The organism is Streptomyces sp. NPDC055140, from assembly GCF_053607285.1.
Map to the genome: position 1 here is coordinate 172,150 of NZ_JBSGTG010000006.1, position 41,564 is coordinate 213,713.

The 41,564-nt window shown below is 69.2% G+C and carries 36 protein-coding genes and 2 pseudogenes (1 of these 38 running past the window's edge); 8 read left to right on the plus strand and 30 right to left on the minus strand.

All coding sequences use genetic code 11. The annotated features are described in order from the left end of the window. Window positions 1-603: the 3' end of a phosphodiester glycosidase family protein gene (locus tag ACWFR4_RS14590; RefSeq protein WP_453652695.1), read on the plus strand. Its footprint begins 1,029 nt before the window's first position; only the last 603 of its 1,632 coding nucleotides appear in the window; the start codon falls outside the window, past its left edge; the stop codon is at window positions 601-603. A 172-nt stretch (window positions 604-775) separates the two neighbouring features. On the opposite strand, the gene ACWFR4_RS14595 is transcribed toward ACWFR4_RS14590, so the two are convergent. The 17 genes from ACWFR4_RS14595 to ACWFR4_RS14675 form a co-directional block, all read right to left on the minus strand. After that, window positions 776-1,834, minus strand: coding sequence for a type III polyketide synthase (locus ACWFR4_RS14595; RefSeq protein WP_453456186.1), 1,059 nt, complete (start codon window positions 1,832-1,834; stop codon window positions 776-778). Between the two features lie 511 nt (window positions 1,835-2,345). After that, the gene (locus ACWFR4_RS14600; protein ID WP_453652697.1) at window positions 2,346-3,551 is read right to left on the minus strand and encodes a cytochrome P450; all 1,206 of its coding nucleotides are present in this window, start codon (window positions 3,549-3,551) and stop codon (window positions 2,346-2,348) included. Window positions 3,552-3,802: 251 nt separating this feature from the next. Beyond that, on the minus strand, window positions 3,803-4,654 hold the full coding sequence (locus tag ACWFR4_RS14605; RefSeq protein ID WP_453652699.1) for a DUF1259 domain-containing protein: 852 nt from the start codon (window positions 4,652-4,654) through the stop codon (window positions 3,803-3,805). A gap of 736 nt (window positions 4,655-5,390) precedes the next feature. Continuing rightward, window positions 5,391-6,632 (minus strand): DUF2254 family protein, encoded by a 1,242-nt coding sequence (locus ACWFR4_RS14610; RefSeq protein WP_453456194.1) that lies wholly within the window; start codon window positions 6,630-6,632, stop codon window positions 5,391-5,393. Beyond that, window positions 6,625-8,874: a SpoIIE family protein phosphatase gene (locus tag ACWFR4_RS14615; RefSeq protein ID WP_453652701.1), complete on the minus strand. Its 2,250-nt coding sequence runs from the start codon at window positions 8,872-8,874 to the stop codon at window positions 6,625-6,627. The genes ACWFR4_RS14610 and ACWFR4_RS14615 overlap by 8 nt, the downstream gene beginning before the upstream one ends. Before the next feature lie 97 nt (window positions 8,875-8,971). Further along, on the minus strand, window positions 8,972-9,124 hold the full coding sequence (locus ACWFR4_RS14620; RefSeq protein ID WP_453652703.1) for a hypothetical protein: 153 nt from the start codon (window positions 9,122-9,124) through the stop codon (window positions 8,972-8,974). A 546-nt stretch (window positions 9,125-9,670) separates the two neighbouring features. Next, entirely contained in the window at window positions 9,671-10,630 is a 960-nt protein-coding gene (locus tag ACWFR4_RS14625) for a LysR family transcriptional regulator (protein WP_453456203.1), read from the minus strand. 351 nt (window positions 10,631-10,981) lie between these two features. After that, window positions 10,982-12,127 (minus strand): M20 family metallopeptidase, encoded by a 1,146-nt coding sequence (locus tag ACWFR4_RS14630; protein ID WP_453652704.1) that lies wholly within the window; start codon window positions 12,125-12,127, stop codon window positions 10,982-10,984. Then, on the minus strand, window positions 12,127-12,801 hold the full coding sequence (locus ACWFR4_RS14635) for a DUF1028 domain-containing protein (RefSeq protein ID WP_453456208.1): 675 nt from the start codon (window positions 12,799-12,801) through the stop codon (window positions 12,127-12,129). Before ACWFR4_RS14635 ends, ACWFR4_RS14630 begins: the two co-directional genes overlap by 1 nt. After that, window positions 12,798-13,268, minus strand: coding sequence for a RidA family protein (locus ACWFR4_RS14640; RefSeq protein WP_453456211.1), 471 nt, complete (start codon window positions 13,266-13,268; stop codon window positions 12,798-12,800). Before ACWFR4_RS14640 ends, ACWFR4_RS14635 begins: the two co-directional genes overlap by 4 nt. A gap of 10 nt (window positions 13,269-13,278) precedes the next feature. Continuing rightward, complete coding sequence (locus ACWFR4_RS14645; protein ID WP_453652706.1) at window positions 13,279-14,565, minus strand: flavin-containing monooxygenase; 1,287 nt, start codon at window positions 14,563-14,565, stop codon at window positions 13,279-13,281. Window positions 14,566-14,718: 153 nt separating this feature from the next. Continuing rightward, window positions 14,719-16,122 (minus strand): aspartate ammonia-lyase, encoded by a 1,404-nt coding sequence (locus ACWFR4_RS14650; RefSeq protein WP_453652852.1) that lies wholly within the window; start codon window positions 16,120-16,122, stop codon window positions 14,719-14,721. A 143-nt stretch (window positions 16,123-16,265) separates the two neighbouring features. Continuing rightward, window positions 16,266-17,744: an APC family permease gene (locus tag ACWFR4_RS14655; RefSeq protein ID WP_453652708.1), complete on the minus strand. Its 1,479-nt coding sequence runs from the start codon at window positions 17,742-17,744 to the stop codon at window positions 16,266-16,268. A 180-nt stretch (window positions 17,745-17,924) separates the two neighbouring features. Further along, the gene (locus ACWFR4_RS14660; protein WP_453456216.1) at window positions 17,925-19,292 is read right to left on the minus strand and encodes an aminotransferase family protein; all 1,368 of its coding nucleotides are present in this window, start codon (window positions 19,290-19,292) and stop codon (window positions 17,925-17,927) included. Between the two features lie 14 nt (window positions 19,293-19,306). Next, the gene (locus ACWFR4_RS14665) at window positions 19,307-20,644 is read right to left on the minus strand and encodes an ArgE/DapE family deacylase (RefSeq protein ID WP_453456219.1); all 1,338 of its coding nucleotides are present in this window, start codon (window positions 20,642-20,644) and stop codon (window positions 19,307-19,309) included. Next, window positions 20,641-22,122: an aldehyde dehydrogenase gene (locus ACWFR4_RS14670; protein ID WP_453652710.1), complete on the minus strand. Its 1,482-nt coding sequence runs from the start codon at window positions 22,120-22,122 to the stop codon at window positions 20,641-20,643. Before ACWFR4_RS14670 ends, ACWFR4_RS14665 begins: the two co-directional genes overlap by 4 nt. After that, window positions 22,119-23,492, minus strand: a complete 1,374-nt coding sequence (locus tag ACWFR4_RS14675; protein WP_453456224.1) for a purine-cytosine permease family protein — start codon at window positions 23,490-23,492, stop codon at window positions 22,119-22,121. Before ACWFR4_RS14675 ends, ACWFR4_RS14670 begins: the two co-directional genes overlap by 4 nt. A gap of 195 nt (window positions 23,493-23,687) precedes the next feature. Here ACWFR4_RS14675 and ACWFR4_RS14680 point away from each other — a divergent pair, with 195 nt between their 5' ends. Then, window positions 23,688-24,290 (plus strand): TetR/AcrR family transcriptional regulator, encoded by a 603-nt coding sequence (locus ACWFR4_RS14680; RefSeq protein ID WP_453456227.1) that lies wholly within the window; start codon window positions 23,688-23,690, stop codon window positions 24,288-24,290. Between the two features lie 574 nt (window positions 24,291-24,864). Here ACWFR4_RS14680 and ACWFR4_RS14685 read toward each other — a convergent pair. Both ACWFR4_RS14685 and ACWFR4_RS14690 read right to left on the minus strand, forming a co-directional pair. Further along, the gene (locus ACWFR4_RS14685; protein WP_453456279.1) at window positions 24,865-25,098 is read right to left on the minus strand and encodes an alkyl sulfatase C-terminal domain-containing protein; all 234 of its coding nucleotides are present in this window, start codon (window positions 25,096-25,098) and stop codon (window positions 24,865-24,867) included. A gap of 57 nt (window positions 25,099-25,155) precedes the next feature. After that, window positions 25,156-26,190, minus strand: coding sequence for a helix-turn-helix domain-containing protein (locus ACWFR4_RS14690; RefSeq protein ID WP_453456230.1), 1,035 nt, complete (start codon window positions 26,188-26,190; stop codon window positions 25,156-25,158). A gap of 228 nt (window positions 26,191-26,418) precedes the next feature. Here ACWFR4_RS14690 and ACWFR4_RS14695 point away from each other — a divergent pair, with 228 nt between their 5' ends. Both ACWFR4_RS14695 and ACWFR4_RS14700 read left to right on the plus strand, forming a co-directional pair. Further along, window positions 26,419-30,291, plus strand: a complete 3,873-nt coding sequence (locus ACWFR4_RS14695; RefSeq protein WP_453652712.1) for a S8 family peptidase — start codon at window positions 26,419-26,421, stop codon at window positions 30,289-30,291. Window positions 30,292-30,506: 215 nt separating this feature from the next. After that, window positions 30,507-30,821, plus strand: coding sequence for a hypothetical protein (locus ACWFR4_RS14700; RefSeq protein WP_453456233.1), 315 nt, complete (start codon window positions 30,507-30,509; stop codon window positions 30,819-30,821). Between the two features lie 167 nt (window positions 30,822-30,988). Here the strand turns inward: ACWFR4_RS14700 and ACWFR4_RS14705 are convergent, their stop codons facing one another. From ACWFR4_RS14705 to ACWFR4_RS14725, 5 genes are all read right to left on the minus strand, one after another. Continuing rightward, window positions 30,989-31,210: a hypothetical protein gene (locus tag ACWFR4_RS14705; protein ID WP_453456236.1), complete on the minus strand. Its 222-nt coding sequence runs from the start codon at window positions 31,208-31,210 to the stop codon at window positions 30,989-30,991. 440 nt (window positions 31,211-31,650) lie between these two features. Continuing rightward, window positions 31,651-31,857, minus strand: coding sequence for an Imm32 family immunity protein (locus ACWFR4_RS14710; protein ID WP_453456239.1), 207 nt, complete (start codon window positions 31,855-31,857; stop codon window positions 31,651-31,653). Between the two features lie 137 nt (window positions 31,858-31,994). Then, window positions 31,995-32,810, minus strand: a complete 816-nt coding sequence (locus tag ACWFR4_RS14715) for an SAM-dependent methyltransferase (protein WP_453456242.1) — start codon at window positions 32,808-32,810, stop codon at window positions 31,995-31,997. Between the two features lie 85 nt (window positions 32,811-32,895). Further along, window positions 32,896-33,114, minus strand: coding sequence for a DUF397 domain-containing protein (locus tag ACWFR4_RS14720; protein WP_453456285.1), 219 nt, complete (start codon window positions 33,112-33,114; stop codon window positions 32,896-32,898). 29 nt (window positions 33,115-33,143) lie between these two features. Further along, on the minus strand, window positions 33,144-34,010 hold the full coding sequence (locus ACWFR4_RS14725; RefSeq protein WP_453456245.1) for a helix-turn-helix domain-containing protein: 867 nt from the start codon (window positions 34,008-34,010) through the stop codon (window positions 33,144-33,146). Between the two features lie 369 nt (window positions 34,011-34,379). On the opposite strand from ACWFR4_RS14725, the gene ACWFR4_RS14730 reads away from it, so the two are divergent. The 3 genes and pseudogenes from ACWFR4_RS14730 to ACWFR4_RS14740 all read left to right on the plus strand — a co-directional run. Further along, entirely contained in the window at window positions 34,380-34,784 is a 405-nt protein-coding gene (locus tag ACWFR4_RS14730) for an ATP-binding protein (RefSeq protein WP_453456248.1), read from the plus strand. Between the two features lie 205 nt (window positions 34,785-34,989). After that, on the plus strand, window positions 34,990-35,370 hold the full coding sequence (locus ACWFR4_RS14735; RefSeq protein WP_453456251.1) for a hypothetical protein: 381 nt from the start codon (window positions 34,990-34,992) through the stop codon (window positions 35,368-35,370). A 27-nt stretch (window positions 35,371-35,397) separates the two neighbouring features. After that, window positions 35,398-35,558 (plus strand): annotated as a pseudogene (locus ACWFR4_RS14740) (IS5/IS1182 family transposase); the annotation flags it as partial. Window positions 35,559-35,600: 42 nt separating this feature from the next. Here ACWFR4_RS14740 and ACWFR4_RS14745 read toward each other — a convergent pair. Next, the gene (locus ACWFR4_RS14745) at window positions 35,601-37,436 is read right to left on the minus strand and encodes a glycoside hydrolase family 15 protein (RefSeq protein WP_453456254.1); all 1,836 of its coding nucleotides are present in this window, start codon (window positions 37,434-37,436) and stop codon (window positions 35,601-35,603) included. A gap of 323 nt (window positions 37,437-37,759) precedes the next feature. Beyond that, window positions 37,760-38,245, minus strand: coding sequence for a DoxX family protein (locus ACWFR4_RS14750; protein WP_453456257.1), 486 nt, complete (start codon window positions 38,243-38,245; stop codon window positions 37,760-37,762). On the opposite strand from ACWFR4_RS14750, the gene ACWFR4_RS14755 reads away from it, so the two are divergent. Further along, window positions 38,211-38,513, plus strand: a complete 303-nt coding sequence (locus ACWFR4_RS14755) for a hypothetical protein (protein WP_453456259.1) — start codon at window positions 38,211-38,213, stop codon at window positions 38,511-38,513. The genes ACWFR4_RS14750 and ACWFR4_RS14755 overlap by 35 nt on opposite strands. Here ACWFR4_RS14755 and ACWFR4_RS14760 read toward each other — a convergent pair. The 4 genes and pseudogenes from ACWFR4_RS14760 to ACWFR4_RS14775 all read right to left on the minus strand — a co-directional run bounded on the left by ACWFR4_RS14760 (window position 38,507) and on the right by ACWFR4_RS14775 (window position 41,414). Further along, window positions 38,507-39,259 carry a helix-turn-helix transcriptional regulator gene (locus ACWFR4_RS14760; protein ID WP_453456262.1) on the minus strand — a complete coding sequence of 251 codons (753 nt, stop codon included), beginning with the start codon at window positions 39,257-39,259 and terminating at the stop codon, window positions 38,507-38,509. The genes ACWFR4_RS14755 and ACWFR4_RS14760 overlap by 7 nt on opposite strands. 324 nt (window positions 39,260-39,583) lie before the next feature. Further along, a pseudogene (locus ACWFR4_RS14765) lies at window positions 39,584-39,922 on the minus strand (hypothetical protein); the annotation flags it as partial. Further along, window positions 39,810-40,253 (minus strand): YkvA family protein, encoded by a 444-nt coding sequence (locus tag ACWFR4_RS14770; RefSeq protein ID WP_453456265.1) that lies wholly within the window; start codon window positions 40,251-40,253, stop codon window positions 39,810-39,812. The gene ACWFR4_RS14770 and the pseudogene ACWFR4_RS14765, both read right to left, overlap by 113 nt. A gap of 69 nt (window positions 40,254-40,322) precedes the next feature. Further along, window positions 40,323-41,414, minus strand: a complete 1,092-nt coding sequence (locus tag ACWFR4_RS14775; RefSeq protein WP_453456267.1) for a PP2C family protein-serine/threonine phosphatase — start codon at window positions 41,412-41,414, stop codon at window positions 40,323-40,325. Window positions 41,415-41,564 lie beyond the last annotated feature (150 nt).

Sequence of the window (41,564 nt, forward strand, 5' to 3'; positions counted from 1 at the left end):
ACCGGACCCGGCGTCCAGGTCGTGCTCGACGCGTCCGGCCGGATCGTCTCGGTCGGCGCACGTGGCGGACGCGTGCCCGCGGACGGACACGTGCTGCAGGGCACCGGCCGGGCAGCCGACTGGCTGACCGAGCACGCCGAGCCGGGCAGCCGGATCAAGGTGAACGAGGCCATCCGCGACAGCCACGGCAGGCGCGTCGAACTCCATGGTGGCGACTCCCTCGTCAGCGCGGCCCCGACGCTGGTTCAGCACGGCCGCATCGACATCGACGCCGCCACCGAAGGGGTCATCGACCCGGAGTACCCGTCATTCGGGTATGCGTGGGCCAACGTCCGCCAGCCCCGCACCATGGCAGGCATCGACAAGCGGGGCAGGCTGCTTCTGGTGACGGTAGACGGGCGGCAGAAGGGCGGCAGCGAGGGCTTCACGCTCCAGGAGGCCGCCGCGTTCATGCAGTCGCTCGGTGCCGTGCAGGCACTGAACCTCGACGGCGGCGGCTCCACTGCGATGGCCGTCAACGGCTCGGTGGTCAACCAGCCGTCGGACTCCACCGGCGAACGCGCGGTCGGGGACACCATCCAGGTCCTTCCGGCCGACGACTGACCGCCGCTCACACCCTCCGCGCCGCGGAACCGGTGGTCGGGCCCTGCCTCGCCCAAGGCCTGACATGCGCGGAGCCGGGCTCGCTCCGCCCCCGGCCACCCGGCTCCGCATTCGACCGCCCACAGCCCTGGCGTGGGGTGTGGGCGGTCGTGGCCTCTGAAGCTTGAGGGCGTCAGGATTCGGATTCCGAGGTCCAGGTGCCCAGGGCGATCTCGGCGGTGATGCCTGGTCCGAAGCCGGCCATCAGGCCGCGGTGGCCGTCAAGGACTGATGCCTCGTCGAACATGCGGGCCAGGGCGTCGAGTACCACCGCGCTGGCTATGTTGCCGTACTCCGTGAGCGTGGCCCGGCTGAAACGGAACGCCTCGGGCGGCACGTCGAGGAAGAGGCTCAGGTCGTCCAGGATGCGCGGACCGCCCGCATGGATGATGTAGAAGTCCATCTTGCTGGCGTTCCACTGGTGCTGTTCCGCGAGGGCCTGCAGGGCCGGGGCGAGTGGCTCCATGGTCCCGGGCACGCGCTTGTCCAGCTGGAAGTGGAAGCCGGTGGACCGGACCGCGTAGGAGATCCAGTCCTCGGTGCTCGGGATGATGTACGAGCCGTTGCGTTCCAGGCGGACTCCGGTGCCGCCGTTGCCCCGGACCACGGCCGCGGCGATCCCGTCGCCGAACAGGCCGTTGGACAGCAGGGATCCCACACCGAGATCGGTGGGCTGGTAGCACAGCGAGCAGAACTCGCAGGCGACGATGAGTGCGTTGGCGTCGGGGTACGCCGTGCAGAAGTCGTGTGCCCGGTTGATGGCCGCGCCGCCTGCTGCGCAGCCGAGTTGGGCGATCGGCATCTGCCGGGTGTCGGGCCCGAAGCCCATGGTGTCGATGAGCCATGCGGTAGGCGGAGGCATCATGAAGCCGGTGCAGGAGACGTAGATGATCATGTCGATCTGCTGAGGTTCCAGCTCCGCCTGGTCGAGTGCCCTGCGCACCACGGCCGGCACGCGGGCCTTGGTGTGCGCCTCGTAAGTGGCGCTGCGGGCGTCGACGCCCGGGTGCTGCAGCACCTTCTCGATCGGCTGGATCAGATGCCGCTTCTGCACCCCGGTATGTTCGATCAGGCTGAGAACCAGATCGAGCTGCGGATGGTCGCTGTGCAACCGTTGCGCCAGCTCGAGGGTCTCTTCGTTGGTGATGACGTACTCGGGCACTTCGATCGCCGGCTTACAGAGAACCGCCATGGAACGCCTCCCACCACACGTGGTCCACACAGCCGGGCCATGACCAGATGCGGGCTCTTCGCCGTCCGGCAGCCAACCGGATCCGTCCGCGCGGAAGCGGTGCGAATCAGATCTTTGGTGGGCTCCGGCGCGGTTTCGATACCTGGCACGGGCGCGGTCGGTGCAGACCGTCGAAGACTGAGTTCTCGCCGTTCGGGCGGACGGTGATCCGCCACGGCTTGGTCAGCACTCCCGTCCACGCTACGACGGGAGAGTGGAAGCCGCATGTCGGGCGCGGCGCACGAGCAGGACGGCCCGAGTCATAGGGGGTTGCGGTCCTCCTGGCGACGCATGGTTGATGACAGTCTTGTTCCCGGCCACGGTCGATGCGGAGCTTCGCAACCCGAGCCTCCGGGCCCTGCCCGACGCAGGCCCCCGCCGCGAGACACAGCGCAGAAGGTGGCAGGTACCCGAGGCTCAGCGAGTGGGCCTTGTACGCATGGCCTCGGGTACGAACGGCGTGGCGCCGCGGTCACCAGGTGACGGGCAGCGCGAGCGGATAACGCCAGATCGACGTCGTGTTCCAGCGCACTTCTTCGGCCGGCTTTGCCAGTTTCAGGTCGGGGAAGCGCTTCAGAAGGGTTCCGAGTGCGACTTGGAGTTCCGTGGCGGCGAGCGGGGCACCGAGACAGTGATGTCCGCCCCAGCCGAAGGTCATGTGAGACGGCCCGGAGCGTTCCAGATCCAGCTCGTCGGGCCGGTCGAACTTCCGTCCGTCGCGGTTGGCTGTCAGATAGGAGACGTGCACGATGTCTCCTGCCTTGATGGTCACCCCGCTCAGTTCCACGTCTTCCATGGCGACGCGGGGAATGCCGACACCCTTGCGGAAGGGGATGAAGCGCAGCAGTTCCTCGATCGCCTGCGGGAGCATCTCGGGACGCTCGCGCAGCATGGCGAGCTCTTCGGGCCGGGTGAGCAGGGTGTAGGCGATGTTCCCGATCTGGTAGGTGGTGGTGTCCTGTCCGGTGATGAGCAGGACCATGGCCATGACGGTCAGTTCCTGGTCGTTGAGGATCTCGTCTCCGTCGCGAGCCGTGGCGAGCACGCTGATCAGGTCGTCGCCGGGGTTCTCGCGCCGGCGCCCGGTCAACGTGTGGAAGTAGGCACGGAGATCGGCCTTGGCCCGTACGGCGTTGTCACGGTTGCCCATGCCGGTGTCCATCATGGTCCGTGCGTGGGCGCGCAGTTGGGCCCGATCGGCCTCGGGGATGTCGAGTACCTCGCAGATGGTGGCCAGCGGCAGAGGGTCGGCCAGGTGCTCGGTGAGGTCTGCGGGACTACCGTGCTCCTCCATCCGGTCCATCAGTTCGTTCACGACATGTTGGGTGCGGACCCGCATGCGTTCCATGTGACGAGGCGCGAAGCCTTTGGAGATGAGGCTGCGCAGGCGGCTGCTGGCCGGTGGGTCCATCACGTTGATCGCCTCGTCCTGAACAATGGGTTCAGGGGTCATACGCGGGAAGTTCTTGCCGATGATGGCGTGACGGCTGAAACGCCGGTCGGTGGTCACCGTGCGCACATCGTCGTAGCCGGTGACGAGCCAAGCTTCCCCGTCACCGTAGGGCAGTCGGATGCGGGAGACGGGCTCTTCGGCCATCAAGTGCTTGAGCACCGGGTCGAACTCGAGGGCCTCGGCATAGTCGAACGGGCAGTTCCGCGGGGTGGCGACTGGTTCCATACGGAGCTCCAGATATGGGTTTCTGAGGGGTGATACAGCACCTACTGGGATGAAGCAGGGCATAGGTATGTCGTGGGTACCCCGCCGACCGCCGGGGCACGCACCGCTGTGGGCAATTGGCCCACAGGAAGGGGTCGCGGCCCGCCCCCGGCGATGGCCTGCGGGGCCGGTGGGGGCGGGGCGGCTGACAGCGAGGAACCGTCACCGGCAGCACGGGGATGCCGTGGGGGCAGCAATCCGCCGTCTGCTCGTCATACGCCGCTGGTCGGAACCACGTTGGTGGCATCCACTGCGGGGCGCAGCGCTTTGGCGAGCTCGACGGCGTCGCCCACGGCCCAGAAGTGGGTGAAGAACAGGCGGGGGCTCTCCGTCAAGTGGTGGTTGTGCAGCTCGACGAGCTGGATCCCGCCGCGCCGCAAGGCTCCCAGTACGTTCTGGACCTCCTCGGCGAGCATGACGCAGTCTCCGCTGAGCGCTGCCTTGCCGTTTCCCAGCGGCTGGAAAATGAACGCGCTGGTCGCGCCCAGACCGGGGGGCAGTACCAGATGACCGTCGCAGATCGTCTCGCGGCGGGCGAAGACGGCCTTGTAGACCACGCCGTCGCTGGAACCTTTGGCGCCCAGCGCAGCATCGATTCGGGCCCCGTCCAGGGCGACGGGGCGCGGCGGGCCGGACGGTGTTGCAGGCGGGATGCCGGTGCAGTCGAATCCCGCACGCAGTCCGTGCGCCAGGGCCAGTTCGCCTTGTTCGCCTTGGCCGTGTCCGTGGACGTGGACCCACCACATGTCGGGGCTGTGGGCGGGCAGATGCTTGTGGAGCGCGGTCACCGCGATTCCACTCGCCTGCCAGACGTCGATCACCCGCTGCAGTTCCTTCTCGGTGACCGCCACATCGCCCATGCACATCCTGCTGCCGTCGGCGTAGCGGACGAAGGCCACGTGCGCACCAAGTGCGAGCTCCGGTGTGATGACGATGTCGCCCTCGACGACGACGCGAAGATCGTCGCGGGGATAGGGAGTGTGGTAGGTCGTCCCTCGCAGCAGATTGCCGCTGCGGCCCAGCACTTTCGTTACGGCCGCCCAGTCCGACTCGGTGGTGGTCACCGGCCTGACCCGCCTGGGGGGCATGGCCCCTGCCCCCCCGTCGGGCATCGTGCGAGCGGCGGCCGGCCCCGCCCCGGCCAGCACCGGTGCCAGGGCGGCAGCGGCCAGCACGCGTCGCCGGGATGTGGCCGCCTGATTGTCTCCAGTCATCATCTGATCTCCTCCATGGCGCGATGAAACCATGAGAAATGTGTGTTATCGGCATCGACCTGGCCTAGATGAGTCAAATGTATATTTTCCCTCTATCGTCGAACGGCGCCTTGAGTGATGCCTTGCGCGGTGCATCGAACTGACCGCTCGTCGCGAGGGCCGTCCGGCTCGACAGAGGTCCCCGGCCGGATCGTTGACCGGGGTTCGACGGCCCGCCATTCGGGTGAATCCTGCTGGGAGCGAGGCGGGTGTCGGGCCTTCCCCGACGTGGTACGGAAGTGACGACGGCTTGTGGACATCTGGCGCCGGCTCCCCGGCCAGCAGTGACTTGACTGCCGCCCTGAGGTCTTCGCCCGTGACCGGTATGCCGTTGCCGGGACGGCTGGCATCCACCGGCCTCGGCAGTAGAGCCTGCGCTCCTCGTCGAACAGGTAGAAGTCCGGAGTGCACACCGCCCCAAATGCGTGAGCGACATCCTGCTCGCTGTCCACCAGGTACGGGAATGTGTATCCGCGGGCGTGCGCTTCTTCCCGCATCCGGTCGGCTGCGTCCTCCGGGACGCGGATACGCGGGAGGCTCGGCAGCCTCACCCGGCCTCCTCCAGGAAGGACGGCCGGCTCTCCAGCTGACGCTCCGTCCACACCAGTCGTTTCTCCAGCGGACGTCGACAGTGTTCGCGTGCCACGGGGAGCACGCCGATCAGGAGCGTCCGGCAACGCGTCATGACCATCGGGACGTCCCGCCCCGCGACGAGCATGTCGTCCAGGCCGATCTGGAGGAGCTCTTCGCACCCGGGCACGGGCATCACCAGGCGCACGGTGCCCCCTTCGTCGGCGATGGCACGGTCGGCCTGGACGACCTCACCCGCGACGAGGCGCCGCAGAAGATCCTCGATCGCGTCCAGAGCCTGGACGGCTGTGGCGGGATCGTTGATGGCCGATGACAGCGCGCGCAGGCCGATGTCGGACAGCAACCGGAAGGCGAGCGCCGGGTCCTGGTGGAAGGTGCGCTCCGCCCCGACGACGACCGCCTTGAGGATGTCCGCCTCGGGCATCGGCCCGCCGTGTACGTCGGCCACCACGTCGCCCCGGTACAGGGTGGTACCCACCCGGACGCGCAGGGCGAGGACGGCGTCCGCGCGCGTCGCGGCTGTCACCAGCCGTGCCAGGTCGAGCTGTTCGACGAGCACCGCTCTCCCTCGCCAGACGACGGACGCGGCGGCCTCGGGCAAGGGGGCCCTCTCGGGGACGGTCCCCTGCCCGCCTGCGGCGGCCGGTGGATAGTAGACGCCGAGCACTTCGAGGCCGCGGTCGCGCAGTTCGTTCAGGACGTGGGAGAGCTGGATGGAGCGCAGCGCCCTGAGTTGGAGATGGCGGACGAAGACCAGGGCGAGCGCCGCCAGGAGCAAGGCCGTGACGGGTACAGCCATCGACACGGTGGCGCGGGAACCGATGGCCAGGACTGCGGTCACCGTGTAGGCGAGGACGCCGAGCGTGAACGCGAACACCCGCCAGACGGCGGGGTCCTCTCGGAAGAGGGTGAGGCGGTGGCTGAAGTTGCCGGCCGCCCACTGCACGACGAGGAACAGGAGCGAGAAGATCAGGGTGGTGACGCTGAGTACCCCCAGCCCCACCACCTTCAGTACGTCCACGGCCCGGTCGGCATGGACCTGGGAACCGCCGTCGATCGCGGGCAGGGCGATGCCGAGGCCTACCGACGCACCCACTGCCACCAGGTGGGAGGTGCCGGCGCGCAGCGCGCGCCGCGGTCGCACCACGCGCTCGGCGGAGCGCCCCATGCCCAGCAACGTCATCGGCGGCTCACGCACGGACATCTCCCGTCTTGTCCGGCACCGGGAATACCGTCGTTTCGGCGGATGGTGCGTCGAGTTCGGCCCAGACCGTCTTGCCACCCTCTCCGTAGCGCACGCCCCAGCTCGCCGCGAGCGTCGCGCAGATGTGGAGGCCACGGCCGCCCTCGTCCACCGCCTTGGCATGGCGCAGATGAGGAGCCGTGAGCGCGGCATCGTCGACTTCGCAGATCAGTGTCGACTCTCCCCGGATGAGGCGAAGGGTGATCGGGGCGACCCCGTAGCGGACGGCGTTGGTGACCAGTTCGCTCACGACGAGTTCAGCCGCAGACGGATCGAGGACGAGTCCCCATGCCCGCAAGCGTGCCTCCGCCCCCTTTCTGGTAGGGCCGACGGCCTGGAACTCGGCCGGTACATCGCACTCCCATACGTCCCGCGCGGGGAGCCGCCGCGTTCGGGCGACGAGCAGAACGCGGTCGGGCGCCAGCAGCCGCTCCACGTCGTCCGCCATCTCCTGCGGACCGCGCCCCGGGTGGCCGAGCGCGGCCGTCAGTCGATCGACGGTCGGCCCCTCCTGCTCCGCCAGCGCGGGGGAAGCCAGGCAGATCGTGCTTCCCTCGGGCAGGACGTGGCAGGCGCTGGCGAAAGGGGGCCCTTCCTCACCCAGGAGAGGCCCCTCGGCCACGGGGTCGGTGTCCACAGTGCCGTCCGGACGGACGATGACGAAGAGCGACCGACCGGCCCGGGCGATGTCGAAATGCCCGCTGACGGGATCGTGGACGGCGAACGTGCAGTGGGCCGTCGGCTCGTGCACCGTCTCCGCGTCGCCCTGTTCCCGGGCGAGCCGCAGAACCGTGGAATGCAGGCGTGCGAGCAGTTCGTGCGGGTCGAGATCCAGGGTGGTGAGACTGTGGACCGCGGTCCGCAGTCGGCTCATCGTGGCGACGGTGCTCAGCCCAGGGTGCTCGACCTGTCCCACCACCAGCGCCACGCGGGCACCGGGGAGCGGTAGCGCGTCGAACCAGGACCCGGCGCCGCTGCCGGCGCCGCGGTGCCGCTGGGCGATCTCAGCGGCCCGCTGCGTCTGCCGCTCCGGCCGGAGCGGCCAGCTCTGCAGAGCCGTCATGACGATGTGTTCGCGGGTGAAGCGCAGCGCGTTCTCCAGATGGCCTGCGGTGCGCGTGGTGATGCCCTCCGCCAGGTCCAGGTCGCCGTCGGTGAAGGGCCTGCCGCCGGGCCGGCGCTCGAAGGCGACCACCCCGAAGATCTGGCCTCGCACCGACAGCGGCGCGACCAGTCGCGGGGTGGCGACGGTGCCTGCCGAGCCGGGGCGATGCGGCACGGGCGGGGGCAGGATGACGGGGGATGCGGGGAGGTGCGGGCCGAACAGTCCGGGCAGCAGGATCGAACCTGTCGGCGGGACCGGGCAGTTGCGGTCCGAGCCGGCCGCCGCTGCGCAGCGCAGCAGCGCCTCGCCGTCACGGGGCAGCAGCTCGGGCGCCTTGCCTTCCAGAACGCCGTCGGTGAGCGCCACCACGGCGCTGTCTGCAAAATCCGGTACGGCGACGTCGACCAGTTCGCGGGCCGTGCGCTCCACATCGAGACTGCTCCCGATGTGATCCCGAGCCTTGTGCAGGAGGCGTAGTCGGGCCTGCGCGCGCTCCCGGTCCGTCACGTCGACCGTGGTCGCCACCAGCCCCAGAATCCGGCCCGCCCGGTCGCTCAGGCGGTGGACCGACATCGAGAAGATGTGCTCACGTTCAGAGTCCACGAGCGGCCGACTGCTCAGCAGGACGTCACGAACCGGGCGCCCCGTGGCGAGCACCTCGCGCAACAAAGTCTCGTCGAGATGGACGCCCATCGACACGTACGCCTCCGCCGCCGGCAGGCCGATGACACTCTCCTGGGGGACGCCGCGCATGCCGATGGCCACCGGGTTGACTCGCACGACCCGCAGCTGCGGGTCCAGAACGTGCAACCCGATGTCCGCCTGAGTGAACACTGCGTCCAGGATCGCCTCACTCAGGCCCGGCAGGCCGTCCTCCTCGGCCCACACCGCCCACGCGCGTTCAGGGGACCCGTCCGTCAGCGGCACGATCCTCCAAGGCCGCCCCGGGTCCTCGGAGCCGACGAGGTCGAACACACCCTGCCCCAGAGCCTCCGCCGCGAGACGATGGAAAAGGTGCTCCGCTCTCGCGCTCCACTGCACGACCTGTCCGTGAGCATCCAAGGTGAAGAGGGGGTCGTCGTGAAGTGACATCACCACCCGCCTGTGTCACAGCCGAAGCACTGGCCCTGCCTTCGTCTATTCACGGGCGAGCATGGCTTCGGCCTCGCGTTCGAGGTCGACGTACGGATCACCGCTGAACATCGACGGCGACCCGGTGAAGAGTGCCGCCGGTGAACGCGTAGAGGGCTGTCTCCCGGGCCTCCGCCTGCCCGTACGGAGCCCAGTCGGGCACCGAGTCCCGGACATCGAGATTGATCACACCACGGAACGTGTCGGACATGAACCGGCCCCTCGCGAGTGAACGTGGTTCCCCGCCCCAGGTGGCCCGCTTCACGGCACGGGCGCGTTCCTGCAGTCTGTGTGCGGGGTCGGGAAGCCGCCTGCCGTGTCGTACGAACGGGTGATCCACCCATCGTCGACCGGGCATCCGGCGGCCGCCCGGCCGACCTGCCGTCGCCAGCGGAAGCCGAGGTGGCAGGTCGCGGTGTCCTCGCTCTGGCCGGTCCGGGCGACGGGGCGGTAGCGCAATCAGCAGTTCGGGGCGCACAGGTGGGAGCCGCCCTGGGGTGACCCGACGGGGGAACCGGTCCTCGGCAGGAGCGTTGCCCGCCATGTCTACCGAGGTGTGCGGCCCATTGGGTACGCGGATCGCACGACTCGGGAGGGGTGAAGAAGCGTGCCGATCACACTGCCTCGGGTACGCCTACGCCCATGGTGTCGCGGTCCTCGGTACGGTGCTGGAGTTCCTGCCGACGATTCGCCGACTTGCCCTGTGGGACGCTCAACCGTCGACCGACCCGGCGGCACGAGCACGGGGTCACCCTTGTCAGGCGTTCTGGTCGGCCTGACCTGCTTCAGGTCGTCGGGGGTGCGGTCTGGTCGCGATGTCACGCAGCAGCTCCATGACGGCCCGGGCACGCGGTGTCTGTGTCATGCCCTGCACCGTTGCCAGTTTCAGTTCCAATGGCGGTCCTCCGTCTCTGAGTTCCAGCTCCACGACGTCACCGCCGCCGTAGGTCTGTCTCGTCGCCGGACGCTGATTCAGCACCGAGTACCCAAGTCCTTGGGCCACCATGGAGCGAACGGTCTCATAGCTCTGAGTGCGGTACCGCACGTCGGGTGCGGTACCGCTGTCCGCCACAAGCGCGCGGAAGTAGTCGCGGGTGTAGGGGAGGTCGAGCAGTACGAGGGGTTCGGAGGTCAGTTCGGCCAGCTCCACCGTGCCGTGGCCGGCCAGCGGGTGACCGGCGGGGACGATGGCGTAGGCCGGGAAGCGGGCGATCGTCTCCCCGTGAATTCCCGGATCCGTGGAGAGGCCGAGATCGTAGGTGAGGGCGAAGTCGATGCGTCCGGCGTGCAGCGCCTGGAGCAGTTGCTCGGCCTCCGCCTCCACCACGTCGATCTCGATCGCCGGGTAACGGCTGGTGCATTCGTCGAACAGGGCGGGCAGGTAGTACGGCGCCAGTGTGACGAAGCATCCGACGGTCACCGGACCCAGGAGTGTCTCCCCACTGCCGCGGGCTTCCCCTTCGACCTCTCGCGCACGGGCCAGGAGCTCGCGAGCCTGGTGCTGGACCCTCTCCCCCGCCGGTGTCAGGGTCAGTCCTCGGCCCCTGCGGCGGATGAACAGGTGCACCCGCAGGTCGTGTTCAAGATTGTGGATGGCAGTGGACACCGCGGACTGCGCGATGTTGAGCTCGGCCGCCGCCCCTGTCATGGAACCGTGTTCTGCGGCGACGAGGAAGTAGCGGAGCTGAACGAGGGTGAAACCCACCGGTGACGTCATGTGTGAGCCCTGCGCCTTTCGTTCCGTGTCCACCCCGACCTTATGTGGCAGCGTCCAGGGCGTGGTTGGCCATCACCCTCCGGACGCGCTGATGGTCGGGTTCACCCAGTCGGTGAATACGTCCTCTGGCTTACCGAACACGGCCCTCGTGACCGGGATCCGAGACGAAGTCCATGCCGTGCTCGTGACGCGGCCGTACCGTGTCCCGCGGTGCGGTAAGCACTGCTGGTCGGCGGTCCGGAGCGAGCGGCCCGAGCGGATGGAGAGCAGGGCCGGAGCCCGGGCGGGGCTCGCTCCGGACCGGCCGCGGCATGCGACGGGACCTCGCGGCCGGAGCGGCGACGGCCCTCGTCATGCCGGTACTGCCCCGCCTGGCGCAGCCCGGTCGATACCGGTCCATGCCAGTGCGACCGCCCCGTCGAGCAGGGCCCGCTGTGCCGGTCCACCCACGCAGAACGCGGCGAACTCGTGCTGGTGGTTGGTGGCGGGCAGAGAGCCGATCCCGATGTAGGGGTGGATGGCCGGGACCACCTGGGAGACGTTGCCCATGTCCGTGGAGGCGCGGTTCATCCGGGCGGCCTGGCCGGGCGGCGCGAACGTACGACCCAGCGTGACGGCGTTACGGCGGTAGTGCCCAAGTGCCGTCTCGTCGGTGCGGAACTCCGCGTACGGTTTGCTCTCCGGTTCGATCTCCAGCGTGCACCCGGTCGCGAGGGCCCCCGCCTCGAAGGCCCTCATGACACGTGGTTCCAGCTCGGCCAGTTCGGCGAGGGTCTCGGCTCGTACATACCAACGACCGGTCGATCGCTCGGGGATGGCGTTCGGGGCGTCCCCGGCGTGGGTCACCACGCCATGCACCCGGGCCGAGGCCGGCAGCTGCTGGCGGAGCAGGCCGATGGCGACCTGGGCCACGGTGAAGGCGTCAGCCGCGTTGACTCCGGCTTCCGGGTAGGCGGCGGCGTGGGCGGACTTCCCGGCGTACGAGATCTTGGAGTGGCTGACCGCGAACGGGCGGGCCTCGGCGACGTCGACCGGCGCCGGGTGCACCATCATGGCGAGGTCCACTCCGGTGAAGGCTCCGCGGTCGAGCATCTCGATCTTGCCGCCGCCGCCCTCCTCGGCGGGTGTGCCGTAGACCTCCACGGTGAGGCCGGCGTCGTCGGCGACGGCGGCCAGGCCGAGGGCCGCGCCGACGGAACTCGCCGCAATCAGATTGTGCCCACAGGCGTGGCCCAGGCCGGGCAGCGCGTCGTACTCGGCGCACAGCGCGATCCGGGTGGGTCCGCTGCCGAACCGCGCCACGAACGCCGTTTCCAGACCCAGGTAGGAAGAGGTGACCTGGAATCCGGCGCGGTCCAGCAGCTCCGGGACGGCAGCGGCGGCCCGGTGCTCCTCCCAGGCCGTTTCCGGATCGGCGTGCAGACGCTCGGAGAGAGCGATCAGCTCGTCGGCATGACGGTCGATCTCACGCCGGGCGGCCTCTTTGAGCGTACCCATCACAGATCACCCGGGACGCCGTACGAGGGTGCGGCTGCGGGGTCAAGTCCGCGCCGCACGTAGTCGTCGCGCTGCGGCAGCCAGACTTCGAGCAGCTCCGCGAGCCGGTCCACAGGGTCGTCAGCCCAGTCCACGCGCAGGTCGGTCACCCGCCAGTCCGCGTCCGCGACGACGGCCAGGCCCGCGGAGTGCAGGGGCCCCTCCTCTCCGCCGGCCTCAACGGCGGCACGCAGGGCGGCGATCAGACGCTCTTCCAGCTGGCCGGTGGCTGCCGCGTAGGCGTCGAGAAGAACCTGTGGGATGTGCTCGCCGGCCAGCATGTTGCCCGCCGCGACCGCGCCGTCCGCTGTGGCCGACGCGTAGGTGCCCAGGGTCCCCGTGCCGCTGTAGGCGAACCCGGGGCCGGAGCGGCCGACCACCGTCAGCTGCCGGTAGCCGATGGACTTCGCGTTCCGCGCCGCACCGGTGACTTCGGTCAGGGCGCGTCGCGCGTCGTCGTGGTCCGCGAGTCCGGCCAGCAAACTCGTGCCGAGGGTGGGGTCGGTGACGTTCTGCGAAGCTGCCGCGCCGACGCCGGGTTCGAGGTGGGCGACGCGGGCGGCGACCGCCGGGCTCGATGAGCTGACCGCGATACCGAACCGCTTACCGTCCCGCACCACTAGAGAGAACGTCATGCCTGCTGCTCCTCGGGGATCACCGCGATCGCGTCGATCTCGCACAGCCACTCCGGGCGGGCCAGGGCCGACACCACCAGTCCGGTGGAGATGGGGTACACGCCCTTCGTCCAGCGGCCCACGGTTCGGTACACCGCCTCGCGGTAGCGCGGGTCGATCAGATAGATCGTCAGTTTGACCAGATGCTCCATACGGCTGCCCGCTTCTTCGAGCAGCATCTTGATGTTGGCCATGGCTTGCTCGGCCTGGGCCTCGGCGTCACCGATACCGACCGACTCGCTGGTGTCGAGGTCCTGGCCGATCTGGCCCCGGACGTAGACGGTGTTACCGGCCACGACGGCCTGGCAGAGATCGTTGTGGAGGTTCTGCTCGGGATAGGTCTCGCGTGTGTTGAACGGCCGGATCCGGGTGTGCCCGCCGGCGACGATCGGGGCCTTCGCCCGACGGCCCTCGCTCGTGGAGGTCATCAGATGCTCCTCAGTTCGTGTGCGTCGCCGGCACGGTGTCGGGCCGGTCGGTGGTGCCGTACGCGAGGTAGCCTCGCTGGGTTGTGATGTGGTCGGCGACGTGCCTGGCGTCGTGCCAGACACCCCAGATGAAGCTCGACCCGCGGCGGGACAGCCAGGGCAGGCCCAGGAAGTAGACCCCGGGTTCGGAGGACACGCCTCGTCGCTGCTTCGGCCGGCCGTTCTCGTCGAAAACGTCGGCCCTCAGCCAGCTGTAGTCGGCGGCGAAGCCCGTGGCCCAGACGATCGAGGTGACGCCGGCCTCGGCCAGGTCGAGCTCGAGTCGGGGGTCGGCCACACATTCCGGGTCCGGGCCGAGGAGGTGGGCTTCCGGCTCCTCGGGAAGGTCGAGGCCGTTGCGTTCGACGTACTCGTCGGCTGCCTGCAGGAGTTCGAGGTACTTGGCGTCGCCCTGCGCGATGTTCGTGGCGAGATCGGGCCCGAAGCGCAGTACGCCGTTGTCGTAGGACGTGGTCATGCCTACGAGCTCGATGCCGTCGGCGGCGAGGGCACGGAAGTCCACGGTGTGGCCGCCGCGTGCGCCGCTGACCGCGATGGTGACGTGTTCGGCCCCTTGGGGAGGGGTCTCCGCGTCCCAGCGGCCGAGCACACCGAGCCACCAGCAGAAGTCACGTCCGCGGTACTCGCGGGGTGGACGGTCGTGCGGACCGACGGAGAGGAAGGCCCGGCGACCGGACCGGCGCAACTCGTCGGCGATCTGGACACCGGAGGAGCCGGCCCCGACCACGAGGACCGCGCCCTCGGGCAGCTGCTCCGGGTTGCGGTAGGCGCTGGAGTGGATCTGCACGGGGACGGCGCCGTCCGGGACGACGGCGGGGATCACGGGCCGCTGGAAGGGGCCGGTCGCCGCGACGACGAAGCGCGTGTCGATGGAGCCTTCCGACGTCTCGACCCGGAAACCGGGCCGACCTTCATGCTTTTGCACCGAGGTCACCTCGACACCGCACCGGACCGGGGCACCGATCTTCTCCGCGTACGCGGCGAAGTAGTCCGCGACCTGCTCCTTCGAGGCGAAGGCGTCAGGGGCTACGTCGGAGAACTCCAGCCCCGGGAACCGGTCGTGCCACGCGGGGCCGTTCGCGACCAGAGAGTCCCACCGCTCCGAGCGCCAGCGCTCGGCTATCCGGTGCCGCTCCAGGACGACGTGTGGGACGCCGAGGGCTCCCAGGTGCTCACTCATGGCCACGCCTGCCTGGCCCGCCCCTACGACGACTACTTCAGTCTCTTCACTCGGCACTTCAGCCTCCGCTCATGGGGTGGTCCGTCGGTGTCGTGTCGATCGTTCGTGTCGACCCGTCACCGCATGAGAAATTCTGGGACGCACCCGAAATTCTGTCCAACAGATGTATTAGTTGTAGTTCATCGAATTTGTAGATGTGAGTGCCCCGATTCACTCCTGATGCAGTCGCGCGGGTGTACGGGTTCCAACCAGCCGGTCCGGGCGGAGGATGTCGCTGATCTGCTCCGGTGTCAGCAGACCGCGTTCGACCACCAACGCAGGGACGCTGTGACCGGTGGCGAGCGCCTCCGCGGCGACCTCGGTCGCGGCGGTGTATCCGATGTAGGGGTTGAGGGCGGTGACGATGCCGATGGAGTGCTCCGCCGCGTGTTGCAGATGTTCCTCGTTGGCGGTGATGCCCACGACACAGCGGTTGGTCAGTGTCCGGCAGGCGGCCGTGAGATGGGCGAGGGACTTGAAGAGGGTGTGGGCGATGATCGGTTCGAAGGCGTTGAGCTGGAGCTGGCCGGCTTCGGCGGCCATGCTCACGGTGACGTCGTTGCCGATGACTTCGAACGCGACCTGGTTGACCACTTCGGGAATCACCGGGTTGACCTTGCCCGGCATGATGCTCGATCCGGCCTGAACGGGCGGGAGGTTGATCTCCGCCAGTCCGGCGCGTGGGCCGGAGGACAGCAACCGCAGATCGTTGCAGATCTTGGAGAGTTTCACCGCGGTTCGCTTGAGTGCGCCTGACAAGTGCACGAAGGCGCCGACATCCTGGGTGGCTGCTACGAGGTCGGCCGAGGTTCTGAGTGGGATACCTGTGAGTTCGGCCAGGTACCGGCGGACCGACTCGGCGTAGTCGGCATGGGTGTTGATTCCGGTGCCGATCGCGGTCCCGCCGAGGTTGATCTCAGTGATCAGCGCCGCCGCCTCCGCCAACCGCTCGGTGTCCTCGTCGATCATCACGGCGTAGGCACCGAATTCTTGCCCCAGTGTCATGGGCACCGCGTCCTGCAGCTGGGTGCGACCCATCTTGAGTACGCCCGCGAATTCCTTGCCCTTCCCCGAGAACGCCGTCGCCAGGTCCGTCAGGGCGGCTTGGAGGCGCCGGGTCCCGACGTGAAGCGCGATCTTGAGGGCAGTGGGATAGGCGTCGTTGGTGCTCTGGCTCATGTTGACGTGCTCGAGCGGGTGCACACGGTCGTACTCCCCGCGCGGCAGGCCGAGTCTTTCCAGCGCCCGGTTGGCGATCACCTCATTGGCGTTCATGTTGGTCGAGGTGCCGGCGCCGCCCTGGACGACGTCCACGATGAACTGCTTCCGCAGCCGTCCGCGCCGGATGTCCTCGCAGGCTCCCACGATGGCGTCGGTCCGGTCCGCGTCCAGCAGGCCCAGGTCACGGTTGGCAAGTGCCGCCGCTTGCTTGACGAACGCCAGGGCGGTGACGAGGTCGGGATGGGCGCCGATGGGCGTGCCGGTGATGGGAAAGTTCTCCACGGCACGCAGGGTGTGCACCCCGTAGTAGGCATCGGCTGGGACGGGACGGTCTCCCAGCAGGTCGTGCTCCATGCGGACCAGGTCCGTTGTGGTCACGGCTTTGGCTCCAGAGGTGTGCGGAAGAGGAGTACAGGGAGCGGCATCAGCGCCGCACGAGCCGCACGGTCCGTGGCCGCCGCGGCGCCCCGGTGCGGGCGGCGCGGCGGGCGAGGGCGTTACGAAGCCGCGCTGCTCACGGGAGACCTGTAGGAATCGGGCTGTGGCGTGCGCCGGTCACGGGCCGCGCCGAGAGTGCGCCCGAGTACGCCGATGACGAGCAGGGCCACCACGGTGCCGAGCGTGAACGCCTCGAAGGTGATGCGGGAGACGCCCCAGGTGTCCTGGAAGTCGTACGTGACGCCCAGGACAGGTTCGAGCGTGCCGGGGAACAGCGCCGTCCAGGAGCCGAGGAGGATCCAGAGGTAGGCCAGGGCCGAGCAGATCAGGAAACCCGCGGTACCGAAGGGCACACGGTAGGGGCGGAGGACTGCGGTGTGGCCCCGGTGCAGGACGACCAGCGCGGGGATGATCACCAGGTAGGACAGAAGCAGGGTGGTGATGGCGACGGTGAGGACGACGCCGAAAACGGCGGCGGTGTCGCCCTGCACGAGGGTCATCGCCGCGAGCATGAAAGCAGTGGCGGTGATTCCGGAAAGCAGGTTCATGCGTACCGGCGTGCCGAGCCGGCCGTGGAAGGCGCCCAGGGAACGGCCGAAGAACCCGCCATCGGCGGCCGCCATGGCCTGCATCCGGTCGCTGACGATCATCCAGGCGCTGCCTTGCGTCAGCAGAGCGAAGACGAACATGACTGCGGCTGTGGTGAGCAGCGGGCCGCCCCAGCTGCCATAGACGCCGAAGACGAGTGCGGTGGCCTCGAGGAACCCACTGATACCGGTGGACCGGCTGGCCGGGGTGACGGAGAGAATGGCCAGGACCGGCAGCAGGTAACAGCAGGCGGCGACGCTCGCCGAGACGCCGATGGAGATGGGAACGTCCCGCTTCGCGTTGTGCATCTCGTCGCCGGCGGCGTTGGGGGCCTCGAAACCGACGTAGGCGAAGAGCAGGACGGGTACCAGGCCGAGGAAGCCCGCTGTGGTCGGTGACAGCTGAGCGTTGTGAAGTCCGTCGAGGCCGTGCCGGATGCCGTAGACGAGGGCTGTGCCGGTGAACAGCAGGACGAGGCCGACCTTGACGATCGCCCCCGCGGTGGTGATCCACTTGCCGCGGCGCAGGGAGACGACCGCGGTGAGGATGGAGACCCAGATGTAGACGAGTTTGAAGGTGTAGTCGGCGAGGGTGCCGGTGCCGAGGTGGAAGACGAAGCCGTCCCAGGCGCTCGCCGCGGCGAAGACCAGCGATCCGCCCAGCCAGACCGGGTTGGTGACCCAGTAGAAGAGCGTGGTCAGCGCGGCAGCGAAGCGTCCGAAGGCGAGTTTGACCCAGACATAGGGACCGCCTTCCTGGGGGAACGCGGCACCTGTCTCGGCGAAGATCAGGGCGTAGGGAACGAGGAAGAGGAACGCGAGCGCGGCGGTCCAGGTGAGTGCTTCGCCACCACCGGTGGCGATCTGGCCGACGACGTCGAAGGAGATCACAGCGGCGATGCCCATGGCCATGATGTCGAAGCGGCGGAGGCTTCGTCTCAGATGAGGCACCGGGGCCGTTTCTGTCACTGCTGCTGGTGGTGCGGGTGTTGCCGACACGGGGATTCCTCCTGAGGGGACGCGCGAGGGGAGGGCTCGTGGAGGGACGAGGGCCAGATGATGTGGGCGCCGATGACAGGGAGCGCCCGGGCAGGGGCGGGGGCCGGCGATGGCGGCCCCCGGACCCGGCGGTCAGGCTCGGATCTCTCCGGTGGGGAGAGTGCGCTCCAGGACGGAGCGCATCGCGGTGACGGTCTCCTTGGCTTCCGTCTCGGTCATGATCAGCGGCGGCGACAGCACCAGGCTGTGGGCGCAGTCGCGGACGATGACGCCACTCTCACGCCGGATGACATCCGGAAGCAGCGGCTGCGGCATGGGCAGCGGCTCGCGGGTCTCGCGGTCGGCGACAAGTTCCACCGCGAGCATCATGCCCACGGAGCGGATCTCGCCGACGATCGGCAGGTCGCCGAGCTGGCTTTCCAGTTCACGGTGCAGGTGGCCGCCGATCTCGGTGGCCCTGCCCAGCAGTCCCTCGCGCTCGATGATGTCGAGGTTGGCGAGCGCCACAGCGGCCGCGACCGGATGGCCGTTGTAGGTGTAGCCCATCGGGAAGCCGTGATCGCGCAGCAGCACCTCAGCGACATGGTCGCCCACCAGCAGGGCGCCGAGCGGGATGTAGCCGGAGGTGATGCCCTTCGCGGTGACGATGATGTCGGGGGTGACCTCGAAGTACTGCGCGGCAAACCAGTGCCCGACCCGGCCGTAGGCGGTGACCACCTCGTCAAGGATCAGCAGGATGCCGTGCCGGTCAAGGACTTCCCGGACCCGCGGCCAGTAGTCGGCCGGAGGCACCAGCATCCCGCCGACGCCCATGATCGGTTCGCCGATCATGGCGGCGATGTTCTCGCCCCCGATCTCCGCGATCCGCTCCTCCAGCTCCCGGATGAGGAAGTCGGTGACCTCCTCGGGCGTGCGTGCCTGGCCGCCGTACAGCTCCTGCCGGTACGGCCACGGCGGCGTGAGGTGCGTCACGTGCGGCATCATCGGCGCGAAGCCCTCGTGGTAGACCGGGAAGCCGGTCGCCGACCCACCGCCGTAGCCGATGCCGTGGTACGCCTTGTGCCGGGCCAGGATCCACGTGCGTGCGGTGTCACCGCGGCGGTGGTGGTAGTAGCGGGCCATCTTGATGGCGGCCTCGTTGCCCTCCGAGCCGCCGGAGGTGAAGTAGACATGGCCCAGGCCCTCAGGGGCGAGCGAGGTCAGCCGGGCGGCGAGTTCGATGGCGCGGTCGTTGGAGAACTCCCAGAAGCTGGTGAAGTACTCCAGCTGCTTCATCTGGTCGTACGCGACCTGCGCGATCTCCTCCCGGCCGTGCCCGATCTGCGCCAGCCACAGCCCGCCCGTCGCGTCGAGGTACGAGCGGCCTTCGGCGTCGGTGAGCCGGCAGCCGGAGCCGCTGGTCATGATGACGCGCTCCTCGGCGCTGCCGGGCAGGTAGGGGTGGATGATGTGCGCCCGGTCGGTGGCGGCGAGCTGTGCGTGCGTGAGCGGGGTGTTCATCGTCGTATGTCCTTTCAGGGGGCGGCGGTTGCGGGTGCCGTCATGTCGAGGGCTGCAAGGGCCAGTGCCTTCGCCGTGGCCACCAGGTCGCCGATCTCGATGTACTCGTCGATGGTGTGGAGGGTCGGGGAGCCGTCCGGGCGGGTGGCCGTGGGACCGATGCAGACGGCGGGGGTGCCGCCGAGGCGGGTCAGCGTCGCGGCGTCCGTCCAGGACGGTTCGCCGAGCAGCCGCGGTGTGCGGCCCAGAGCGGTGGCGGACGCGGTCAGAGCCCGTACCAACGGGTGTGTGGAGGGGACTTCGGCGGGCGGAAGTTCGGTGTCCCAGGTGAACCGGGGCGGGTTGGCGGTCAGCCAGCCGTCGTCGGCGCACGCTTCCCGTACCGCCCGCTCGATGTCGTGGCGCACCCGGCTCGCCCACCCGCCACCGTCGGCCTGCACCGGCAAGTAGGTGACGTCCAGGGCGACTTCGCACGACGCCGGGTATGTCACCCACCACTCCCCGCCCTTGATGGTGGTGGGTACGATCGCCGGCGGGGGGAGGAGCGGGTGGACATGGGCGGGGTCCTCGGCCCATTGTTCGCGCAGTCGCCGGAGGGCGGTGAGCACGGGCATGGTCTTCTCGATGGCGTTGACCGCTCCACCCGTACGCCAGTCGCCCGGCGGGTACTCCGCGTGCCCAGGGCGGCCGGCGACCGTGACCGTTCCGCCGAGTATGCCGCGCTGGGCGACGACGACGTCCAGGTCGGTGGGCTCGGGAACCACGGCCGCGTCGGCGCGTACGCCGTAGCCGACGGAGGCGAGAGTGCCCGCTCCGTTCCACTCCTCGTCGGTCGCCGTGTTGATCAGCAGGTCGCCGGGGAGCCGGATGCCTAGCGCGGCGAGCGCCTCGGCGGCGACGACGGCCGCCGCGATGCCGCCCTTCATGTCGCAGGTGCCGCGTCCGTACAGCCGCCCGCCGCGCACCTCCGCGCGGAAGGGATCGCTCGTCCATTCGCTCTTCGGTTCGGCGGACACGACGTCGATGTGGCCGTTGAAGAGGAGCGAGCGGGCACCGGACCCGCCGGTACCGGGGAAGCGTGCGATCAGCTGTGGGCGTCCGTCGAAGCCCAGGCCCGGCGGTGTCTGCGGAGATGCCGGCAGGTCCCCGGGCTTGGGCGTGAAGACGTCGACGGTGGCTCCGGCGGCGCGCAGGCGGCCGGCCAGATACTCCTGGAGGTCGGCCTCGTCGCGGGCGGGTTCGGCGGCGTCGCCGCGCACGGTCGTGTCGAAGCCCACCAGGTCGGTGGTGAGGCGGATGAGGTCGTCCGTACGCCGGTCGATCTCGGCCAGGACGTGAGAGGTAGTGGTCATGCGTATGCGATCCATGTCGTCTTCAGGCCCGTGTACTTGTCGAACGAGTGCAGGGACAGGTCACGCCCGAAGCCGGACTGCTTGAAGCCGCCGAACGGCGTCGCGGGGCTGAGCGCGTCGACCGTGTTCACCGAGACCGTTCCGGCCTGCAGCGCGTCCGCGACGCGGTGCGCGCGGGCGAGGTCGCGGGTCCAGACGGAGGCGGCCAGACCGTACGGCGAGTCGTTCGCGAGGCGGAGTGCCTGCGTCTCGTCGGTGAACGGGAGCACGGTCAGTACGGGCCCGAACAGCTCCTCGCGGGCGAGCGGCGCGTCGGGGGTGAGGCCGGTGACGACGGTCGGGTCGAGGTACGCGCCGTCGCGGGCGGGGCGCGTACCGCCGCAGGCGATGTGCCCGCCGGAGCCGGCGACCGCCTCGACGATGCGGTCGACCTGCCGCTCGTCGACGAGCGGGCCGAGCCGGGTGGCCGGGTCGAGCGGGTCGCCGGGGACGTACGCCGCCGCGTGCTCGACCACCCGGGCGGTGAACTCGTCGGCGATCGAAGCCTCCACGAGGAGGCGGGTGTTGGCGGAGCAGACTTGGCCGGCGTTGTAGAGGAAGCCCCAGGCGGCGCGTTCGGCGGCGGCGTCGAGGTCGGCGTCGGCGAAGACCAGGTTGGGGCTCTTGCCGCCCGCTTCCAGCCATACCTGCTTCATGTTCGACTCCGCCGCATACGACAGGAATCGCTTGCCGACGGCCGTCGAGCCGGTGAAGACGAGGGTGTCGACGTCGGGGTGCAGACCGAGCGCGCGGCCCGCCGTCTCGCCCGGCCCGGGGACGACGTTCAGTACGCCGTCGGGAAGGCCGGCTTCGGCTGCCAGTTCCGCGAGCCGCAGTGCGGACAGGGGGGACTGCTCGGCGGGCTTGAGCACGATGCTGTTGCCGGCCGCCAGGGCAGGTGCGAGCTTCCAGGTGGCCAGGTCGAGCGGGAAGTTCCACGGCACGACGGCACCCACGACGCCGAGCGGGGCGCGGCGGACGACCGCGAGGTTTCCGGGCGGGGTGGGGGCCACCTCGTCGTACAGCTTGTCGGCCGCCTCCGCGTACCAGGCGAAGCAGCCCGCCGCGCCGGGGACGTCGGTGCCGTACGACTCGGTGATCGGCTTGCCCATGTCGAGGGTGTCGAGGAGCGCGAGCTCGCGGGCGTTCGCCTCGATGAGCTCGGCGAGGCGCAGCAGGACGCGCTTGCGCGCGGCGGGGTCGGTACGCGACCAGCGGCCGTCGTCGAAGGCCGTGCGAGCGGCGCGCACGGCAGCGTCGATCTCCCCCGCGCCGCCGTCGGCGACCCGCGCGGTCACCTTGCCGGTGGCGGGGTTGACGGTGGCGAAGGTGGCACCGTCCGCCGCGTGGGTCCAGCGGCCGTCGATGAAGGCGCGGGTACGGAAGTCGAGGGCAGCGGCGTGCTGTTGCCACGTGGCGTACGTGTCCGTCGTGGTCATGGGGCGGGGACTCCGGTGGTCGGGGCGGATGAGGTGGCGCTGACATCCACTGCCGTGGATTTACGGGCGGTCAGGCGGACCGCGAGCAGGTACGCCGGGACGGTGACGATCAGCCCCGCGATCCAGCCGAGGTCGGTGTCGCCGAGGGCGTGGGCGAGCGGCCCGGTGTAGAGGGACTGGGCCATGAAGGGGATCTCGGCGAGGATCCCGAGGGCGTAGACGGCGAGGGCGGTGACGTTCCAGCGGCCGTAGATGCCGCCGTCCTTGGCGAAGAACGACGCCACGTCGTAGTGGCCGCGGCGGACCAGGTAGAAGTCGACGAGGTTGATCGCGGTCCATGGGATCAGGACGTACTGGAGTACGTAGATCAGGTTGAGGTAGCTGGTCATGAAGGAGTCGGCGAACGCCAGGGCGAGTGCCACCGACAGGGCGGTGAGTACGCCGCCGATGACGGCCCGGCCGGTGGCGCGCGGCAGCCACCGGTGCGCGAAGGTCTGCACGGCGGTGACCGCGCACAGCACTGCGCCGTACAGGTTCATGGAGTTGGTGAGCATCGTGACCAGCGCGAAGCTCCACAGGGTGATCTGGCCGAGCGGGGAGCCGAGCAGGTGGCTCTGCGCCGCGATCGGGTCGCCGCCGTCGGCCACGCCGATGGCGGCGCCGACGACCATGGGGAGCAGGCTGCCGAGTACGCAGCCGGCGTAGGTACACCAGAGGGTGGAGCGGATTCCGGCCTTGTCGGCGGGCATGTAGCGCGAGTAGTCCGAGACGTACGGGGCGTACGCGATCTGCCAGAGCGCGCCGACCGACACCATGCCGAGGAACCCGGCGAGGCTGAAGCCGCCCTGGTCGAGGAAGCCGTCGGGCAGGCCGCCGAAGAGCAGCCAGGCCGCGCCGGCGAGTTGTACGGCGCCGAACGCCCAGCTGGTGAGCGCGCCGATGCGGTGCATGAGCCGGTAACCGACGACGGCCACGGCCAGGCTGACGAGCGCGCCGAGGACGACGCCTTCGCCGCGGCCGACGGCGGGGACCACCTGGTTCAGGGACTGGGCGCCGACGACCAGGTTGGAGGCGAAGAAGCCCTGGTACATGACGATGACGACCAGGATGACGGCGAGCGCGCCGACCGATCCGAACTGGCCGCGGCTCTGGATCATCTGCGGTACGCCGAGCTGCGGGCCCTGCGCCGAGTGGAGCGCCATCAGGAAGCCGCCCCCGAGGTGCCCGACGAGCAGGGCGGCGACGCTCCACCCGAAGGAGAGTCCGAAGGCGGTGGGGGCCAGGGCGCCGGTGACGACCGTGAGCGGGCCCAGGTTCGCGGAGAACCAGATGGTGAAGAGGTCGCGGGTACGGCCGTGCCGCTCCGACACGGGAACAGCGTCTATGGTGCGGCGTTCCAGAACTGGCTCTGGGCGCGGTTCTGGGGGTGATTCTGCACTCTTGCTGGCCATCTGGCCACCTCCATCGTTCTTTGAGTGCAGATTCAAACAATCGCCCGCGAGGCCGTCAATGGCTAGGGCTCGGAAACTTGCATTACTTGAATCCACTGGCAGAGAATTGGCTTCATGGGGAGACCGAAGAACCAGACGGCACGCCGCAAAGCCCTTGTCGACGCTGCGGGGCGCGCGATCACGGAACGAGGGCTCGAGGGCCTGAGGATCAAGGACATCGCGGCCGAGGCGGGGATGTCGGCAGGCTCGGTCCTGTACTACTACCCGGAGATGGACGAGCTGGTCCTGGAGGTGCACCGGGGCGCCGTCGAGCGCTACCTGGCCGCCCGCCACGACGGTACGGACAAAGTCGCCGACCCCGTCGAGCGGCTGCGCGGACTGATCGGCGGCGGATTGCCCACCGGGGCGGACGACCCGCAGCACAGCCTGCTGTACGAGCTGCACCGGCGCGCGGACCGCAGCGCCGGGCACGCCGCGCTGATGGCGTCGCTGTTCGCACGTGAGATCGCGCTCTACACGACGGTGCTCGAAGTCGGTGCTGCGGCGGGCGCGTTCGCGGCCACCGAGACGCCCGCCGACCTGGCCCGCAATCTGGTGGCGCTGGAGGACGGGTACGGCCTGCACATCGTCAGCCGCAACACGCAGCTGACACCGGACGAGGCGCGCAGACTGATCCTCGGGTACGCGCGGACGGTGACGGGCTGCGCGGACCTGTGAGCGACCATCCCGTGCCGCTCGGAAAGTCATCACCGCAGGCCGGAGCGCTGGGACGCGCTCACCTTCAAGGGATGGGGAGTTGGCGGCGTGCCGATCCGCCATCGGAGTCGTATCACTCGCCGACCGGCGACACGGCCCCGATGGCGTGGACCAGTAGGACAACTGGCCCGCCGGAGACCCGGCAGGGCTCACCTTCGCAGAATGTTCGCTCGAACACGGGTGTGTGGCCGGACGGCTTTCCGCCATGGCCAAACCCCGCCACCGGGGCCGGCTCCCAAGCCTCAGAGAGAGACGTGCCGCATGCTGCAGGCGATAGGCCCCGACATCGCCCAGGAGCGCATCTACCGCACCCTGCTGACCCGTGGCGCAAGCGATGTCGAGGCCCTCCCCCCCTCCTGGATCTAATCGGCCGAGCGGACTGCGGCACGCCCCCTGCACCTGCTCGAACAACTCGACCTGACCAAGGAAAGGAGAACATCGCCGTCCTGGCCACCTACCTGCATCTGCGGTCTGCCCTCCTGGCATGGCGGCTCAGGAGAGCAGGCCGGCAGTGGCCGCTTGCCGGGTACGGGCGCTACGGGGTGATCATGTTGAAGTCGGGGACGAAGTCGTCGAGGAGTCCGACGAGGGGCTGCAGGGCCGTCTCGTCGCCGTCGAGAGTGATCTTCCCGGCCTGGGCGAGCTGGGGTGCGCTCGCCGACTTGAGGAGGATGCCGACGAGGGCGGTCTTGGGGCCGGTGACCGTGAGCTGGGTTTCGGGCGAGGCGTCTTGGACTCTTTCGGCGTGATGGCCACCGTCACTGGTCAGCGACCTCTGCGCGGCAACCGCCGACGCTGCTCAAGTCGGCCTGCCATCCGGGCAAGTTCATGTCCGCCCGGGCCGAACCAGCCGATCACGTCCGGGGTGCGGTTCGCGTCCGAGCTTCACTCCGGTCACCCATCCGTTCGCCGCGGCGTGGATGCCGAGTTGGAACCGGGTGCTCGCCCCGGCCCGTTCCATCAGGGCGTGCATGCGGCGCTGGAGCGTGCGATAACTGAGGTCGGCCTGGCGGGCTATGGCGTCGTCCGGCAACCCCGCCGTCAGCAGACTGATCAGGAGCTGGTCCTCCTCGGAGAGGGCCTGGGAGTCGTCATCGGAGCCCTGTGGGTGGAGCGGCTGGGCGACCACCCACAGGGCCTCGAACAGCGCGGACAGCGCGTCGAGGACCGCCGAGCGGTGCAGGATCACGAAGGAAGGGCTCGGGTCCGGGCCCGACCCGGCCCGCAGCGGCAGCACGGCCAGCCTGTCGTCGACGAGCGCCATCTTGGTAGGCACATCAGCCAGCACCCGGGCCTGCTCCCCCGCTTTCGTCCACATGCGCACCAGCTCCTGGCGCCCCGGGACATCGATGCCGGCCGCGTCGTACACGGCCCGGATGATGACACCGCGGCTGAGCAGGTCGAGTTCGGCCTGGTTCGGATTCCGGCCGTCGAGGTAGGGCGGTTTGTCGAAGACCCGCAACTGGTGCCGTACGTTGCGCATCAGCTGTTCGCTGCGTTGTAGCACCGACTCGGCCCCGGTGACGATCTCGATGACCTCGGCCGGATCGCGGGTCGCGGCGGCCCGCCGGAACCGCTCGCTGAACTCTCCGGCGCGAACCCGTGCCTTGTGCAGCTCCTCCTGGCGGCGGAGCAGCAGGCCGTCCAGGGCGACTTCGGGGTCGATGGCGATGTACGTGACCGGGCGTCCGGGCCGGCGGCCGGCGAGCCCGGACGACTGGAGCCGGCGCAGCGCCATACGCACTCGGGCCGGCGGGAGCCCGGTGGTGCCCGCCAGGTCGTCGAGGCTGGCCGGCCGCTTGGTGAGCAGCGCGGCGTAGACGGACTCTGATTCGCTGTCGATTCCCAGCACCTGAAGCATGGCGGTCATCCTGACCTGCCGTGCGGCTTCCCACAACAGGGGCGAGTGAGTGGCAAAGACTCGCCATTGGCGACCACCCGCCGCTCTCACATGTTCCGTAAGTGCGAGCCCGTCAGCTTCACTTCCATCGAGCACACACCCTGGAGCACCGCGCTGCATCACCGCCTGACGCTGTGGCACGTGTGGCGCTCCGGGTGCGTCCCCGCCCCCGTCCGTGAGAAGGAATCTATGCGCATCTCGTCCGAACGAATACGGCGAACCGCCGCCACCGGGGCGGCCGTCGCCGTAGTGCTGTCCTTGACCGGTCTTCCCGGTGCGGCCAGTGCGGCGCCGCCCACGTCGCGTCCGTCCGCCGCGGGCTCGGGACTCCGGCCCCCGCCGAAGCCGGCGCCCTCGATGCTGACCCTGATCACCGGTGACAAGGTCGCCGTGACGACCGGAGCCGACGGCAAGCAGGCCGTGGACATCGTCAGCACGACGGACGCGTCGAAGCATTTCCAGATCTCCAGCGGGCAGGACGGGGACCTTTACGTCATCCCCGAGGACGCGCTGAACGCCGTGTCCGCCCAGATCGTGGACCGCGAACTCTTCAACGTCACCCAGGCGTTGAAGGACGGCTACGGCGACGCGAAGACCGATGCCGTGCCGGCCATCGTCGACTTCCGCGGCAAGGAGTCCGCCGCGGGTCTGCGGCAGCAGGCCGAGGCTCTGCCCGGCACCGAGGACGAACACACCATGCCGGGCCTCGGCCTGGCGGCAGTGCACGTCGACAAGAGAACGGCCAAGCGTTTCTGGCGCTCCGCCAAGCCGACAGCCGGCAAAGCCAGGAGCGGATCGGACGCCATGGTCCCCGGCACCGCCGGAGTGACCAAACTCTGGTACGACGGCCGGGCCAAGGCCACCCTGGACCAGAGCGTGCCCCAGATCGGCGCCCCCGAGGCGTGGGCGAAGGGCTACGACGGCAAGGGTACGAAGGTCGCGATCCTGGACACCGGCGCCGACCTGAACAACGCCGACATCAAGTCCCGTATCACCGCCACCCAGAGCTTCGTCACCGGCGAGGCGGTCCAGGACGCCCATGGCCACGGCACGCACGTCGCCTCCACCATCGCGGGCAGTGGCGCCAACTCCGGCGGCAAGTACAAAGGCGTCGCTCCCGGCGCCGACCTCCTCATCGGCAAGGTGCTCTCCAACGCGGGCAGTGGCCCGCTGTCGGGGATCCTGGAGGGCATGGACTGGGCGGTCGCCCAGGACGCCGACGTCGTCAGCATGAGCCTCGGAGCCCGGGCCACCACCCCGGGTGGGGACGTGCTCACCAGCGCCGTGGACTCGCTCAGCGCCTCCTCCGGCACCCTGTTCGTCATCGCGGCAGGCAACGACGGCAAGAACGGCGAGTCGACACTCGGCACCCCGGGCATCGCCGACGCCGCGCTCACCGTCGGCGCCGTCGACAAGTCCGACGCCCTGGCCAATTTCTCCTCCCGCGGCCCGCGCCTCGGCGACATGAAGATCAAGCCGGAGATCACCGCCCCCGGTGTGAACATCGTCGCCGCCCGTGCCGCAGGTACGACCATGGGCACCCCGGTCGACGCCAACTACACGTCGGCCAGCGGTACGTCCATGGCGACCCCGCACGTCGCGGGTGCCGCGGCGATCCTGGCCCAGCGTCACCTTGACTGGTCCGGGGAGCGCATCAAGGAGGAGCTCACCGCCCACTCCAAGAGGTCGGACAATTACACCCCCTACCAGCAGGGTTACGGCCGCGTGGACATTCCCGCCGCCCTGGACCCCGCGTTGGACCTGTCGGGTACAGGCGACTTCGGTCTGGTCGAGTGGCAGAAAGGAACGTACGAGAAGGAGACCCGCACCGTCACCCTCCACAACTCCACCTCGTCCGCGGCCACGCTGGACCTCGCCGCCCAGGTCAAGGACAGCAGCGGGACCGCGCTGCCCGACGGCGCCCTGACCGTGTCGGGCCCCGACGTAACCGGCGGCAAGGTCACCGTCCAGGCCGGCGGCAGCAGCGAGGTGACCGTCACCCTCGACCCGAACGGGCTGAAGGCCGGCCAGTTCAGCGGCTACATCACCGCGACCGGCACCGACGGCGAGTCGGTGCACACTCCGGTCGGCTTCGTGATGGCCGTCGAGCAGCACGATGTCACGGTCAAGTTCACCGACCGGTTCGGCAAGACCCCCGGACGGGTCCAGCTGGCCCTCCACGGCATGAACAACTCCACTTTCAGGAACATCTCCCTGGCTGATCAGGGCTCCATGACCGTCACGTTGCCCGTCGGCGCGTACTCCGTCGAGGGCATCACCTACACGGAAGCCCCCGGCGACCCGACCCGCACCTACGCGATCGACGGCTTCTCCATCCCCAACATCAACGTCACGGACCAGGACGTGACCCGCAGTGTCGACGGCACCAAGGCGACCGACTTCACCGCGAAGATCACCGGTGAGACGCGCCCGCTGGAGAACGCTTCGTGGATGACGCTCGTCAGCCGCAGCGACGGAGCCGGCGGTCACAACAACACCCTCGGCGAAGCCGGTCTCATCAACGGTTCCGACTCGAAGATCGGCGCCGTGCCCACCGAGCAGCCCACCACCGGTGACCTGCATCTGTTCAACGCCCTCACCCAGCGCGAGCCGATCACGCAGCTCAGCGTCACCAGCCCCGAGCGCATCTCCGTCCCCGTGGTGACACCCGGGTTCGCCCAGCGCTTCGAGGGCACGAAGGACCTGCGGCTGGCCGACGCGGGCAGCGGAACCGCTGAGGACATCGCCGCTGCCGATCTCAAGGGCCGGGCCGCGCTCATCACCGTGGCCGACCCGCGCAAGATGGACGACCAGGTACGCCGCGCCGCGGCGGCCGGAGCCACCGCGGTGATCGCGGCGTCGGCGGCGCAGGCTCCGTTGTTCAACGGGTCGCTCGCCGCCGACCAGACCATCCCGGTCGCCATCGCGAGCCACGACAACGGCGAGAAGCTGCGCAGCCTGCTCGGCAAGGGCAACGTCTCCATCGCCCTCAAGGGTGTTCTCGAGTCCGGCTACGCCTACCACATGCCGTTCGGTACGAGCGGCATCCCAGCCGACCTGACCAAAACCGTGGACGCCGCCGACTTCGTCAAGGTCCGCAGCGCCTACCACGCCGACGGCGTACGTCACCAGGGCGCCGAAACCCTGCACAGCTGGGCCCCGGGCCAGCCGACCTCATTCCGTGCCGCCCAGCCCCTCAACATGGGCGCCACCAGGGACGACTACCAGCTGGCGGGCTCCAACCTTGTGTACCAGCGGGTGGTGTACCCCAGCACCGCGTACCAGGCGTACATGGCGGGCCCCCGCACCACGTACACGACTGCCGGCAAGACCTACCGGGAGAACTGGCTTGCCGCGCCGATGCACCCGCCGATGGAAGACCCGTCGATCTGCGCCTTCTGCCGCAGCGACGTCTGGACCCGGGCCACGGGGACCATGGCCGGCGACAGCGACCCGACCCACTCCCTGGTCGCCACACCGCCCACCCTCACCAGCACCTGGACGTTCTACCGCAACGGCGAGCAGATCACGGGCACGACCCCCCTGATGGTTCCGCAGAAGGCCCAGTACCGGTTCGTCCAGGAGGTCACCCGGGACAAGGACTACCCGGGCGTCACACTGGGCGGCAAGGTCCGCACAGAGTGGAACTTCACCTCGGCGGCGCCGACCACCATGGCCGTCAAGGACTGCGAGAAGTACACGCCCAAGCCCACGTTCTGTGAGTCCCTGCCGGCCGTCATGCTCGGCTATGACATCCCCCTGGACATCCTCAACCAGGCACCGGCACACCGCCCGTACACCTTCACCGTGAACGCGGGCAGGCCCAAGGGCTGGAACGGGTCCACCGCGATGGCGGGCGCCAAGGTCTCCGTCTCGTACGACGACGGCGCCACCTGGGAGAACGCCAAGATCACGCGCAAGGACAACAACTCCTTCCAGGCATCGGTACATCACCCGAAGCTGTCGGACACCAACGCATACGTGACCCTACGGACCCAGGTGTGGGACGCCGAAGGCAACCGCACCGTCCAGACCATCCACCGCGCCTACGCACTGAAGTAACGCACACACCGAAACCCTCGGACAGGGGCCCCGACACAAGCTCGCGCTGGGGCGGGGCCCCTGTTCCGCAGCGTGGCCTCGCGGCGCCCCCGACAGCACTCCGCCCAGGACTCGTCCGGGCGAACACGGGGCCTGTGGAGCTGTGGACGCGCGATGCAGTGGGTGCCATGCTCACCCTGTCGTCGGGCGCAGGCCCGGCGCGCCGGGGAGGATCCGTGAAGCTGTACCTCGTCATACCTCTTGCCCTGTTGGCTCTACTCGTCGCCACCTCCGGCGTTGCGGCGGTTACCCGGGGCTGGGTGCTCCCCATGAACCGGCGCCATGTTCGCGCCCCGCGGATCTACGGCTGGGGTCAGCTGGTGGTGGCCTTCGCGCTGTGCTGGCAGCCGGTCTTCGGGTCGGTGATCAGCGATTCCGCGGCTCGGCCGTTGGGAACGCTGATCGGCAGCATGATTCTCCTGGCCGGCGTCATCCTCATGATGGTGGGTCAACTCGCCCGCGGTAACCACAAGGATGGCGGCAAACCATAAACCCTGACCGATCGATCTGCGCGAATCACCGTGGGTTCAAATCCCATACTCACCACGCAAGTTGAAGGCCCCTGACCAGCAGCATCGGTCGTGGGCCTTCGTCACGCGTGTTGCCATGACCGCGATTCCCCGTGAGTTCCCGGTCTATCGGGCACGGGTGGGGCACGCTAGCCGTGTGAGCTGGGAACTTGCTTCCAGCCGTCAACAGACCGGGTTATGAACAGCACCCGGTAGACGTCACGGGCCCACACAGTGGCACCCTCCCCGTACTCGGCGAGTTCCGCGAACGCCTCTTCCTCCGAGTCGTAGTGATACTTCCGCCCCTTCGCATCCCGGATCATCCACTCTCTGCCCGGCATCCCTGCGAATCCCATGGCCACGACGAACATCCCCTCCCCTGGTGTCGGCGAGATGGTAGCTCGTGCCCCGGGTCGCGATGGACCCTCGGGCACTCCCGGATCAGCATCACCACGGACGTGTACACGCGCGTCGTGCAGAACACGCAGCGTCGAACCTGCGACACCCGCTCTAGGAGCGACGTGGGGCGATCACTGGCGTGACCTGCATGTCCCTGGCCCTGGCCGCAGCCCGGTTGCGCGCCCGCCAAGCGCCCCGATGCCCCGTGAGTCCCCGCCCGTCATGGCCCTGGCGGAGCGCCCACGACGGACTCAGCCGCATCTCGGCGGCAGCCGATCCTCTCAGCCCGTCTCTCGGCGACGGTCCGCTCACGCTCCCGCATCCGTGACGGCGTCGGTACGGCGATCCGCCCATGGCAGCCGCTTCTGCCCGGCTTCGGCCACGTAGACCTCCCGTCGATGCCGCACCAGAACTACCACTTGTCGTCACGCTCCAGGATCAAGCTGATCGAGCCGTCCTCAAGGTTGATGCCGCCGTCAAGATGCTCGTGATACCCGTCCCGGAGCTCAGGATCAGCGAGACCTAGCAGTCGCTCAGCGAGGTCCCGCAGCCCCGCCGCATTGGCCGCAATGGTGATCTCGGTGCCTGAGCCGTACACCTTGATCCGAGGTTCATCCATGGCGGCACGCTACAGCGGAGGCCGACGGAGCGGCATTGGGCTGGAGCTGCTCTGGGGCGAGTGGCCCACAGCTCTCCCTGGTCAACTGCGTTGCGGACGCAGGTGCCCAGCCGATCGGGCTGTCGGCCTGGCCCCGGTCAGCGTTTGATGCCTACGCCCGCCAGCAGGCTGATCTGGGCGTCCGTGGGCTCCGTCCCGTCGGCGGGTCCGGCGGGCCGCCAGCGGTGGCAGCAGATGATGCCGGGTTCGATCAGGTCGAGCCCGTCGAAGAAACGGCGGACGTCGTCGTGCGAACGGAACTGCACCGGAGACCCGGACTTGGTGTAGACCTCCGCGACCTTGTTCCAGGTGACGGGGTCGAAGTCGGGCGTGCAGTGGTTCATGGCGAGGGCGCTGCCCGCCGGGAGCGGGTCGAGCAGCCGGCGGATGATGGCGTACGGGTCGTGCGGGTCGGTGATGAAGTGCATGAGCGCGTTGAGGGTGAGGGCGATGGGCTGGTCGAAGTCCAGGACCTCCGAGGCTTCCACGGCGCTCATCAGCGCATCGGGGTCGGTGGCGTCGGCCTCGATGTAGGCCGTGCGTCCCTGCGTCGTGCTGCGCATGAGGCGTTCGGCGTACTTGAGGACGAGCGGGTCGTTGTCGGCGTACACGACGCGGGCATCGAGCGCGACGGACTGGGCGACCTGGTGCAGGTTGGGCTCGGTCGGGATGCCCGTGCCGATGTCCAGCCACTGGCGGATGCCGTGCTCCTGCGCCAGCACACGGGTGGCCCGGTGCATGAACGCCCGGTTCTCGCGGGCCGTCACGTAAATGCCGGGGTGGGCCTGGGCGGCGACCAGGGCCGCCTCCTTGTCGATCTCGAAATGGTCCTTGCCGCCGAGGAAGTAGTCGTACATCCGGGCCGAGTGCGCCTTGCTCGTGTCGAGATCCCGGCCGGCCTGCCTGGTGGTCATGCTCTCCCCTTCAGGGTGGTGGTTGTCGGCCCGCAGGCCAAGGACGGGACCGGTGTCGTCGTCCCTCCTACTGCCCGCCGCCGGTTCACCCGGCGGCCAAGTGATCGGCCAGGCCCTCTTTGACCCCGCGGACGAACGCGGCGATCTCCTCCGGCGTGTAGATCAGCGCCGGCCCGGCCGGGTCGGTCGACTGCCGTACGGCCACGCGGCCGTCGGCGAGTTGTTTCGTCTCGACGCACTGGCCGCCGTTCGGCCCGCTCCAGGGACGCTCCCAGCCCTGTTCCCCGAGATTGCGGGCCGGCATGCCGTTGTATACGCCCTCGTCGGTGATCGTCACGAGTACTCCTTGCGCATGTGGTTCAAGAGCGCCCTGCTGTCCTCGGACGACGTCAGCAGCGCCATACGGGAATGTGCCTCGAGATGGGCGACGACGTCCGCGCGCTGGTCCAAGTAGACGGAGGCGGACAGGAGTTCGCTGTAGACGATGTCGGGCAGCTCGGGTTCCTCGAACCGGAAGTACGTGAACGGGGCACACGCCCCGACGTGCGCGCCCGCGGTGAAGGGCACGATGTCGACGCTGATGTGCGCGAGCTCGGACACGTCCAGGAGCCGCTCGATCTGCTCCCGCATCACGTCAGGGCTGCCCACTGCGCGGTGCAGGACGGCTTCCTCCATGACCACCCACAACGTGGGGGCGTCCTCCCGCTCCAGCAGGCTCTGGCGGTGCAGCCGCAGTTCCACGCGGCGTGCGAGCTCCTCCTCGCTGCCGTTCGGCAACCCGCCGCGCAGCACGGCGCGCGCGTAGTCGGGAGTCTGCAGAAGGCCGGTGACGTACTGGGGTTCGTAGGTGCGCAGGGTCTTGGCGCCGGTCTCCAGGCTGACGTAGGCGGTGAACCAGCTGGGGACGACGTCGCGGTAGGAGTGCCACCAGCCGGGCTCGTTGGCCTGCTCGGCCAGGTCGACGAACTCCTCGATCTCCTGGCGGTCCGCGCCGTAGGTCTCCAGGAGCTTCTCCACGTAGAGAGGCTTCAGCGCGACCTCGGCCTTTTCCAGCCGACGGATCGTCAGGGTCTTCACGCGCAGTGCTTTTGCCGCGTCCTCCAGCGAGGCACCGACGCCGAGCCGCATGTCCTGCAGCCGGCGGCCGAGGATCATGCGCAGGACTGTCGGCGCGCTGGTGCTGGAACGGGCCTCACTCACGCCCAACCTCCTGAGGGATCATCAACAACGCCATTCTGACAGTGACTTGATGACGACACCAGAGTGATACCCGATTGCTGAAATTATCAGGGAGCCGGTTGCAGCGTGAGCGCGATCACGCGCATAGTTGATATGTGAGCGGTCAAGTCACAGCTCTGACGCAGCATCCGGCCCGGAGGGGACGCGTGATGCTGATGCCGTCGTCGGCACCCCACCGCAGGGCGCCTGCCTCGGCACACGCCTCTCACCGCTCGAGCTGCAGCCCGCATCCCCACACCGCGCCTGCCCCCCGGAAGGCACTGGAAGGCGACATCCGTGACTCTGCCCACACCCTCGGCCCCGGCTTTGACCCCCGCCTTAGCCACGACCGTGCCTCGTCGGGAGTACTGGTTCGGCCTGCCCGCCCTGCGCACCAGCGCGAGATCCGCCCGCGACACCGTGCGCGACCGGCTCCGCGCCTGGAAGGTGCCCGGCGACACATGCTGCGACGCGGTGCTGCTGGTCTCCGAGCTGACCACGAACGCTGTACTCCACACCGACAGCGGTCATGTCCTGTGTGGCCTCACGCTGACCGGCGACGAGCGGCGCCTGCGTATCGAACTCCACGACGAGGGCCGCACCCCGGTCCGCCCGCCCGAGCACCTCGCCGGCCCCGGCGAGGAGAGTGGACGAGGCCTGTTCCTCGTCCAGCAACTCGCGGACCGCTGGGGCTCCGCACGCTCGACGCGGGCCGAAGGCAAGGTCGTCTGGGCAGAGTTGACGGCTCAGCCCTGACTCCATGGGCGCCGGCCGGCACCGAATGTGGCGCCCGCCCCGGCAGCGACAGCGCGGATGCAGCGCGGCCAGGCCCGGCCTGCTGTGCGTCAGACCAGTTCCCCCGTCCAACGGCAGAGACCGCAGTCGGCACCGCACGGCCCCGCTACGTCCCCTTCACACGGCGAGGAACCCCTTCTCCTCGATCCACCTACAGAAGGCGCCCATGACCCCCCACAGCGAAACCGCTCCTCCCGTCGTGCTGTACGTATGCGCCGACCGAGCTCCGGGCACGCGCGGGGCAGCCACGCAGTGCGCGCAGACAGAAGGCCACGCGTTCGCCCAGGAGCGCGGACTGACGATCGCCGAGGTCGTCACCGACACCTACGGTGAGCCCGACCCGACCCAGCGCAAAGGGTGGCGGCGTGTGAGACAGCTGGCACAGACAGGCCACGTCACCGCGGTACTCGTCCGCTGGCCCAGCGCCATCGCCCCGGAGTCCGCGCACGAACTCCGGCACCGCGAGACCGCCTGGCTCCACGACCACGGCGTGCGCGTCCAGTACACCTGGGCGCCCTTGTCTTCGAGGAGCGACGAGGCCCTGTGATCCCGCTCGGCGATGTCCAGATCTTTGATTCACCTGGCCAGTAACGGCAGTCGCCGTCCACTGGCGGTTCTGATGACCCCAGGACAGTGGGGTGACGCCCCACAGCTGATCATGGTCTTGAATCGCATCCGTGTTCCTCGTCCAGCTGGTGGCCGCCGCGCACGAGACCGGACCACGTGTGTGGCGACACGAGGTCGAACACTTCGGACGCCGTCCGCGGTGATGCCGCGTCAGCCCAGCGCACGGTCGAGGTTGAAGGCGGCGCTGATCAGCGAGAGGTGAGTGAAGGCCTGGGGGAAGTTGCCTTGCTGTTCTCCGGTCGGGCCGATCTCCTCTGCGAACAGACCGAGGTGGTTGGCGTAGGTGAGCATCTTCTCGAAGGCGAGCCTGGCCTCCTCCAGCCGGCCTGCGCGGGCCAGTGCCTCCACGTACCAGAAGGAGCAGATCGAGAAGGTGCCCTCGGGGCCGTGCAGGCCGTCCGGGCTGGTGGTCGGGTCGTAGCGGTATACCAGCGAGTCGGAGACCAGGTCTGTGGTGAGGGCGTCCAGGGTGGAGAGCCACTTGGGGTCGGTGGGCGAGATGAACTTGGCCATCGGCATCATCAGCAGCGAGGCGTCCAGCACATGGCCGTCCAGCCCCTGGACGAACGCCCCTCGCTCGGCCGACCAGCCGCGCCGCATGATTTGCCGGTAGATCGCGTCCCGGGACTGCCTCCAGCGGGGCAGGTCGGCCGGCAGGCCGCGGCGGTTCGCCATGCGTATCGCGCGCTCCAGCGCCACCCAGCACATCAGTCGCGAGTAAACGAAGTCCCGCCGGCCCGCCCTGGTCTCCCACACCCCCTCGTCGGGCTGGTCCCAGTGCTCGCACAGCCAGTCCACCACGGCACCGACTTCGTCCCAGTGGTCGCTGCTGATCGGCTGCCCCCACTTGTCGTAGAGGTAGATCGAGTCGATCAGCGCACCGTAGATGTCCAGCTGGAGCTGGCCGGTTGCGGCGTTGCCCACCCGGACCGGTGCGGAGCCGAGGTGTCCCTCCAGGTGCGGAAGCTCGTATTCGGGCAGCTCGGTGCGCCCGTCGATGCCGTACATGATCTGCAACGGACCGCTCTCCCCCGTGCCTCGCAGGATGCCCCGCTCGGAGATGAACCCCATGAACGCCTCGGCCTCCGAGGTGAACCCCAGGCGCAGCATCGCGTAGACGCAGAAGGCGGCGTCGCGGACCCAGACGTAGCGGTAGTCCCAGTTGCGCTCGCCGCCGATCTGCTCGGGCAGGCTGGTGGTCGGTGCGGCGACGATCGCGCCGGTCGGGGCGTAGGTGAGCAGCTTCAGCAGCAGCGCGGAGCGGTTCACCGTCTCCCGCCACCGCCCGTGGTAGCGCGAGCCGGCCAGCCAGCGGCGCCAGAACCGGACGGTTGCCTCGGCCTGCTCTTGCGCCTCGACGCGCGGGCACGACCGGGCCGGGACGTCGTCGCCGATGTGGTCGAGGGCGAACACGTTGGACTCGCCTTCAAGGAGTTTGAAGTGCGACCACACGTCCAGGCCGTCGCTTTCCAGGGGCGCGGTGGCGGTCAGCGCGAGCGTCAGTGACGGGGAGCGGAACACCGCCGTGTGGCCTTCGAGGTGGGTGGTGTGCGCTTCAGTGCCGTAGCCGAAGCGGGGGGCGATCCGCGCCCTGAACGGGAGGGTTCCGCGGACGCAGATCACCCGCCGGATCAGCCGGTGCCGGGCCGCCTCGCGCGACTCGTCGACCACGGGCATGAAGTCCTGGATCTCCGCCACCCCGTCCGCGGCGAAGAACCGCGTGATCAGCACGTTCGTGTCGGGGAAGTAGAACTGTCTGGTGCGGGTCGGGACCTCGGCGGCCAACTCGAACGATCCGCCCCGGTCGGCGTCGAGGATGGACCCGAAGACGCTGGGTGCGTCGAAGCGCGGGCAGCAGTACCAGTCGATGGTGCCGTTGGTGCCGACCAGGGCGGTCGTACGAAGATCGCCGATCAGGCCGTGCTGGGAGATCGGGATGTAACGGCTGCCGTCCGCCTGCTCGAAACCAGTCGCGTCGAACGCCATACCGGCCTCCCTGCTGCTGATGCGGCCCGGGCCTGGAGATGAAGCCTTGCTTTTCATGCTAGACCGCTACTCGAGGCGGGGGGGCTGGCGGAGCCGTGCGGACGGGACTCGACGGCCTCCTCGCTTCAGGCAGCCCGTCGGTACTTTTCGGGGTGAATCCGACTGCTTTCGCCGTGCGGTCGGGCTCCGGTATGTCGACGACCGGTGTTGCGGGGCTACTCCCCTTCGCGATCGCCGGGCATACACCCCGCTGCCCAGCGGTCATCAAGGCCCTGCCGGCACGCCGTTGTGCGGGCGAGGCTTCGCAGGGGGCCGCCTTGGTTCTACAGACTGAGCGTGATCGCGGCGGCGATGCCGCCCAGGCCGAGGGCGAAAGCGGCCTCTTTCCAGCCGCCCTTGCCCCAGCGGAAGGGGCGGTCGGCGGCCAGCCTGCCCGGCCCGATGGCGGCGACGGCCAGCGCGACGATGGCGATGCAGACGCTGTATTCCACGCCACCGTTCGTCTCCCACAGGCCGTGGGCGCCGGTGACCGTGACCATGGCGTTGATCATGACGCCGATCAGGGCTGCGGCCGCCAGCGGTGTCAGCAGCCCGAGGGCCAGACCGAGGCCGCCGAGCAGCTCGGACATGCCCCCGATCACGGCAAAGAGCTTTCCCGGGTGGTAGCCCAGGGCCTCGAATCCCTTGCCCGTCTCCGTCAGGCCCTGGCCTCCGAAGAGTCCGAAGACTTTCTGAGCCCCGTGTCCGGCCATCAGCAGGCCGAAGGTCAGCCTGATGAGCAGCAAACCGAAGTCGGCGGCGGTCGTCATGGGCGCGGCGGTGGAAGTGGACTGCGCCGCTGGTGCCGTGGAAGAGTCAGAAGATTTCAGAACGTGTTTGGGCAACATGGCGATGCTCCGATTGGAACGCCAGAACGGGCGTTTCCCCCAGCTCGACGACACGTCGAGCACCGATGCTGGGTGTGCCCTGCATTGGATCGCGGGCGATTCCCTGCCCCATTCGATCCTTTCGCTGCGGGCAGAGTTGTGCATCGGGTCGGTGGCCCGCGGGAGCGGGCGGCCGGTGCCGTGTCAGTGATCCTGGGGCATCTGCTCATCACGATCGGTGTCGTTCGGGCCCAGCCGTACGCAGCATTCACCGGGCTCGGGGGTCAGGACGGCCTTGACTCCGTTGACCTCAAGGCCGGTGAGGTAGCCGCTGAGGAAGGCTTGGTTCATGCCGCACACCAGGTCGGGGGCCTTCGCGGCCAGCGGTTGGAACGGACAGTTGCGCAGCCGGAGCCGGGTGGGGGCTTCCCGGACGGGTTCGTAGCCGTACTCCTCCAGCAGCCCCTCGCAGACGGTCAGTCCACGCTCGGGGCCCAGGCGCCCTGGCCGGGTCTCCTCCCGTGCGGCTGCTCCCAGCTGCCGGCCGCGCTGCTCCGCCGTCCGCATGGCCGCCTGCGTGGCGTTCTCGCCGGCTTCCTCGGTCAGAACGGCGTCCAGGAGAAGGTCCGCCAGGAGTTCGTGGCGCCGGTCGGGGATGCTCACGGTGATCTGCGCGTCGGTGGGCTCGTACACCTTTGGCCGCCTGCCGACCTTGCGGATCCCGCCGGGCGTTTCGTAGCGGGCGCGCAGCAGGCCGACGTCGACGAGCTTGTCGAGATGGAAGGCGGCGAGCTTGCGGGAGATGCCGACGCTCGCGGCGGCTTCGTCGCGGGTGACGGCATGGCCGGCACGGCGGATGAAGGTGAACATGCGCCGTCGTGAGTCCTCGCTCAGGACGCTGACGGAGTCGATGGCGCTGCCGGCCGCGTCGGCCGACGCTGTCTGATCAGAAGCCACAAGACCATGGTAACCCCCATCTGGGTAGGTCCAAGTGTTCCTTCTGCTCTGATTTCCTGTGTATCTTGACGACCCCCCTCAATAAGACCAAGGCTTATTGGTGAAACTGGGACGTCGCGATGATTGCCGAATGACTCGGCGGGTTCGTCGTGACGGACCTCGATGCCGGGCGGTGATGAGCATGTGCCCGCGGCGTGGGGGGCCGGGGACGGCTCGCTCGCGCCGTCGCCGCGGTGCTCGGCGATCCGGGCCCAGACGTCGCCCTGTTCGTAGAGGTCCTGTCCGGCGGCGAGCATCATCCGGGTGGCCGGCCGGACGCCGAGCTCACGGCGATCGTCGCTCTCGTGGGCGAGGTGGGCCAGGATGTGGCGGCTTCGGCGTGGAACAGGTCGTGGGCGGCCCGCATGGCTTCCGGTCCACCGGAGACGGCGGGTCCCGGACTCGTAGATCCGGACTCGTAGATCCGGAATCGTAGATGACGCCTTCGGCGTTCCGGATCGCGGCCCCTTCGGTGAGCGTGCTGGTCAGCCGTCCGAGGGCAGCAGTCGCCTCACGGCTGTCGGCGGGCAGGACGCGCAGCCGCCAAGATGCGCCCTTTCGGATGAACCACCAGGCGGCGAAGTCCCCGCTCTCCTCGGCCGCGACCAGCAGCGGCCCCAGGTGGTTGGTGGCCATCTGCTCGGCGGCCTGCCAGGTGTCGCACCACAGGTTGATCTGCCACCAGCGGATATGCGTTTCGCGCCGCGACGTGCACTGAGCGCAGGGCCAGCAGCAGGAATCCGATGTCGTCGAGGTAGACCGGGTCCGGCAGCAGGTCGACCGGTGACACCGTGTAGATCACGGCCGCCCAGACCAGCGCCTTGTTGCGGAGTGGGATTCCCGCGTCGAGGAGCAGCCTCCTCGCCCGGATCACCCGCACCAGGAGAACTGCGGCGATGCCCATGGTGAGCAGCACGACGGCTGCGGCGAGGATGAGCCAGGCTTTGGTGTCCATGCCTCATGGTGTACCCGCTGAGCGGGGGGAGCCAGGGCCGAAAGCCCTCTCCCGGATGCGGGGATGCGGTCAGAGCGCTGAGCGGCGCAGCGCGAGGAGCGCCTGGTCGTCCTGGGGCCGGCCGCCCGTGTGGCGCCGTACGTCACGGATCAGCATGTCGAGGACCTGCGCTGGTGTGGGGTGCTCGCCGGACCGGGTGCGGTGCCGGAGCAGAACGGGCAGGCGCGCCGCAGCGTCGTAGAAGGTGCCTTCGGCGTCCCGGGACTCGGTGATGCCGTCCGTGTAGCACAGGAGTGTCGCCCCGGGCGGGAACAGGAACGTGTCGACCGGTGCGGACCAGCTGCCAAGCACCCCCATCCCCAGCGGAGGCACATCCTGAGACGGTTCGAGAACGGTGGCCGAGCCCTGTGCGTCGAGGAGCAGGGGCGGCGGATGGCCGCGGTTGACGATGTGTACGGCGCTGAGGTCCGCGGGGAACTCCGCGATCAGGGCGGTGGTGAATCCCTCCTCCTGTTCGAGGCCGCCGCGCCGCCCGCCCTCACGCAGCAGTGCCTGCTCCAGCGAGCGCACAAGCTGTGGGAGGTCCTCGGCCTCGTCCGCGGCGTATCTGAACGCGCCGAGATCTGCGCAGACCGCGCTCACGGCGCCCAGGCCCTTGCCCCGTACGTCACCGACGAGGACGCGTGTGCCGTACGGGGTGTCCTGTACGACGTACAGATCGCCGCCGATCATGGCCTCGTGCTCGGCGGGCACGTACCGGGCGGCAATGTGCAGGTCGCCCAGGCGCGCCGGCGGTCTGGGCAGCACGGCGCGCTGGGCGACGGCCGCGACGTGCTGAGCACGCCGGGTCCGGACGTCCTGGCGCTTCAGCATGCGGTTGATGAAGATGGCCAGCAGGGTCACGGCCAACAGGGTGAACTGGTTGGCCAGACCGCGGTGCCAGCCGAAGGTGCCGTCCACCCAGGCCAGTCCCGCATGGACGGCCATCGACGCGAGGCCCACCCAGATGATGCCGGGCAGCGTCAGGAGCGGGGCGGCGGCGACGGGCGCCGCCATGATGAGCGGGGCCGATGTCACCTCGGTCGGGGTCACGAGGTCGATCACTACGGCCAGCACGATCACGCCGGCGGGAATCCACTGGGCCTTGTTCTGCTGCACCACTCCCCCACGCTGGCGGCAGCGGGCGTGCGCCGCATCCCGGCGGACGCGGCGGAGAGCTCATGCGACGAGAACGCCGGGGTACGGGGCGGCCGTCCAGGTGGCGGGGGGCCCGCGGGGGGGGGTGATAAACGCCAAACGCGCCACCACGGG

Excerpts from the sequence above, each read along its gene's own strand:
- ACWFR4_RS14755 (WP_453456259.1), top strand. The coding sequence starts at position 38,211 with ATGAGCAGCAAACCGAAGTCGGCGGCGGTCGTCATGGGCGCGGCGGTG.
- ACWFR4_RS14625 (WP_453456203.1), bottom strand. The coding sequence starts at position 10,630 with ATGACGTCACCGGTGGGTTTCACCCTCGTTCAGCTCCGCTACTTCCTC.
- ACWFR4_RS14770 (WP_453456265.1), bottom strand. The coding sequence starts at position 40,253 with ATGGACACCAAAGCCTGGCTCATCCTCGCCGCAGCCGTCGTGCTGCTC.
- ACWFR4_RS14665 (WP_453456219.1), bottom strand. The coding sequence starts at position 20,644 with ATGACCACTACCTCTCACGTCCTGGCCGAGATCGACCGGCGTACGGAC.
- ACWFR4_RS14600 (WP_453652697.1), bottom strand. The coding sequence starts at position 3,551 with ATGGAACCAGTCGCCACCCCGCGGAACTGCCCGTTCGACTATGCCGAG.
- ACWFR4_RS14720 (WP_453456285.1), bottom strand. The coding sequence starts at position 33,114 with ATGCCGGCCCGCAATCTCGGGGAACAGGGCTGGGAGCGTCCCTGGAGC.
- ACWFR4_RS14615 (WP_453652701.1), bottom strand. The coding sequence starts at position 8,874 with ATGTCACTTCACGACGACCCCCTCTTCACCTTGGATGCTCACGGACAG.
- ACWFR4_RS14660 (WP_453456216.1), bottom strand. The coding sequence starts at position 19,292 with ATGAACACCCCGCTCACGCACGCACAGCTCGCCGCCACCGACCGGGCG.
- ACWFR4_RS14745 (WP_453456254.1), bottom strand. The coding sequence starts at position 37,436 with ATGGCGTTCGACGCGACTGGTTTCGAGCAGGCGGACGGCAGCCGTTAC.
- ACWFR4_RS14595 (WP_453456186.1), bottom strand. The coding sequence starts at position 1,834 with ATGGCGGTTCTCTGTAAGCCGGCGATCGAAGTGCCCGAGTACGTCATC.
- ACWFR4_RS14670 (WP_453652710.1), bottom strand. The coding sequence starts at position 22,122 with ATGACCACGACGGACACGTACGCCACGTGGCAACAGCACGCCGCTGCC.
- ACWFR4_RS14640 (WP_453456211.1), bottom strand. The coding sequence starts at position 13,268 with ATGACCTCCACGAGCGAGGGCCGTCGGGCGAAGGCCCCGATCGTCGCC.
- ACWFR4_RS14710 (WP_453456239.1), bottom strand. The coding sequence starts at position 31,857 with ATGGATGAACCTCGGATCAAGGTGTACGGCTCAGGCACCGAGATCACC.
- ACWFR4_RS14690 (WP_453456230.1), bottom strand. The coding sequence starts at position 26,190 with ATGCTTCAGGTGCTGGGAATCGACAGCGAATCAGAGTCCGTCTACGCC.
- ACWFR4_RS14715 (WP_453456242.1), bottom strand. The coding sequence starts at position 32,810 with ATGACCACCAGGCAGGCCGGCCGGGATCTCGACACGAGCAAGGCGCAC.
- ACWFR4_RS14620 (WP_453652703.1), bottom strand. The coding sequence starts at position 9,124 with ATGTCCGACACGTTCCGTGGTGTGATCAATCTCGATGTCCGGGACTCG.
- ACWFR4_RS14705 (WP_453456236.1), bottom strand. The coding sequence starts at position 31,210 with ATGTTCGTCGTGGCCATGGGATTCGCAGGGATGCCGGGCAGAGAGTGG.
- ACWFR4_RS14630 (WP_453652704.1), bottom strand. The coding sequence starts at position 12,127 with ATGGGTACGCTCAAAGAGGCCGCCCGGCGTGAGATCGACCGTCATGCC.
- ACWFR4_RS14650 (WP_453652852.1), bottom strand. The coding sequence starts at position 16,122 with ATGGAGCACGACCTGCTGGGAGACCGTCCCGTCCCAGCCGATGCCTAC.
- ACWFR4_RS14735 (WP_453456251.1), top strand. The coding sequence starts at position 34,990 with ATGACCCCCCACAGCGAAACCGCTCCTCCCGTCGTGCTGTACGTATGC.
- ACWFR4_RS14695 (WP_453652712.1), top strand. The coding sequence starts at position 26,419 with ATGCGCATCTCGTCCGAACGAATACGGCGAACCGCCGCCACCGGGGCG.
- ACWFR4_RS14750 (WP_453456257.1), bottom strand. The coding sequence starts at position 38,245 with ATGACGACCGCCGCCGACTTCGGTTTGCTGCTCATCAGGCTGACCTTC.
- ACWFR4_RS14635 (WP_453456208.1), bottom strand. The coding sequence starts at position 12,801 with ATGACGTTCTCTCTAGTGGTGCGGGACGGTAAGCGGTTCGGTATCGCG.
- ACWFR4_RS14680 (WP_453456227.1), top strand. The coding sequence starts at position 23,688 with ATGGGGAGACCGAAGAACCAGACGGCACGCCGCAAAGCCCTTGTCGAC.